Below are 57,671 nucleotides of genomic sequence, written 5' to 3' on the forward strand. Positions count from 1 at the left end.
CCTGACCCTGGCAATTAGTCAGGGATCTTTGAGACGGGGTTCAGCAGCTGTTTATTTGCCTATCTGGCATCCTGAAATTGAGGAATTTATTGAATTACGCAGACCAACGGGTGGAGATCCCAATCGTAAAGCCTTGAATCTACATCATGGTGTTCTAATTTCTGACGCTTTTATGCGTGCAGTTGAAAATAATGAGGAATGGGCGCTTGTCTCCCCAAAAGATCAGTCAGTCATTAGGAAAATTTCTGCCCGTTCTTTGTGGATCAGACTGCTGACGACACGAATTGAACAGGGTGAGCCTTATATTGTCTTTTCCGATACGGTGAATAATGCCCGTCCTGAACATCATAAACTGGCTGGACTGGAAGTAAAAACCTCTAATCTTTGTGCTGAAATTACGTTACCTACAGGAATAGATCATAAAGGAAAGGAACGGACGGCTGTTTGTTGTCTTTCCTCTTTAAATCTTGAATATTGGGATCAATGGTCAAGAAACCCACAATTTATCCAGGATGTCATGTTGTTTCTTGATAATGTTTTGCAGGATTTCATTGATCATGCTCCTGACGAAATGGAACGTGCAAGATATGCCGCTGCACGTGAACGTTCCGTTGGTATGGGTGTAATGGGTTTTCATTCTTTTCTTCAAGCTCATAAAATTCCGTTTGAAAGCGTTATGGCAAAAGTATGGAACAAGAAAATGTTTCAGCATATACGTCAGGAAGCGGACAAGGCATCCGTTACCCTGGCGAATTTGCGTGGACCTTGTCCGGATGCCGCCGATTATGGCATTAATGAGCGCTTTTCAAACAAGATTGCGATTGCGCCAACGGCTTCCATTTCGATTATTGCGGGAAATGCAAGTCCCGGTATTGAACCAATTACGGCCAATGTATTTTTGCAGAAAACCTTATCAGGCTCCTTTACCGTAAGAAATAGGCATTTACGTAAGGTATTGCAGGAAAAAGGCCAGGATACTGATGCGGTCTGGTCTTCTATCACTTTAAACAAAGGGAGTGTTCAACATCTTGATTTTCTGACTCAGGATGAAAAGGATATTTACAAAACAGCATTTGAATTGGATCAACGTTGGATCATTGAACATGCTGCTGACCGTTCACCTTTTATCTGTCAGTCTCAATCAGTTAATTTATTTGTTCCAGCCAATGTTCACAAGCGTGATTTACATATGATGCATTATCAGGCATGGAAAAAAGGAATGAAATCCCTGTATTATTGCCGTTCTCTTTCTATCCAGCGTGCAGATACTGTTAGCAATTTGGCAGTTAAAGAAGATATTCTAAATAAAGGTGATCAGATACAGGCTGATACCTCGACAAGTTATGAAGAATGTCTATCTTGTCAATAATATTGGTTTGAAGGATTTTTTAGAGGAAAAGGTCTTTTTTGTTAACTGGGCAAAAGTCTGATCTAAACGGATTTTATTCTTTCTATATCCTTAATATTTTAAGATTTAGGAAGATTTTTGGCCGATATAGGTGATATTCATTTATAAACAAGATGATATTGCTTTTTAAACAGACATCTATTTATGATATCAATCGAAATATTGATTTTGTCTTTAATATTTTTGTAAAAAGGACACATATTGAATGTCATCTATTCCTCAAATTAAATTAAATGATGGGACGAATATTCCTGCTGTTGGATTTGGCACTTACAAACTTAACGGTAGGGAAGGGGTAAAATCTATCATCAGTGCCATTCATAATGGTTACCGTTTGTTGGATTCAGCTTTTAATTATGAAAATGAAGGTGCTGTTGGTGAAGCGGTCCGACAATGTGGAATTTCCCGTGATCAGTTGCGAATCACTTCCAAATTACCAGGACGTCGTCATCAATATGATCAGGCATTGTTAACGATTGAGGAATCTTTATATCGTGCACAGCTTGATTATTATGATATATATTTGATTCATTGGCCCAACCCGATAACAGGAAAATATCTTGAAGCCTGGGAAGCTCTGGTCGAGGCGAAAAAAAGAGGGATGATTAAATCCATAGGTGTTTCAAATTTCCTGCCTGAGCATCTTGATCGTATTATTAAGGAAACAGGGGTGACACCAAGTATTAACCAAGTGGAATTGCATCCATATTTCTCCCAGGCAAAACAGCGTGCCTATGATAAAAAATTGGGAATTGTTACAGAGGCCTGGAGTCCACTGGGCCGTGCCAATGATCTGTTGACACACCCGATCCTGAAAGAAATTGCCAAAAATTATCATAAGTCGGTAGGACAACTAATTTTGCGCTGGCATGTCCAGCTTGGTGTTGTTCCCATTCCAAAAGCAACATCAGATCAAAGGCAAAAGGAAAATCTTGACATATTTGATTTTGATATTACGACAGAAGATATGCAAAAAATTGATGCATTATCAAAATCAGATGGTCGTTTAAAAGGACAGGATCCCTCAAAATATGAAGAATTTTAATTCTTAATATTATTCCCTCAGGATTAATATCTATTTGACCCTGAGGAATAACAGGGAATTCCTAAACTGTCATGCTTTCAAAAGCTTCTTCCCAGGTTCCTTCTGTGGCTGCTCGGCTATATTCGGTGGCACGATTTTCAAAGAAATTGGTATGTTCAACAGCATTGAGCATTTCATCCATCCAGGGTAACGGATTTTTATCAATATCGTAAATTGTATCCAGGCCTAACTGTGTTAAGCGACGATTGGCAATGAAACAAATATAATTTTTGACATCCTGTGCGGTTAATCCTTCGACAGAACCCATTTCGAAAGCTAGGTCAATAAAGGCAAATTCATGTTCAACGATAGTTTTACATATATAAATCAGCTCTTGTTGAAATTTTTCCGTCCACAAATGGGGATTTTCTTGAATGAACGTACGGAAAAGCTTGATAATGGATAGGCAATGTAATGTTTCATCTCTTACCGACCACGAAATAATCTGCCCCATTCCTTTTAGTTTATTAAAACGTGGAAAGTTCATAAGGATGGCAAAGGATGAGAATAATTGTAATCCTTCAGTGAATGCTCCGAAAACCGCCATTGTTTTGGCAATTTCGAGTGGATTATCAATTGAAAAATTCTGCATGTAGTCGTATTTATCTTTCATTTCCTTATATTTGAGGAAAGCAGAATATTCGACTTCCGGCATACCAATAGTATCAAGAAGATAACTATATGCCGCGATATGAATCGTCTCAATATTTGAGAATGCTGACAGCATCATAAGAACCTCAATAGGTTTGAATACCTGGCTGTAATATTTCATATAGGCATTATTTACCTCGACATCTGATTGCGTAAAGAATCGAAAGATTTGGGTGATCAAATTCCGTTCGGGTTCGGTCAATTTTTTATGCCAGTCCTTGACATCTTCCGCCAATGGAACCTCTTCAGGTAACCAATGTAGTCTCTGTTGGGTCAGCCATACATCATAGGCCCAAGGATAATGAAAGGGTTTGTAAACTGGGTTATACGTCATCAGATTATGTGTTTGTGCTGGTTTTGAATCTTGCTTTTCCACAGTTTTAACTCCTTGGGTGATTTATGATTTAATTATGCTCTTTTATCAATATATAGTCATATAAATAAATTTAATATCGATATATAGTGTTTTATAAAAATAAACTTCTTGACTTAGATTCATCCCATATAAACGCTTATATCAAGATAACAAGGTTAGTTTTTTTCCCTGACGCAAGATTCGATTTGTTTCATTGGTAAATTCTCCATTGTCATTATGTAGTATCAGGCCTGGTGCAATCTGACTCCCTCCGGTCGATCCCATTCGTCCTTGTAAAAGTATAATTCGGGGTGGTCGGTTTAGTTTTGGCCATAAAGGAAATAGAATAACCGATCCCAGTTTATATTGATACATAAGGGCACTTGCTTCACTATACAGGCTGGCTGAAAGGGCCAGAGTTAATGTTCCTCCTTGTCGTAATGGACGGCTTAAAGCATAAATCCATTCAGCAAGCAAGCCTCGGGGAAGTTTTTTTGCCAGATTTTTTTCTGGGTCTGGTGAAGGACAGCTATTATGTTGATGCCAGGGAGGGTTGGCGAAGACATGATCAACATGTTCCTGACCATTAGGTAAAAATGTAAAAGGACGTTTTGGAAGTTTCGGCAATGTAACCTGCATTGCCTTTAGATTGGACATCGCATTAAGTTGAAAATTTTCATTTGCCAGTTCAACCATCTCTGGATGTTGTTCAAAACCTATTCCAGTAATCAAAGGAATACGATAGGCAAGACACATCAATCCTGCACCGGCTCCACATCCACCCTCAATAATTATCTGTTTTTTTTTGGCTGGAATACTGGCTGCCATCAATATGGGCTCGAGGGCTGTCCTGTATCCTTTTTGGAATTGTTTATAAAATATCTTTCCTTCTAATAACGTTCCATTGGATGTATTTTTTGATTTATGGTGTATATAAGGTGACGTAAAAGAAAGCGACTGCATAAATCATTAACCAAATAAATATGTTAGACAAATAAAATGTATTCTAGCGTAACCGATAATGAAATGTTAATGATAATGATCAATTCTGTTTTTATTTTTACAACTTGAATAAATTTTTATAAGTTTTATATAGGGTCGGTTGGATCAACATATGCCAATGAGACAGAAGGTAGAAAGTAAAATGCCTGTTCTGATGGGGAAAGAAGAACCTTTACAAGCATTAGTGGATTATTTAGCTGTTGACATGCAAGCTTGTAATCATGTCATTATGGATCGGATGCAAAGCTCCGTACCGTTAGTTTCACAATTGGCAGCACATCTAATTGTGGCAGGAGGAAAGCGTTTAAGACCTTTACTAACCTTGGCCTCAGCACGATTATGTGGATACGAAAAAGATTCTGCAGATCACATTACACGTCATGTCCGGTTGGCTGCCTGTATTGAATTCCTTCATACCGCGACCCTGTTGCATGATGATGTGGTTGATGAAAGTATGTTGCGACGGGGGACGGAAAGTGCAAATGCTGTTTTTGGCAATTCAGCGTCTGTATTGGTGGGAGATTTTCTTTTTTCCCGTGCATTTCAGATCATGACAGAAGATGGTTCCTTAGAAGTTATGCGAATCATTTCAAAGGCTTCGGCAACCATTGCTGAAGGTGAAATTTTGCAAATGACCGTACAGAATGATTTGTCAACTTCAATATCACGCTATTTTGAAGTTATTCATGGAAAGACTGCGGCATTATTTGCAGCTTCTTGTCGAGTTGGGGCTATTGTAGCCAATCAATCAAGACAGCATGAATTGGCGCTGGAATCTTTTGGTACAAATTTGGGAATGGCTTTTCAGCTGGTTGATGATGCATTGGATTATTCAGCGAAACAGGAAGAATTGGGTAAAACGATTGGCGATGATTTTCGTGAGGGTAAAATAACCTATCCAATTTTGATTGCCTATGAAAAGTCCACTCCAGTGGAAAAGGAATTTTGGCAACGGGTAATACAGGATGGCAAGCAGGAAAAAGGCGATTTAAAACAGGCGCTAGTCCTTATTCGAAAGTACAATGTAATTGAAGAAACCCTTAAAGAAGCTATGGTTTTTGCAAATAAAGCCAGTTCAGCGCTCGATGTTTTTCCAGAGAGTGAATTACATACTATCTTGAAAAATATTGCTAATTACACCGTGCATAGACATTTTTAAAATTGGTTTATTGCAATATAAATGTTTTGATTTGTGTAAATTTCATCAGGGCAAGCCGACTTAAAAGAGGTTTGTCCTTAGTTAATGGTGCAGTAGAATAAAAACAGTTATTTACGTTATTATCAGTATGTGAAAATTTCTCTTGCCGTAAAATGTCAATAGTGTGCTTGGCTACAGCAGCTGCAGGATCCAGCCATTGAATGGATGGGGGTGTGTTCTGACGTAAAAGATCAAGAATAAAGCTGTAATGGGTACATCCTATACATATTGCATCCATTTGATCAGAATATGGATGATTAAACATATTATCAAGTTCTCGCCGGATTAGATGTATATCGCAAGACTTTGTCCGGAAATAATTCTCTGCCAGTTTTGCAAGTACAGGAGAACCATAAGCGATAAGTTTGCAATCCGAGGCAAATTGTTCTTTTAAATGACATAAATAGGGTCGTGCAACGGTCGCGCGTGTTGCCAATAATCCAATTATTTTGCTTTGACTCACACGGGCGGCCCATCGAACAGGAGGAACACAGCCAACAAATGGAATGAAAGGATATATTTCCCTTAGCCTGTCGAGTGCAATAGTACTGGCGGTATTACAGGCAATGATAACAAGGTTTGGTTTAATTGACTGAATCGCCTGTCCGATAAGATTGATAATTCGTTCAACCAGAAAATTATCTTCTTGCTCACCATAAGGGAAAACAAGGTTGTCGGCAAGATAGTCAATTGAAACCTGTAAATCAGTTGTTTTCAATTGTGTTTGGAGGTTTTGAACGATGCCTAAACCTCCAATACCAGAATCGAATGCTAAAACACGATAAGGCATAGGGTATAAAAGATTATAAACGGGATTGTTTATAAGCTAGAGCCTCCTGTTCATTGCTGACTCCGCCATGCTTGGCAGACCATGCGCAAGGATCTTCAAGGAAACGTCTGATTTCTGAGGTATCTCCATTTGAAAAGGCTGGGTATTCTGAACTGACTTCTAAAATATCCCACCAAGTGCAAAGGGAATGCAGACTGATACCAATATCATTTAGTGTCTGATAAGCGCTTGAAAAAACTCCATAAAAGAAAACAACAAAAGCATGATCAACAATTGCACCAGCCTTGCGTAAAGCTTTGGCAAACCCAACCTTGGAAATACCATCTGTAGTTAAGTCTTCCACCAAAAGAGTACGCATATTTTCAGGTACATCCCCTTCGATCTGTGCATTTTTACCAAATCCTTTAGGTTTTTTGCGGACATAGGCCATTGGAGTCATCATTCGGTCTGCGAACCATGCAGCAAATGGAATTCCAGCTGTTTCACCACCCACGACGGCATCAAAAGATTCATATCCAACGTGACGATAAATTTTTTCAACCCCTAATTCAATAATCTTTGCCCGGGCACGAGGATAAAAAATAATTTTACGACAATCAATATAAACAGGGGATTTCCAACCGGCGGTAAGTAGATACGGATCATCAGGACGAAAATTTACAGCCTGGATTTCCAAAAGAAGCCGAGCGGTAATAAGAGCGGCGTCACGATCCCATTCAGTTACACGAGGTGAACGTGGTTGTTTTTTATTAAAAAGTGAAGTATGAGTTTGTGACATAGAGTGATTGCCTTATTCGTAAAGTAGAGAAAGCAGGTAAATAAGGTTTTCTTATATACTTTTTAGAAAAAAAGTGCAGTAATTAAATTTTTTTATAAAAAAATTGATAAAAACCAAATTAATAATATATTTCTATCAATAGATACTGATTTTGGGATATACTACCAAAGTCAAAGTAAATCGTTGGTATTAAGTAGAAAAAGTATGGCTATTCAATTAGACCACATTCATCGTCGGTGTGAAAAATCGGTTATTACTGCCTATCAAGAGTTAAAAGCTGTTGGTGTAGGGGAAATGCAAATTTTTCAGAGCTGCGTTCTTTTATATCAAATTTATCATCCGGAATCTTCAGTAAATGAGGCTCGTCTTCTCGTGTCTGAATGGATTGACTATCATATTTATGATAAAAAACAGAATGGCAAAACCACTGGATGCGATTGCAACTAGAGGAAAAACCAGGTAAGGAAATTGTTATTTGAATTTCCTTACCTGAAAAGTTTTCTTATCTAAGTTAGTTTATTTATTTAAATCTCTACGCTGATGGCCTGTATATAGCTGACGAGGACGATAAATTCTTCGTAATGGGTCATTAAAGGCCTCTTTCCATTGACTTACCCATCCTACGGTGCGTGCAACAGCAAAAAACGCGGTAAACATTGATTTAGGTATTCCCATTGCCTTGAAAATGATTCCAGAGTAGAAATCTACATTTGGATAAAGTTTACGTTGAACGAAATAATCGTCATTCAGTGCATATTTTTCTAGTTCAATAGCGAGTTCTAGTAATGGATCGTGTTTAATACCCAATTCCTCAAGGACTTCATAACAGGTCTGTTGCATGATTTTTGCCCGTGGATCGAAATTTTTGTAAACGCGATGTCCAAATCCCATTAACCTGACATTACTGTTTTTATCTTTCACCTTTGCAATAAAATCAGGGATATTTTCTTTTGAGCCTATTTTTCCGAGCATTTGTAAAACCGCTTCATTTGCACCACCATGTGCGGGCCCCCAAAGAGCGGCAATACCTGCGGCAACACAGGCAAACGGATGTGATCCTGTTGATCCTGTCAATCGTACTGTGGATGTTGAGGCATTTTGTTCATGATCAGCATGTAAAATTAAAATACGGTCCAATGCATTGCTGAGGATTGGATTAACCTTATAGGGTCTATCCGCACGGGCAAACAGCATGTTAATAAAATTTTCTGAATATGAATAATCCGCTCTTGGATAGACAAAAGGTTCCCCTCGGGAATATTTGTAGGCCCATGCCGCAAGAGTGGGCATTTTTGCAATCAGACGAACAGCGGAAAGATCACGACTTTCTTCGTTAGATATGTCAATGCCTTCGGGATAGAAAGCTGATAATCCACCAACTGTTCCACATAACATGGCCATTGGATGTGCATCGCGACGATAGCCGTTAAAGAAATTTCGAATTTGCTCATGAAGAAGAGAATGATTAAGTAACCGTTCTTTAAAATCCTCGTGCTCTTTTTTGGATGGAAGTTCTCCGTACAAAAGAAGATATGCCACCTCTGCGAAACTTGATTTTGCAGCAAGCTGTTCGATTGGATACCCGCGATATAAAAGGATACCTTTTTCACCATCAATGAATGTGATCTTGCTTTCACAAGCGGCAGTACTGCCCAATCCAGGATCAAAGGTAAATAAGCCCAATTCTTTGGTCAAACTGCGAATATCAACGACACTATTTCCACTTGCCCCTGATAGAACTGGTAATGTAGCTGTTTTCCCCTGAAAAGTAATGGTAACGGTTCCGTCATCTTGAGGAGGTGAGAAAGACATAGCTTCCGTGTCTGACTGTTTCATACTATATTCAACCTTATTGTGATTTAACAATGTCTTTAAATTTAATGCATAAAAATGCTCAATCTTCACCATACCAGAATACACAGAGAAGTTTTTTCACGTCTCTGAGAGCTTGGCATTTAAATAAATTATATTTAAAATTGTTTTGCTGAGTCTTAATATAAAGAATTGCATGCACAACCAAAAATAAAAAATAAGAGATGATTTAATTTTTCTTATCAATTTTTTGTTTGGCAATTGCTTTATGATGTTGAATAACTTCCGTAATGATGAAATGAAGAAATTTTTCGGCGAAATTGGGATCCAGATGGGCGGACTTGGCCATTTCTCTTAATCGTGCAATTTGTTCAGATTCTCTTTGAGGATCAGAGGGGGGTAATTGATAGGTTGCTTTCAATTCACCCACTTTTTGGGTCAAACAAAATCGTTCAGCCAGAATATGGATTAACGCATTATCGATATTATCAATACTTTGGCGCAACTTTAATAATTCTTGTTTGGCTTTTTCTGGGGAGAGTGATGGTTGTTTAATCATACAATCTACCTTCTTACATAAATTTTGGATAATGATTTTGTTGTTTGAATTAAATTGGAATATCGATCCACGATAAATGACCGCCTTTACCCGCTCCAGTATCCATAAAAACGGCTGTCCCTCCGGCATACCCCTTGCGGATCCAGGGACGTCCGTCCGTGGATCTGCAATCATGTCCGCAATATAGGGTATAACCTGATGGAATATGATTAACCCAGTTTAGTCTGCGGACCGGATAACCATTTGCAAGGGTTTTATTGGTTGTTTCCCCATACAATGTGCGGGATAACAAGGCATTTATCGGTGTCAATGGATTGGCTGGCGGGGGTTCAACCAGCATCCTGGTATGAAATCCGCCATGAACAAAAATAAAATTCTTAAAAATTAACCAGGCAGGAGCTTTTTCCAAAGCTTGCAAGATTTTATCGGTTAGTTTTTTATCAGGATGTTGGTTGATTTGATCAAGGGTTCTGGTCAGGATATTATCTTTTCTTACCCTGAATCCCTTGAGAAACAATCCCAGTTTTCGGTCATGATTGCCAATCAAGAAAATCCCTCTTTTTTCATCCTGAACCTGTAACATTAACGCCATTACAGCACCACTATCCGGTCCGTAATCGACCAAGTCCCCCAGTTGAATGATGAAGTGATCTGTTTCAACAGCATGTCGAAAACCGTTAATATCACCATGGACATCCCCGATAATTCTGAAATTTTTGAAACGAGTGGATAATGTGGCAAACATTGCTATAGTATAAACCATAAAGTTTTTTATTTTGCATCTATATATTGCAAAAATGTTTTTTTTATTGAATATCTCACTTTTTTTTGTTGGGAGAATTGAACTTTATGATCTTAATTAAAAGAAAAAAAAATATATAGTTTTATTTAAGTTAAGATTTTTAAAGGATTAGTCATGTCTCAAAATAATCGTATTCAACATCAGGGATTAAAACGAAAAGTCTGCTCGGCTGAAGAGGCCGCGCAATTTATTCATGCGGGTGATTTGATAGGTACAAGTGGATTTACGGGGTCAGGATATCCGAAGGCAGTTCCTCAGGCTTTGGCTAATAGAATTAAGGAAGCTCATGCGTTAGGTAAGGAATTTAAAGTCAAATTGATAACTGGAGCGTCAACAGGGCCAGAACTTGATGGTGCATTGGCGGAGGTTAACGGAGTTTCTTACCGTTCCGCGTTTAATACTGATCCAATTATGCGTAAACGGATCAATAGTGGGGATACTGATTATCTTGATATGCATTTGGGACAGGTTGCCCCCTTATATCGTACAGGTGTTTTGGGTGAAATGGATGTCGCCATTATCGAGGTTGTACGTATTTGCGAAGATGGTCGGTTGGTTGCCTCTTCGGCTCTGGCCAACAATCAGCTTTGGTTGAATAGTGCAAAAAAAATTATCCTTGAAGTCAATCAATGGCAAAGTGCAGGTCTGGAGGGTATGCATGATGCATGGGAAGTTTCAACCTCCTTTCCTCATCAAATTATTCCATTGTCCTCTCCTTGTGATCGTATAGGTCAACCATATATGACTGTTGATCTGAATAAAGTGGTTGCTGTTGTGGAAACGAACGCTCCAGATCGAAATGCCCCTTTTAGTCCCAGTGATGAAAATGCAAAATTGATTGCTGGACATTTAATGGAATTTTTCAGGTATGAAGTGAAAAGAGGTAAAGTGCCGCCTCAACTTTTTCCGTTACAATCCGGGGTTGGCAATGTTGCCAATGCGGTTATGGAGGCTTTGGGCGAAGGGGATTTTGACAATCTGACCGCATTTACGGAGGTGATTCAGGACGGTATGTTGAATATGCTTGAAACTGGGAAAATGAAGGTTGCTTCGGCGACATCCTTTTCTCTAAGTCCTGAAAAAGCGGAGTATTTTAACGATAACACTGATTTTTTCCGTGACAAAATCATTTTAAGGCCTTCTGAAATCAGTAATCATGTTGGTGTTATTCGCCGGTTAGGATGCATTTCCATGAACGGCGCCATCGAAGCGGATATTTTCGGCAATGTCAATTCCACCCATATTATGGGTTCAAGAATGATGAATGGAATTGGTGGTTCTGGGGATTATGCAAGAAACGCCTATGTATCGATTTTCATGACTCCATCCTTGGCCAAAGGAGGAAAGATTTCCTCAATTGTTCCGATGGTGTCTCATGTGGATCATATTTATCAGGATGTTCAGGTTATTGTAACCGAGCAGGGATTGGCAGATTTACGGGGACTGTCACCGCGTCAAAGAGCAAAACTTGTTATTGAAAATTGTACGCATCCCACTTTTAGACCTCTATTGAGGGAATATTATCAAATGGCCCTAAAAAATAATATGGCTCATACTCCTATTTTGCTTAAGGAAGCCCTGTCATGGCATGAACGGTACATCGATACAGGTACAATGATCCCCTGATTTTTCATGCAATTGTTAATTTGCTTAAATTAGATTTTTTAAGCAAATTATAATGGATAGTTTAATAGGAATTATATTGAACAGATCCAAAATGGTGACGATTATATTCAAGCTGGTTTGGAGATAGTTGAAAGCCAACAGTAAGTTCATATCCATCAGGGGTACGGGCAGTTGTGGCGGGAACTTTGAACATCAATTTTTTGGATTCAAGCTTCACTTGATCAATATTATTGGGGAAACTAATTTCCGCAATCATTTCCTGTTTATCAGCGACTTTTCCATTATGAATGGTTGCAATGAAATATGGGATTTTGAAAGAGTGAGTCTGGGCTGCTGGTCCTCGCTGAATCTGAAGGGTCACACTCAGTTGTGTATCAATGTAGTCTTGATAGCTTAAATTTCTCTTTCTTCGTTCTTTATTTTTTTCGTTCTTTGGATCATCAGTACAATTGCCTGATATTTCTATGATGCTGGCTTTAGTTATAAGATGAGGGAGACTATCCTGATTATTTTCAAAAACAAAATAATCTGATGCTGCAGGAAGAATACTAACTTTGGGACAGGCAGGAGGAAAATCATATGTTACTTTTTCTGCACATCCCCACAGAAAAAATGTGAAGGGTAAAAAGGCGAGGGGTGTTTTTATCGTCTTTTTTGTCAAAACACTTGAAAGGTTCATCGCTTTCCTGCCATTTATAGAGAAGAGGTTGTTAATAAATAATAAAATATATACCATAAAACAAATTGTTTTAATGTGAAATATATTCTTTATAATTAATTTTAAGTTCTGATGTTTAATAACAGCTTGTTTACCTGATAAAATCCAAATATAAAGTTTATAGATTTTTAATAACTTGGAAAAATTATGTCTGACCAACATTTAAAGAATTCAGAAAATCAAACTCGTGCGTTAAAAGTATTATTGGCTGGCCCTCGTGGGTTTTGTGCCGGGGTTGATCGAGCTATTCGTGTTGTAGAAGAAGCTTTGCGACGGTACGGGGCACCGGTATACGTTCGTCACGAAATCGTTCATAATCGGACAGTTGTTGAAAATTTAGAAAAAAAGGGGGCTATTTTTGTGGAGGAACTGGATGAGGTTCCAGCAGATGCACATGTGGTTTTTTCAGCGCATGGTGTTCCCAAAACTGTGCCCCTAGAAGCCCAAAGACGTAACCTGTTATATCTTGATGCTACATGTCCCTTGGTTTCCAAGGTTCACAGAGAGGCGGAACGGCATTTTGCCAATGGCGGTGAAGAAAGCCGTCATATCTTGATGATTGGTCATGCAGGTCATCCCGAAGTTGTTGGAACGATGGGGCAATTGCCACCAGGTGCGGTAACCCTTATTAAGGATGCAGAGGAAGCCCGTACTGTACAACCTGAAAATCCAGACCGTTTGGCATTTATAACACAAACTACGCTTTCTGTGGATGATACCGCAGAAATTGTTGCCATTTTAAGGCAACGATTTCCCAAGATCGAGGGGCCAAAGCGTGAGGATATATGTTATGCAACTACAAATAGACAGGAAGCCGTAAAAAGAATTGCGGCAGAGTGTGATTTGATGTTCGTGATCGGTTCCCCAAACTCTTCCAATTCACAACGGTTGCGTGAGGTTGCTGAACGTTCGGGAGCGCCACGGGCAATTTTGATACCGAAACTGGAAAACATGGATTGGAAAGATCTGGAAGGCGTGAATGTATTGGGGATCACGGCAGGAGCCTCTGCACCTGAATCCCTTGTGCAAGAAATACTTGAAGCCTTGTCCAAACATTTTACGCTCGATATCGAAGAACGGATTGTCAAAGAGGAACATGTTACATTCAGTCTGCCAGCTCCCCTAGGATAAAATAGAGAAACATAGAGTTAATACATGGCTGTTTATACAAATGTTACTGAACAACAAGTATCATCTTGTCTTCAAAATTATCCTGTCGGTCAACTTGTTCGGTTAAAGGGTATTGCCCAGGGGGTCGAGAATAGCAATTTTCTTCTTGATACCACCCAAGGGAAATATATTCTTACCCTTTATGAAAAACGTATAAAAAGAGAAGAACTTCCATGGTATATGGATTTGATGCAGTTTTTTGCGCAACATCATATCCGTTGCCCCTTACCTGTCAGAACAAAAGAGGGTGAATGCCTGATTGAGCTGAATGAACGTCCGGCAGCAATTTTTACTTTTTTGGATGGAAAAGAAGTTTCGGAAATTTTTCCGGAACACTGTTTTTCCTTGGGCGTCTCGATGGCTCGGATGCATCAGGTTGGTCTGGAATTCAAGCAGAATAAAAAAAATCATGTGGGGCCGGATAGCTGGAATGCGTTACTTGAAAAATCGGTTAATCACGGGCATGATGATTTAATAAGGGAAATCGATCCTGTCCTAAGAAAAATCATTCAATCCTGGCCTACCCAACAAGAGGGTTTGCCAGTGGGTCAGATACATGCAGATTTATTTCCTGATAATGTTTTTTTTCAAGATAATCGTCTAAGTGGATTTATAGATTTTTATTTTGCCTGTACTGATTTTCTGGCTTATGATCTGGCAATTGCTTTAAATGCATGGTGTTTTAAAGAAACGGGTGAGTATCTTGTCAAACGGGCAAGGGCTTTGGTTGCAGGTTATCAGTCTGTTCGTATTCTGACTGAGAAAGAAAGATTGTTGTTACCCATTTTTAAAATGGGGGCGGCATTGCGCTTTTTACTGACGCGCCTACATGATCTGGTTTATACCCCTTCAACAGCTTTGGTTACTCCTAAAGATCCGCAACCTTATTTATACAGGCTAAGATATCATCAACTTAACAAAGTTGAAACATATGAATTTTGATCGAAGCAATTTTCAAAAAGGTTTTGTTGAAATCTGGACAGATGGAGGGTGCAGTCCCAATCCGGGTCCTGGCGGATGGGGAGTGTTATTACGTTTCAAGGGAATTGAACGTGAGTTAAGTGGTGGGGAAATGGAAACGACGAATAATCGTATGGAACTGACTGCCGCTGCTGTGGCTTTGGAGACATTGACCCGTTCTTGTCATGTGGATTTGTATACGGATAGTCAATATGTTCGTCGTGGAATTACTGAATGGTTTGAAGGCTGGAAAAAAAATGGCTGGAAAACAGCGGGGAAAAAACCGGTTGCGAATATTGATTTATGGCAGCGATTGGAAAGTGCCGCTGCCAGGCATCAAATTCAATGGCATTGGGTAAAAGGACATAATGGATGTCCTGAAAATGAACGGGTTGATCAGTTGGCCACGTCAGCCAGAAAAAAAATAACAGAAACAGATTAACTAGCTAGCGCACTTTGTTTTGTTGTAAAATTGCACTGCGATTGCCTCCTGGTTGCCCTGCAAATGTATCATAGGATGCACTTGCATTATAGGGTGGTTGTACAGGTGCATTAAAATACGCCCGAATTCCTGTCCCGGGAATATTGACTGAAGGACCATTATAGGGTCTGACAGGCGATTGGCTTGGTGTGGACCCTGGCAATCCCTCACCTTTTTGAGAAGTTATGGAATCTGACTGTGTGGTTGTCATTGAATTATCATAGCTGACAGGTTTATATTCTGACATGCCAGGTCTTGAAGGGGGCGGAGGTAATGGATTTGGAGCCTGGTTTTTCGTATTATTTGAAACTGCGCCAGAAATTTGAGCCTGAACAACCATAGGAATGATGCCTGTCAATAAACTAATGGTTAGAATCAGACTGGTTCGAAAATGAGAAACAGATTTCATTTTGTTATATGCCATTATTTTTTAAATTCTTACTTAATATATAAAAATAATCTATTTTTAAAAGTAATCAATTGGCAACTTTTTCTTTTCTAAAAAAGATGACTTTTTTGTCATATTATTTCCCTTAAAAGGGATTATGGTTAATGATATCAAATTATAACCAATTTATCATCATTGGAATAGGTATTGACAAATGAATACAGAAAATAATCAGACGATTGTTCCTTATTCTTTAAATGACCAAGAGGTTCAGGATCTTACAGTTGCGCTGGAACAGCTGGAAGCAGGACGCGGCGTGTTATTGCGATTGGCCGATATTATGGGAGGAGCTGTAGGACAAGCCATAAAATTAGGTGAAAGAGGACTGAGTCTTTCACCAAGGATACAGAAAAAAATAGAGAAATTTACCAATGTTTCCATTCAGCGCGCTTTTGAAATTGCCATTTTAGGATTGAAAAGAAAAACAGAGAAAACAGATTCAAATTTATCAAAAGCTGTCTGGCGTGATCGAATGATGAATGCCATGGTTGTTACGTCAGGTGCAGTTGGAGGGTTCACTGGATTGGGTGGTATGTTGCCTGATATCAGTCTGACCACCCTTGCCCTTATGCGTGAAATTGCTCATGTTGCGCAAGAGGAAGGGGAAAACCTTCAAAATGAAGATACTAAACGCGCCTGTCTAGAGGTATTTGCATTACGGTCTTTTGCTAATTTGGGTATAGATAAAGATAATCAGCTGGGTTTTTTTTCAGCCAGATTAATGTTGCGTGGCCGTCCGATGATTTTGCTCATGGCTGACGTTTCTTACCAATATGGATTGAGCCTTTCCCAAAAACTGAGTATGCAGATGATGCCTGTTGTTAGCGCATTATGTGGTGCCTCATTAAATATGGCCTTTTTAAATCATTATCGTTCTTTGGCAAGACTACATTTTGTTATACGTCGATTGGAACGTGAACATGGAATGTTAGCTCGGGAAACAATTGAGTATATTTGTAAAAATCATATAAATTCCGATAATTTTTTTTAATGACATGATCAGATCATGTTCATGTTATCATGATTTAATCATTACAATAGAATTGGACGTGCAAAGTTTATTCAAGATTAAGGCATTATAGATTTTTAGTTAACGAGATATCAATTAAGTTTAGTTTTAGGGGGATTGAAACGGAATTGATTCCGTCTATAATTCGGTATTTGTAAAGTCAATATATTAAGGATAAAGTGATGTTGTATAATTTTAGGGCGCTATGCTCTTCTTTTTATAAAAAAAAGGGTTATACGGGATCAATTCTTATTGGTACCACTTTTTTTGCCGCCCTATCGGCTTATGCCCAAGAAAAGCATCCTTTATTTATGCCGAAACGAGATGTAACGGTTGTTTATGCCGTGCAGCCGGAAAATTCATCATTGGCCCAAAAACGCAAGATATATTTTTCTGGAAATGGAACTCTATTTCGAATTGATGGTCCCAACAATATTGGGTTCACCCTTATTGATTCAGCTAAGCAAACGGCAACGGTTGTTTCCAATAAGTCGCGAGTTTATACGGTGATTCCAAGTAAATCGGGCAAGGGTGGTCTTTTTTTGGATGAAAGTCTACATTTCAGAAAAAAGGGAACAGATCGTATATTGGGTATTTTGTGTCATCATTGGTCAGTTCAAGGAACAAAAGGACATTCTGATGTTTGTGTAACTGATGAAGGCATATTATTACGGCAGGAAGGAATGGATATTGATGGTATTGATGGTAAAACAGAAGCCCTTTCAGTGCAATTTGATGCTTTGTCTCCCTCCATATTTCAAGTTCCGGTAGGATATCAGCAGGTTAGACTTCCCCAGCAAAAGGGGGAAAGTCCCACTTTGGTTTCACCCAATGCCAACGCTCAGCCTCTTTCACCTATCCAGGCTAAAAAATCGGAAAATGGGAATAAGGTGGATGCCAGCCAAAATCCTTTTATTACTCCTCAAAGGGATGTTGATGTGGTTTATGCAATCGCTGGTCCCATGCCTGGTTTACCTCCATTTCATCAGAGAATGCGCTGGTCCGTGGAACAATGGAAACAAAGAATTGATTCCCAGGGGATTGATACATACATGATAACTGATTATCACACGCAGCGATTAACCGTTTTAAACCCCCAGTTAAAGAAAAAAACCGAACTTGTCGCGCCGGGTGCATCTATTCAGGGCGCGGGAAAAAGGGCAGAGGGAGATTATGTCAAGGTTGGTGAGGCCACGGTTGCTGGACAATTTTGTAATGAATGGGAGGTGGCAGATACAGAGGGCAATATTAATGATGTATGTTATACAAATGATGGAGTTATGTTACGCGTTGTACGTAATAACATTCCATTAGTTGTGGCCTTAAAAGTTGTTTACGCACATCAAGATGCCGGTTTGTATAAAATACCTTCGGATCTGAAGATGTTGGCACCGGCACATCCGTAAGGTTCATAGAAGATTATCGATCAGATGCATTGAGAGTTTTCAAAATTTCGTTTACATGGTTGGTAACTTTGACTTTATGCCAGATTTTAAGGATTCTACCCTTTTCATCTATTAAAAAGGTCGATCGTTCAATACCCATGTATTTTCGACCATACATTGATTTTTCTACCCAAACGCCATAGGCTTCCGTCATTTCACCTTTTTCGTCGGATGCCAATGGAAAGGTGAGGTTGTGTTTTTGGGCAAAATCCTTCAGTTTTTTAACTGGATCACGGGATACACCAATAACAGGGATATCGAGCTTTTTGAATGCGGTCAGGTTTTCTTCAAAAGCACAGGCCTCTTTCGTGCATCCAGATGTATTGGCTTTTGGATAAAAATAAAGAACAAATTTTTTTCCTTTTAATGCCGTCAGGGAAATTGAACTTTCAAGTTGGGTGGGGAGATCAAAATTGGGTGCCAGGGAGCCTTCGTTTAGTTGGGTCATATAACTTACTTTTCTAGATGGATATAATGAAAATTGAATATTTTTTCCAAGTTAATAATATAGTGATTAGGTGACAGGGCCAAGAAGTTTTATAAAGAGGCCACGAACCTGTTCACTGGTTTGATGTATTTTCTCCATAATCAGAGAAAAGGAATCTTTTGTGTGAAAAATCTTTCCCAGAAGTTTTTCGGTCATGATTTCAATAATGATTGGAGTTGCATCCATTTCCAAATGTTCGGGAGGATATTTACCGAAGAATAATCTTAAAAGACTTTGCAAATTTCGCCAGAAATAATCAGCTTGAATCAAATATCTTGCCTCTTCAATAGAAAGATAGCCATTTTGAGCCAATTTTCTGAATGCTATTCTTGTGCAAGGATGTCTTACTTTATTATTATGCGAGATTAATTGCAGAGTTTGAGCAATAAATTCCACTTCTATAAGTCCACCTTTAAGATATTTGACATCCCATTGTGTGGTGGGAGGCATATCATTTTCCAGCCTTTTGCGCATATGAACGGCGTCTTGTAAAATGATTTTATTGGTCACGCCAGAAGGGGAAGAATCCAAAGCCTTGCTAATGGCATTATTGATCCGGTCCTGCAAGATTTTAGGTCCACCTATAACCCTGGCCCGCGTTAAAGCCATCCGTTCCCATGTCCAGGCTTCTTTTTCATGATATCGCTGGAATGAGTTCAGGGATACGGCAACGGGCCCTTTGCTGCCAGATGGACGTAAACGCATGTCAATTTCATATAATGGACCTGTATAGCTTGTATTGGTCAGTGCAGTGATAAAACTTTGCGTTAATCGTATATAATAAGGATTGATGGCTAACGAACGGAATGCTTTATTGGCCAATCCTGTTTCTGCGACACTAGCAGCAATTTCAGGTGGATGGTCATAGACCAGCATCATATCAAGATCGGAACCCACCGTCATTTCCCATGATCCGGCTTTCCCCAAGATAATGATGCATATGCCTCCATCCGGAATAATCCCATATTTTTGTTCATGATCTTTGATTACTCTTGCCAGAAGTTCGTTTAAAATGATATCTGTCATTCGTGTACGCTGGATTTGACTTTTATTTAGAGAAAGGCGGTTTTCCATATAGGAAACGGAAAGCCTAAATTCCTCGCTTTGAATAATGTTATGAAGAATGGGCAGAATTTCTTCCAGAGACTGGGTGCTGTTTAGATGCTCATGGATCGTTTTTTGCAGCAGATTTGTTTTTGTTTTTAATATATCGACATGAATTAACGCATCAAGTGCTGCAGGATTATTGGTAATATAATCAGCCATGAATTGTGAGGAACCCAATATTGACGCCAATTTTTCGATTAAAATGGGATTACGTTCGAAAAGGGACAAAAGCTGTATCCCCGCATGATGTCGTGCCAGCAAACTGTCAAAACGCTGTAGGATCAAAAGAGGGTTTTTCTGTTCTGCAAAAGCCTGTAAAATATTAGGTAAAATATTTTTTAGAATCATTCTGGCCCGTGCGGTTCTTAAAGTACGGGGGCCGCTATTGCTCCATGATTGTAAAATAGATGCGGCTTCATCGGGGAAACCTTTTTCATTCAGATAATTGATTAATTCATTTTTAGGTAAATCAAGAATAAAATTTTCTTCATTATCCGGAGACGTAAAAAATCCCTCGAATATATGTCGGACCTTTTGCATAAGCGGGAATAAATCTTCAACAAATTTGTCTGTTGATTCATATCCCATGAAAATGCAAAATGCATCAAATGCCTGTTGTGTATTGGGAAGGGAATGGGTCTGATGATCGGATTGCATTTGCAGGCGGTGTTCTATTTTACGAAGGAAATAGTAGGTTTTAATTAGGATCGTTGCGGATTCATCGGAAATTAATTCTTTTCTGGTCAATTGCTGTATGGCTTTGATTGTTTGTGGTGTACGCAGTTTTGGAAAACGTCCTCCCCAGATCAATTGCAAGGTTTGGGGTAAAAATTCGATTTCACGAATACCACCATAACCTAACTTCACATTTTGACCGATTAACCAGTGCAGGGCATCTTGTCCAAATTTTTTTTCAGAGAGTATTGGCGGGTTGGGTTTGCCTGAATTTTTATGACAATCAATCCTGTTTTTCATGGCATAAATGTCCTCGACAACAGCAAAATCCAGATGCCTGCGCCATATAAAGGGTTGAACAGCCTCCAGGAAAGAATATCCTCCTGCAAGATCTCCCGCGACAGGTCGTGCCTTACTCATGGCACTTCGTTCCCAGGTTTGTCCCAAGCTTTCATAATATGAAATGGCGGCGGGTAACGAAACGGCGAGTGGGGAAGAAGAGGGATCAGGTCGTAATCTCAGATCAACACGAAAAACATATCCATTTTCATCTCGATCCTCCATGAGGGATACGAGTTGTCGTGTGATCCGGATAAAAAGTGTGGCAAGATCGGGATGATTCGGATATTTGTCTGGATCATAAAGAATAATAAGGTCAATATCAGAAGAGTAATTAAGTTCCCTACCACCAAGTTTGCCCATTCCCAAAACAATAAATCCTGAGTTTTCCTGAGGATTTTCTGGGTGGGAAAGTGTAATTTTTTTATTTTGATGTGCTTGTAATAAAAGATAATTGATTGCAAAATGAAGGGTGATTTCTGCAAGATAACTGAGCGTGTGGGTTATTTTTTTTAAAGTCCATACATTTCCAATATCTGCAATTGCACAGGCAATGGCAATTTTTTGTTTGGTAATCCGTAATATTTTGGCGATACTGGATCTGGATTCTTGTATTGATGAATTTTGTAGGCAAGTAAAGGCTTTATTGCAGGCCTTATCAGGTCCATTTAATATAAGGTATTCAAAGAAATGAATGTTTTTTATAATCAAATCAGCAAGAAAGGGGCTGTTCCCACCAATGGCATGGATAAGGCGGACAATACCGGGTTGCTGAATTAATACTGGATCCTTGTTATTTTTAACCCATGCTTCTTTAACTGCATTTGAAAAAAGGTCTGCTGAACGTTGATCCGCCGCTTTTGGCCAATTCTGATCAAACCAAGGGATAGAAGACAGGTTTTTGTGAGACATGATACATGATTTCTGTTATTTGGTTTTTTTCAGTTTACAAATATTAAGATGAAAATGCCCATAAAGAAAGAGCAAGAATTTCATAAAGATTCAAAAATAAAACACAGACGAAACTGGTTGCGTAAATTTTTACTGGCAGGCTGTTCGGTAATTGTATTGCTGGTCGTGATGGTGTCAGCTTTTATATTATTCATATTAAGCGCACCTGCCAACCTTACCTTTATCGCCCGATATTGGCTTCCTTTAACGGTTATAGAAGGTATGGAGAAGGATAAACCTGCTGGAAGACTGACGTTTGACAAGTTGGTCATGAAATGGCCTGTTCTAAAGAAAGGCTTTAATACACCAGTCACTTTCGAACTGGAAGGATTAAAGTTACTGGATGTCTATAACCAGGTAAGGGATCATTTGGACTTTGCAAAATTAACGCTGGATACATTATCATTACGACATAAAAAAATTGTTCCTTTGTATATCAAGTTGTCAGGTGCACAATTACATTTAAGAAGATATAAAGACAATCATGTTAATCTGGATTTGTCAGGATTGGGTTTGTCGAGACAATCCAGGCTGGATATCGACTTTCATCGTTTGTATCATGTCAAAATTGAGAAAACCGTTTTATCTTTTAAAGATGACATTGATCATAATTTGATTCAATCAAGACAGATTGATGTTGATGTACATCCTTTTTATGCTGACAAAACATTGACCATTATTGGAAAAGTCTATTTCAATTTTGATATTAATGGTCATAAGGTTCAAATTAAAGGTCAAAGCTCTGTTCAGTCCATAACTTCATCAGATATTGTTAATTTGCAAAAAACGGGAAAGCTCCAATGGCATATGGAGATCGATCAGGTCAATCCCGCCAATATTGCAGAAATGATACCGGAATTGCGTTATTTGCAATCTGTTAATATGCCTATTTCAGCTGAGGCGAATATAGGTTTTTCTATCCAGAATAAAGCTTTCATGCAACCTTATATGGCAGATATTAAAATAAATTCTGCTCAGGGGAATGTAAGGGTTGGAAATATGGAATATTTCCCATCTTTTTTCAATGCTCGTATAAGCGCTTTTTTTGGTGAAGATGCCAAATATCCTGCAAAGATTGATTTTTCCGACATTTGTCTGCAATTGAGATCGCCGTCGGATTTGGAAAATGCAAAAAGCGGGCCTTTTTTTCATTTCAAGGGTTGGTTGAAATTATCCTCACTGGTAAATCCAAAAGTGGTTGATGCAGATTTTTCCGCAGGTAGTCCGTTGCTAGACTTTTCAACATTAAAAGAATATTGGCCTCGTCATATAGCCAAAGGGGCCAATGAATGGGTTACAGGCAATATTACAAGAGGGCAAGCGCGAGATTTTTCAATTCATGCAAGACTTACGGGGCATGAGGGCTGGCATCATTTGAGACTGGTTAACTTGGAGGGTGGAATTGGTCAGGCAACGGGTTTGGAGGTTCACTGGTTAAGGCCCATCCCACCTTTACAGAAAATGAATGCACAAATGATATTTGTAGATCCTGATCGGATATTGATTAAATATCGAGGAGGTTATCAAATTGTCAGGTCAGGAAATGGAACCACCTCGAAATTACGCAAGTTGAATATACCTTCTGGTAATATGTGGATTACAGGATTAAGCAATCATCGGGATTTGGGTATTATAACGCTTTTGATAAAAGGTAAGTTGCAAGATTTATTAACTTTATTATCTGAACAACGATTACATTTGCTATCTCGTCATCCTGTCCCTTTTAAAAATCCTTCCGGGGATTTGTCTACGCATTTACATTTGGAAATCCCCCTCAAGAAAAAGGTGAAAATCGAACAGATTGATATTCAGGGACATAATGAGATTAAAAATGTCTATCTAAAAGATATAGCGTTAGGACAGGATTTGAGACAGGGGAATTTAGTGGTGGACGTGAATGCCCGTCAACTTGATTTACATGGGTATGGTCTTTTATCTTATTTTCCTGCACGTATTGAGTATAGACAAAATTTTACGCATCAACATCTTGGGTCGCTTGTTGAAAAAGCAAAAGTTGGCTTGACCATTACGTCAGAGACCTTGAAACAAACAGGTTTTGATATGGCTAAGGATATAGGGGGCCAAGCCTATCTAGATTTAAACTATTCAAAATTTTACGACAAAAAAGCGATAATCAATTTAAATTTGGATCTATCAAGAACTGAATTGAAACTCCCGATTTGGCACAAGCTAATTGCAAAACCCGCGAAAGCTTCGGGAACGATAATATTGAATGACAACAAACTGGTCGGTATTCAAGACTTGCATGCTCAGGGAAGTGACTTGTTGGTGCATGCCAATATGAATATCGAAAATAGAATTCCAACCCAATTAAATATTCAATATTTTAAAACTGGACGGTCAGAAGGAAAAGCGACCCTTAATTTTCCAATGACGGATGAAGCGTTTCATAACCCTTTAAAAGGTGATGTACGTATTTCTGTCAAGGCAGATACATTGGATCTTTCCCCATTTATTCAGGATTATCTTGGATCATCCAGGAAAAAACATGCCGTTTCCAAGAAAATACAGAATTATAATATTCCTGTTGCAGCTACAGGAAAGTACAAAGGACGTAAGGGAAGACGTTGGATCTTTAACCTTCAGGCCAAGAAAATCTTTTATGATAAGAATAAGAATCTGGGCGAAGTAACAGCCTATATTGAATATAATGGATTACGGTTGATGCGTCTTTCTTATGGAATGCGCCAACCAACTTTGGTAACTGCGTCATTATTTCCCAAGGATTCAAATCGACAATTTTATCTGGATGCTCAGAATCTTGGCAATTTATTGGATATTGTTGGAATATCAAATAGAATTTCAGGAGGGCATTGTGTTCTGAGTGGTAATTTTGATGACAATGATCCTGAGGCCCCGTTTACCGGCAAGATACAAATCGAGCCTTTTGTTGTTGATCATGTTCCCACCGCCTTAAAACGGATCAGTAATCTTTCTGTTTATGGTTGGTTCAAAAGGCAAAAGGTGGATGCGTTGAATATTGATGCTCTCAAAGGAAATATCTTTTTGAATAAGGGGATTCTGAAAATAAAAAATGGTCGTGTTTTCAATGATGAACTTGGAGCGACTTTGAAGGGCGATATCAATCTTGATAAAGCGGTTTTGGATTTGCAGGGAACAATAGTGCCGATTTATGCGGTGAATAAACTATTCAGTCATGTCCCGGGGGTGGGAAAATTATTTGTTCCAGAAAAAGGGGGGGGGTTTATTGCCGTTCCCTTTGTCATTAACGGAAAATTCAAAGACCCTCATATGGAGGCATATCCTTCAATGTTGCTAACTCCAGGCTTTTTACGAAATCTATTTTAATAATTGTATAGATAATTGAAGTTGAGACGATAGATCAATGATAAGTAATTATACGGAATATTTTTTTATTTTCATTATTGTATTGATTGGCTTTGGTTTGGCTGCTGTTTTTATATTGAAACAATCAATAAAAAAAAATGATCGGCAGGAGGATATTTTAAAAAGAATAACATTTTTAATCGAGAAGGAATCTTCCGCACGAATACAGGATCAAGACCGTCAGCAGCAGCATCTTGATAAAATTGAGAAGGAATTGTTCGACCGTTTACAGAATGGTCAAAACCAACTGGCTGAGCGATTGCATGTCATGAACGAAAGTTTGATGAAGGAACAATCCACGTTACGGTTGGATCAGGCAAGGGCGATGCAGCTTTTAACAGAGCAAAGTTCACAGAATTTAACAGAGTTGCGCCAATCTGTAACGGAAAGACTGAACAAGGCTGTTGAAACTCAAATGCAGTCATCTTTTCAGCGTGTGGTTGAACAGTTTTCCGAGATTCAAAAATTGATGGGGGAGGTTAACTCTGTAACAGCGCAGATGAGCGATTTAAAGCGATTGTTTACAAATGTTAAGACGCGTGGCGGCTGGGGTGAGGCGCAGCTACAATCAATATTAGATGATATTTTACCAACTGGAACTTATGAACGGAATGTGCGTTTAAAGGATAACAGCATGGAAATTGTCGAATTTGCCGTTCATATGCCTGCACAAGGTTCCCATAAACCTTTAATGGCCATTGATTCCAAATTCCCAACGGAAGCTTATGAACGATTAATACAAGCTATTGAAGAAGGAAATAGTGGCGCGGAACAGGCTGCCCGTAAAGCTCTGGAAAGTTGTGTCAAGCAGGAGGCGAAAAAGATCGCTTCAAAATATATTGTACCGCCAAAAACGGTTGAATTCGCTGTTTTATATGTTCCAACTGATGGACTTTATACGGAAATCGCTCGAATTCCCGGTCTTATCGACGAAATTGGCAGAGTTTATCATATTTTAATTATGTCCCCCGCCTTAATGCCGCCTTTATTACGGACTATTCATCTCGGTTATGTTTCATTGGCATTGAGTGAGAAAACGGAATTTGTTTCAAGTTTATTGGGCAAGACCAGACAAGAAATGATAAAAATTGACATGATTTTTGAAAAATTGACCCGTTATATAGAAAATACGGCCACTTCCGTCACTGATGCCCGTCGTAAAACCCAAAAACTTATTCAATCGCTGGAAAAAATTGGGGAAAAGGAAACTGAATAACCAGAATGGATAAGATTATTTTAACGAGAGATGGGTATGTTTTAAAATAGTTTAACAGCATTTTATCAAGGAACGAGCAAATCATATGGTTAATTAAAGAAAGACGGATGGGATCTTAATAAGGTGAATGCAATTGTAATTACGGCATTAAAGCGTCCATATACATTTGTTGTTCTGGCTATTTTAATTCTTGTTTTTGGGGTGTTGGCTATATTCCGGACACCAACGGATATATTTCCTGATATTAAAATTCCAGTGGTAGCTGTTGTCTGGAATTATACAGGTTTGATGCCAGAGGATATGTCGGGGCGGATTGTTTACTATTATGAACGAGCCTTGACATCCACGGTTGATAATATTGAGCATATTGAAAGCAATTCTTACTATGGGCGTGGAATTGTGAAGATTTTTTTTCAACCCGGTACTGATATTGCAGAGGCCCAGACACAAATTACCTCGGTTTCCCAAACCGTTTTAAAACAGATGCCCAAAGGTACGACGCCCCCTCTGGTCATTAAATACAGTGCTTCATCCATCCCTGTCATGATGTTAGAGGTCTCATCCAAAACTATTACCGGGTCCCAGCTTTATGATATGGCATCTAATCTAATACGACCGGCCTTGATTTCTGTTGCGGGGGCGGCATTACCCTCACCTTATGGAGGTGTTTCCAATTATGTTCAAGTTGATTTGAATCAGGCTCGCTTACTGGCTTACGGGTTAACGGCAACGGATGTAGGTAATGCCCTTGGCAAGCAAAATATTGTCTTGCCAGCTGGAGACCAGAAAGTCGGTTCCATTGATTTTATGGTTCAAACCAATGCCAGTCCCAGAGCTGTTGACGAATTTAACAATATTCCAATTAAAAAAGTCGGCAATGCAACGGTTTTTTTAAGGGACGTTGCCTGGGTACATCGAGGTGGCCCGCCGCAAACCAATCTTGTCTTGGTGAAGGGGCACAGGGCAATTTTGATGGTCGTTATGAAAACAGGGGATATTTCCACCCTTCAGGTAGTGGCTGGTATCAAAAGGTTACTGCCACAAGTGCAAAAGACACTGCCACCAGGGGTTGATGTTAGCATTCTATCAGATGCCTCAGTTTTTGTTAAGGATTCCGTTCATGATGTTGTAAGGGAAATGGTCACGGCTGCATTTCTGACCAGTATTGTGGTAATTCTGTTTCTGGGTTCATGGCGATCAACCCTGATTATAGCAACCTCCATCCCCTTGGCGATTTTATCCGCCCTGATTGGTCTAGAGGCAATGCATCAGACAATCAATGTCATGACATTGGGAGGTCTGGCCCTCGCTGTCGGGATTTTGGTGGATGACGCCACCGTCATGATTGAGAATATTGACACGCATCTTGAAATGGGTAAATCCTTGTATGATGCAATTGTGGATGCGGCCAATCAAATTGTGATTCCAACTTTTGTTTCAACGCTCTGTATTTGTGTCGTCTGGTTTCCGTTGTTCCAACTGACCGGGGTGGGAGGATGGTTATTCATGCCTATGGCTGAAGCGATCATTTTTGCAATGATAGCATCCTTTATTTTATCCAGAACTTTTGTTCCCACCATGGCTTATTATCTGTTGCGTGGACAAGTGGAAAATCATGGCGTCAATAAAAAAAAAGAAACTTTTTTCGCACGATTCCAGCATGATTTTGATCAGGGATTTGAGAATTTCAGAAGATACTATCGGATTTTTTTGCATAAAATTCTTTTTGTTAAGAAAAAATTTATCCTAATTTTTTTAAGTTTTTCTTTTTTGTCTGTAGGTTTATTATTTTTTGTCGGACAGGATTTCTTTCCAGAAATTAAATCTGGTGAACTAGATTTACACATGCGTGCTCCTCTGGGTTCAAGAATTGAGGAAACAGGTAAAATTTCTTATCTAGTCAATTCAGAAATCAGTGATTTGTTACCTGGGCAAGTTTATGAAATTGTCAATAATTGTGGTTTGCCCTTTAGCAGTATCAACCAGGCTTATGTTGCAACTCCGACAATAGGGTCACAGGATTGTGACATGACAATCTCATTAAGGAATTCTGAATCTCCTGTTGCAGCATATCGCCAGATTCTCAGACATGGATTAAGAAAAAAATTTCCAGGAACAGACTTTGCCTTCACGCCGGGTGATATCACCGCCAAAATTTTAAATTTTGGTTTACCTGCCCCGATCAATGTGCAGATCATAGGTCGAAACTTGGCAGGTAACTATGAGTATGCAAAACATATTGCCGCAAAATTAAAGCGTATTCCTGGTATTGCGGATGTAAGGGTTCAACAAACGGTTTCTACACCAACCCTGATGATTAATACCCGTCGTGATTTTGCTCTTAGTACAGGATTAACTGAGGCGGATATTGCAAATAATGCTCTTGCAACCTTATCGGGAAGCGGACAGGTCGCACCCACTTATTGGCTGGATATCAAGACAGGGGTGTCTCATTTGGTGAATATTCAAACCCCACAATCTGATTTACAGAATATGAATGATCTGGAAACCATTCCTGTCAATGGTTCCGAAAGAGGGGAAAAGAAAATCAAGTCGCAGATTTTGGGATCCTTGAGCCGTATTGATCATACAGGATCAGGTGGTGAAATATCCCATTACAATATCATGCCCGTATTTGAGATTTATGCCAGTAATGAAGGGCGAGATCTGGGGGCTGTCAGCAGGGATATCAAAAAAGTTATCAAAAGGGAAAAGGCGACAATACCCCGTGGCTCTACAATAGCCATTCGGGGGCAGGCTACAACAATGTATAATGCTTATATGCAATTACTGGGGGGATTGGCATTATCTATATTGTTTGTCTATCTGATTATCGTTGTCAATTTTCAATCCTGGCTAGATCCATTTATTATCATCACTGCATTGCCGGGTGCCCTGGCAGGGATTTCTTGGAGTTTGTTTATCAGTCATAATGCATTGTCTGTTCCCGCGTTGACAGGGGCAATTATGTGCATGGGAACGGCCACTGCTAATTCCATTCTTGTTGTTTCTTTCGCTCGGGAACGGCTTGCTGAGCATGGAGATGCGGTAAAAGCCGCAGTTGAGGCCGGATATGGGCGTATCAGGCCTGTTTTAATGACGGCTTCGGCAATGATAATTGGCATGATACCGATGTCATTCAGTAACACACAAAATGCCCCTTTAGGTAAAGCCGTTATGGGGGGGCTAACTCTGGCTACATTTGCAACCTTGTTGTTTGTTCCATGTGTGTTTGCATTGGTTTATAACCGTCATGGCCGGATAAAGGAATAGTGGATGTCCAACTTTTCAAAAAAAACCAAGGCTATTTTTTTAATGATTGGAATTTGCGCTTGTATTTACGCAATTTTTGGAATTGTTGAGCGACAGCACGATGTTGTTAAACTGACAGAACAGGCCAGGAAAGATTCATTTCCCATTGTTCAATGTATCCAGCCACAAAAAGGTCCAGCGATAAGAAGTCTTACTTTGCCTGGAGATGTATCGGCATGGTATCAGGCGCCAATCTATGCACAGGTATCAGGATATGTCCAACATTGGTATAGGGATTATGGTGCGACTGTAAAAGCGGGTGAATTACTGGCAACAATTGACACTCCTGGTCTGGACGCGCAGTATGAGGCTGCAAAAGCAAATTTGAAAGTTGCCCAGACACGCTACCAATTGGCGGCAGTTACGGCAAAACGTTGGCAGGCCTTGTCAGGAACCAGAGCGGTATCCCAGCAGGAAGTTGATGTTCAGGTCGCCAATGCTAAAGTTCAAAAGGCTGAAGTGGATGCAGCAGGCCATGAAGTGGCCCGGTATGAGGCTTTACAGGCATTCAAAAAAATCAAGTCTCCCTTTAGTGGCGTTGTTACATCGCGATTAACGGATGTAGGGGATTTTGTGAATAATAATGGAGATTTAAGCCGTCAAGGTAAGGCAACCGAGTTGTTTACGGTTTCTGATATTCATAAACTCCGTATTTTTGTAGATGTGCCGCAGGATTATGCATCAATCCTGAAAAAAGGGTTAAAGGCTGAATTGACAACAATTCAATATCCGGGAAAAACCTTTCAGGCGGATTTTTTGACATCTGCAAGGGCGTTTAATATGGCCAGCCGTACAGTGACAACTGAATTGACCGTTGAAAACGCCTCTCATATATTATGGCCCGGAACTTTTGTACAGGTTCATTTTATAACCCCAGCAGATCCAGATATTTTGATCATACCAGAACAGGCTTTGATTTTTCGTAGTGAGGGTATGCAAGTTGCCGTTGTCGGGAATGATCATCGGGTTCGGATGCAGAAGGTAAAATTAGGAAATAATCTTGGTAAATCAATTCAGGTATTGGCAGGGATAAAAAAAACGGATTGGATTGTGAATAATCCATCAGCTGGGTTATTAAATGGGCAACAGGTTAAAATTGTAGATAGCACACCAGGATATAACGATAATTTTCAAAATAGCGAATCTGTAACAAAAAAATATGATAATGATTCGTTCAAGAAAAATGCGGCTGAATCCAATGTGGAATAAGAAGGCAGATAAAGCCAATATACCATATGGTTATTTGTTAATGGCATGTCTTGTTTTTCTGAATGGATGTGATTTAGCCCCGCATTACAAACCTGTTCATTATGTTCTGCCTGAAAATTGGCATGGAACAGCCCCTTTTCATATTGCTCAACCTGAGGATCAGATTCCTAAAGGTGCATGGTGGGAGATATTCCATGATCCTGTGTTAAATCAACTGGAAAGCGATCTGGAAAAAAATAATCCTGATTTGCAAGCGGCAGCAGAAACCTATATGCAAAGTCGCGCTGTTCTTGGAGAGGTTAGATCGAATTTGTACCCACAATTAAATCTTGAAGCTGGTGGTGGAAGATATAAACAATCCCATCACCGGTTATTCCGAAGTAAAACCAGTCATGCTCCAATTGAAGAAACAAATATGCAATATCAGGCTTCTGTTTTATGGGAAGCAGACTTATGGGGTAAAATTAGAAATGAAATAAGGATGCAAAGAAACCTGGTTCAAGCGAAAGCTGCTGATTATGAATCTGCAAAACTATCTCTGGAAGGGGATCTGGCAGGTAGTTATATGCTTTTACGTGGGTATGATGCTCAGAATGAGGTTTTAAGCCAATCCATACAATATTATGAAGCTGCGGTTGATATCACGCGTATGCGTCAGGCAGGTGCTATTTCGGCTGGGATAGACGTTTCACGTGCCGAAAATCAATTGGCAATTACAAAGGCACAACAAACAGAGATACAGGCCAGACGGGATTTGACCGAACATGCGATCGCTGTTTTGGTTAATCAATTTCCTGAAGATTTTCATATAAAATCAGTAAAAACAAATCTAAATGATTATATACCGAATATACCGGTGGAATTTCCCTCATCTCTATTACAACGTCGACCTGATATAGCCAGTGCTGAGCGACAGATGGCCGCTGCCAATCGCCATATAGGCATATCAAAAGCTGCATTTTATCCTGATATCACGATTAACGCGGCAAGTGGTTTTCAGGACAAGGGATTAGGCTTGGCAAATATGGCCAACAGCATGTGGTCTGCGGCAATTCAGGGGGCTTTACCCTTGTTTCAGGGGGGATTACGTCGGGCAAGTTTACAAAAGGGCTGGTCAGTCTACCGACAAACACGGGATCAATATCGCTCCACTGTTTTGGATGCGTTTCGCGAGGTTGAGGATAATCTTACCTTAACGCAAAAGATGCGGCTGGAATTAGAACAAAATAAGGAGGCCTCTGAAGCGGCCTTACGGACACAGGGAATGGCAATGTCATTATATACAGGAGGATTAACCACTTATCTAGACGTTGTTACAGCCCAGAATGCCGCATTAGCCGCCCAATTGGCTGAAGTCCGAAGTCAAATTAGCTTAATGCAGGCTTCAGTTAATTTGGTGGTGGCATTAGGTGGGGGATGGGGTAGACAGAATTTGCCTATTAAAAATTTAGAATCTTTTAAAGTTTTGCAGTATAATCATCTAGGATTTGATAAAAACCTACCTACAAAAAATAAAAAGATTCAATATTAATTTCATCAGATAAGAAATTAATGTCTTTCTTCTAAATAATGTAATTGATGTTCATTGCCATTGAATTTTCCTATTAATTTTATCTTATTATCAGGAGTTATTTCTTTATGATCAAATATAGTGGATATTTTCTGGTCTTTGGAAATTAAATTTAAATTTCCATTAATGATTTTCCAATAATATTCGTTTTCATGATAATAATTATGAACACGGCCTTTCATGTCAAATTGCATATTATTACACCAACAAACATTGTCTGTTTGACTGCCATAAGCCCACTCACGAACAATAATATTACTTTCATCAGGTGAAAAATTTCTAATAGATAAAAGCTTTTGAACCGTGGAAAAAGATAGAAATTGTGAGAATAAAGTATTACGATGATTTGATTGATGGAGAAGCTCATTATGAATGGGATTCGCTACGTTTTCGAAGATTTCTTCGAATATATAGTAATTGAAGTTAATATGTTTTTTTAATTGAGAAGCAATTAAAAACTCAGGATCATTTTGATTGGTTAATCCAAAAAGTATAGTAGGTAAGGAGTGGTTGAATTTTCCCCCATATAGGTCGCGTGCTTTAGAATCATCCGCCAAAAAATCAATGTGCAATTTTTCTGCTGTTTGATATAAACTTCCTGTTCCAAGGGCTCTGGTATGTATTATAGGCCATTGATCGTAGATAAAAGCAATCTCTTGCATTTCCCATAATAGATGCTGCCAATATCTTTCAATACCCCATAGTGGGAATTCTTTTAGTTGAGCTAAAGTGTTTTTCAAAAATTTTCTGCTCATTATGGGAGCCATGCATTCAATAAAATCTGTTCCTCGTAAGAGTAATGTTTGTTGTTGCAGTGTAATAGGGTGAGTAAAAAAACTTTCTAACGTTAAAGATGGGGCAGATAAGACAGGTTGATATTTATTAATAAAATTAACGATTTTTCTTGCTGATTGATAGGAAATATATAAATCGTCTTCAAATAGCCAAAAGAAATCATATTGATTAATAATATCTGGGTTATTAATGATGAAGTCATGAACCCCACTTAATTTTGTTCCTTCAACTTTATATGTGTAAGTAGGGTTGTCTTGTGAAAAATCAGCATTATCATAATATACAAAAGCGATGTCCATTATTTTTTGTATAAGGTGTATCCATGATTTGTGAATGGATTTTGTACCGCAACGTAAAATCATGAGATGTTTCATTAATTGATTACCTTTAGATTATATTAATTATTGATTAATTGTAATTTTTAAAAGAATAATTTTTTTTTTCAATCTTTAAGAATAATATTTTATTGGATTTTAAATAAAATCTTGACAAACTTTGTAAACTATAAGAAAAATATCAACTCTTATCGGAACGCGGGAGATTACTTTAGCAACAAGGAAAAAAAAATTTTTCTTTGGGTTTTCGTGTGAACCGCGGTCTGGGTAGATTAATGTTAAGGAGACCCGGATATGGCCAAAAAGATTGTTGGCTACATTAAATTACAAATTCCAGCTGGAAAGGCGAATCCATCCCCACCTGTTGGGCCTGCCCTAGGTCAGCGCGGCTTAAATATTATGCAATTTTGTAAAGAGTTTAATGCTGCAACACAAAGCCTGGAACCAGGAATGCCTATTCCTGTCGTGATCACAGCTTATGCAGATCGTACATTTAGCTTCATCACTAAAACACCCCCTAATACTTATTTTTTGTTGAAAGCTGCAAAAATTTCCAAAGGTGCCTCCGTTATTGGTAAGGGTGCAACTGTTGGTACAGTAAAAATCAGCCAATTGCGTGAAATCGCTGAGCAAAAGATGAAAGATATGAATGCGAATGACGTTGATGGTGCCGTTCGTATGTTGATAGGATCTGCACGTTCCATGGGCTTGAAGGTTGAGGAGGCTTAAGAGATGGCAAAGAATAAACGTATTGCTGCAGCTTATGCTTCAATTGAAAGAAATAAGCTTTACGCATTGAAAGATGCTGTTGCATTGATTCGTGATAATGCGAAGGCTAAATTTGACGAAACAGTTGAAATTGCCATTAATCTAGGTGTTGATCCTCGTTATGCGGATCAGATGGTTCGAGGCTTAATGTCACTGCCACATGGAACAGGAAAAACTTTGCGTGTTGCTGTTTTTGCACGGGGTGAAAGAGCCGAAGAGGCTAAAGCGGCTGGCGCAGATATTGTTGGTGATGAAGATCTTGCGGAAAAAGTGCAGGCGGGTCAGGTTGATTTTGACCGTTGTATCGCAACCCCTGACATGATGGCGCTGGTTGGGCGTCTTGGCAAAATTCTTGGTCCACGTGGTTTGATGCCTAATCCCAAATTGGGAACGGTTACAATGGATGTTAAGTCTGCTGTAACAGCTGCAAAATCAGGTCAGGTTGAATACCGTGCCGAAAAGGGCGGTGTCATTCATGCTGGTGTGGGTAAGGCATCATTTAGTGCTGAAAATCTTCTTGAAAATATCCGAGCTTTTGTTGATACTGTGCAAAAAGCACGCCCAACAGGGGTTAAAGGTACCTATATGAAAAAGATTTATCTTTCTTCAACAATGGGTCCTGGCATTGAAGTGGATATTGCTAGCGTTAACGCTGGTTAATAAAAAAGTTTTATTATCCCTTTTTGATAAGGGGATAGTATTGTCGAGACATTTTAAAATGTCTCAAACCTGTCCAAGACCGTACGTAATTTAAAATTTTAAAGGTTTAGAACCGCGCATGGAAGACGGGGCTGGTATTATAGATTGAAAAATTATTTATATGCTAGTGATTCCGTTAAGGACAGGCGAACCGGATCAATAAAATTCATTTTATTGATCTAAATGGTAACCTGAACAGTTATAAATTTAACTGATCAAAATGGAGACGGGATTTGGACCGCACGGAAAAACAAGCTTTTGTTGCTTCCATGGCATCTGTTTTCGCAAACACTTCAATGGTCGTTGTTACGCGCAATGCGGGATTAACGGTTGCTGATGTTACGGATTTGCGTCGTCGTATGCGTGCTGCTGGGGCAACTTATAAAGTTGGGAAAAACCGCTTGGTCACCCTCGCCGCAAAAGGTACCCCATTCGAAGGCATTACGCCAATGCTAACTGGGCCTACAGCTCTTGCTTGGGCAGAGGATCCAGTTGCTGTTGCGAAAGTAGCCGTCGAGTTCGCCAAAACCAATGAAAAACTTGTTGTGCTTGGTGGAGCGTTAAGTGGCCAATTACTTGATTTGAATCAGGTCAAGGCCCTTGCAGAGCTTCCATCCTTGGATGCGCTTCGTGCACAACTGGTTGGGCTTATTTCTACACCTGCCACACGTATTGCTGGTGTATTACAAGCTCCTGCTGGTCAATTGGCACGGGTTTTTGGTGCTTATGCGGACAAAGGTGATGTGCAAGCAGCTTAATAAAATTTAAGTCTTTAAAAAGTTACTGAATAATTAGTGGACTTATCTCAAATCACTTATTAGTATATGAATAGGAAGAATGTAAATGGCTGATCTAGCTAAACTTGTTGATGAATTATCTGCTTTAACCGTATTAGAAGCTGCTGAGCTTTCTAAAATGTTGGAAGAAAAATGGGGTGTTTCTGCTGCTGCTCCTGTTGCTGTTGCTGCTGCTCCAGCTGCTGGTGGTGCTGCTCCAGCTGAAGAAAAAACTGAATTCGATGTAATTCTTGCTAAATCCGGTGATAAGAAGATCAATGTTATTAAAGAAGTGCGCACCATCACAGGTCTGGGTTTGAAAGAAGCTAAGGATTTGGTTGAGGGGGCTCCTAAAACGCTTAAAGAAGGCGTAAGTAAGGATGAAGCTGAAAAAATTAAAAAGACCCTTGAAGAACAAGGCGCTTCAGTCGAAATTAAATAAGGCTATGAAGCAAACGGTAGAAAATTTTCTTTCTGCTGTTAGACTTTAAAATAAGGTAAGGCGGAGCTCGTGAGTAGGGGTTTCCGCCTGCTTGGTCGTTAAAAGGAAATATATTTAACGATTGTAAAATAGTATTCCCTTTATATATTAGGGATTAATGAGAGTGTGATTCCTTATTGGGATCATGAGTTTATAATTATCCAGATGGTTTGTGTGACAAATTTATCCGGAAGCAGGCGATAGGGCACAATACACGATGAACGCGGTAAGCAAATCGTTCACTGGGCGCAAGCGCATTCGTAAAAATTTTGGACGGATTCCTGAAATTGCTCCGATGCCAAATTTAATTGATGTGCAACGGGCAAGTTATGAGGCTTTTCTACAACGAGATGTAAAGCCGGAAAATCGTTCATTAACTGGTTTGGAAGAGGTTTTTCGATCTATTTTTCCAATCAGCGATTTTGCAGGTAATGGTCGTCTTGAATTTGTAAATTATGAATTTGAAGAACCTAAATATGATGTTGAGGAATGTCTTCAGCGGGGATTGACTTACGCGGCACCATTAAAAGTCGTTCTTCGTTTGATCGTTTGGGATATTGACGAAGATACGGGGTCTCGTTCTATTCGTGATATTAAGGAACAACCTGTCTATATGGGCGATATGCCTTTGATGACAGAAAATGGTACCTTTATTATTAACGGTACTGAACGTGTAATCGTATCTCAAATGCATCGCAGTCCAGGGGTGTTTTTTGACCATGATGGTGGGAAAACCCATTCATCAGGCAAATTTTTGTTTACGGCAAGAATAATTCCCTATCGTGGTTCCTGGCTAGATTTTGAATTTGATAGTAAAGATTTAATTTACGTCCGAATAGATCGAAAGAGAAAAATTCCTGTCACAACCTTTTTGTATGCTCTTGAGGGTGAAAATTCGATTGCTTTGCGAGAGGCGAAAATTAAAGAGGGTGGGGATGTGGATTCCATTCTTGTTCATGGAATGGATGATGATGAAATCCTTTCATATTTTTATAATACAGTAGTTTTCAAAAAAGTTGCTGATGGTTGGTCTCGCACCTTTGAGCAGGATGCTTTTCGCAATTTAAAATTACTGTCCCCTTTGGTTGATGCGGATACTGGTGAGATTGTAGCTGAAGAAAATGTCAAGTTGACTGCAAGGCTTATTCGCAAGATTGCTGAAAAAACGAAAAACGTGCTTGTTAAACGGGAAGATTTGCTTGGACGTTATTTTGCTCATGATCTGGTCAATGAAGAAACCGGTGAAATTTATGCCGAGGCTGGTGTAGAGATTACCGAAGCTATACTGGATACGCTGGAAGAGCTTGGTTTAAAAGAAATACCGACGCTGGCGATTGACAATAATGTCGGTCCCTGGATCAGAAATACATTGATTGTTGATAAAAATACGTCCAGAGATGATGCGCTGGTTGATATTTATCGTGTCATGCGCCCTGGTGAACCTCCAACGGCTGAAACGGCAGAGGCGTTGTTCCACGGATTATTCTTTGATGCTGATCGTTATGATCTTTCTGCTGTTGGACGTGTAAAAATGAATATGCGTCTTGGTGTGGAAGGGGATGACACTATTCGTACACTTCGTAAAATTGATATTTTGCGGACGATCAAAATCATGTGCGAATTAAAAGATGGACAAGGAAGTGTCGATGATATCGATAATCTTGGAAATCGTCGTGTACGTTCTGTGGGTGAATTGATGGAAAACCAATATCGTCTTGGTTTGTTAAGAATGGAACGTGCTATTCGTGAAAGAATGAGCTCTGTTGATATTGATACAGTCATGCCGCATGACCTTATTAATGCAAAACCGGCTGTTGCCGCCGTTCGTGAATTTTTTGGTTCATCACAGTTATCGCAATTTATGGATCAAACGAACCCATTGTCAGAAGTTACACATAAACGTCGTTTATCCGCTTTGGGACCGGGCGGGCTGACCCGTGAACGTGCCGGATTTGAAGTTCGTGACGTTCATCCGACACATTATGGACGTATTTGTCCGATTGAAACGCCTGAAGGTCCAAATATTGGTTTGATCAATTCTTTGGCAACGTATGCAAAAGTAAACAAATACGGGTTTATTGAGACACCTTATCGTTTGGTCAAGGATGGTCAGTTGCAAGATGGGTGGAAATATCTTTCCGCCATGGAAGAGGAAAAGCTTATCGTCGCACAGGCAGATGCCAAACAGGACAGTCATGGACATTTGACGGGAGATCTTGTTTCTGTAAGACAAAATGGCGATTTTCAACTGGTAAAACCAGAAGAGGTTACTGCTTGTGATGTTTCGCCAAAGCAATTGGTTTCTGTTGCCGCCGCCCTGATTCCGTTCCTTGAAAACGATGATGCAAACCGTGCCTTGATGGGATCAAACATGCAGCGTCAAGCCGTTCCATTAATTCGGTCAGATGCGCCATTAGTTGGAACAGGAATGGAAGTCGCAGTTGCAAGAGATTCTGGAGCAACGATTGTGGCTCGTCGTGGTGGTATTGTTGATCAGATTGATGGAGCTCGTATTGTTGTCCGTGCAACGGATGAAAATGGTGCAACGCAAGGTGTTGATATTTACCGTTTACGGAAATACACGCGTTCTAATCAGTCAACTTGTATCAATCAGCGTCCATTGGTTTATGTTGGTGATCATATTAAGGCTGGCGATATTATCGCTGATGGTCCTTCAACAGAGCTTGGTGAATTGGCGCTGGGCCGGAACGTTCTTGTTGCCTTCATGCCATGGAACGGTTACAATTTCGAAGATTCAATACTGATTTCAGAACGTATTGCGCGGGATGATGTGTTTACTTCTATTCATATTGAAGAATTTGAGGTGATGGCACGTGACACAAAATTGGGCCAAGAGGAAATAACTCGGGATATCCCCAATGTCGGGGAGGAAGCGCTGCGCAATCTGGATGAAGCTGGTATCGTATATATTGGTGCTGAAGTAAATCCCGGTGATATCTTGGTGGGTAAAATCACCCCCAAGGGCGAAAGTCCGATGACACCTGAAGAAAAGCTTTTACGTTCTATTTTTGGTGAAAAGGCTTCTGATGTTCGTGATACATCCCTGAAATTACCGCCTGGAACAAGTGGGACCGTTGTCGATGTTCGTGTTTTCTCTCGTCGCGGTATTGATAAAGATGAACGTGCAATGGCAATTGAACGTGCTGAAATTGAACGGTTAAGCAAGGATCGTGATGATGAGTTGGCCATTCAAGAACGTGCGTTCTATAACAGGTTGAAAGAGAATCTTCTCAATCAGAAAGCCGGGGCAGGATTCAAGGGAATTAGATTAGGAACGGATTTAACGGAAGAAGTGTTGGCCGAACATCCCCGTGGAACATGGCGTCATATCATTGTTGCCGATGATGGTGTAATGGCTAATATTGAACAGATTAAACGTGACTTTGATCGTGAGGTTTCCAATATTCAGGCGCGTTTCAACAACAAGGTTGATAAGATCCAGCGTGGTGACGAGCTTCCTCCTGGCGTTATGAAAATGGTTAAGGTTTTCATTGCTGTTAAAAGAAAATTACAGCCTGGGGATAAAATGGCCGGTCGTCATGGAAATAAGGGTGTTGTTTCCCGTGTTGTGCCAGTTGAGGACATGCCATTTCTTGAGGATGGAACCTCTGTTGATATCGTGTTGAATCCGTTGGGTGTGCCTTCCCGTATGAATGTCGGTCAGATCCTTGAAACCCACTTGGGATGGGCCTGTGCAAATTTGGGTAGACAAGTCAGCCAAGTTGTTGATCAGTATATGAAGACTGGTGAAAAGAAACAGGAACTTATGGATCGCCTTAGATTGATTTATGGCGAAAAAACGTTTAATGAAAAAATAGTTGATCTTTCAGAGGCTGAACTGCTTAATTTCTGTAACGATCTTCGTAAGGGTGTCTCGATTATGACTCCGGTGTTTGATGGAGCAAGCATTCCTGATATCGAAAACATGTTGAAAGAGGCGGGACTTAATCCTTCGGCGCAAAGTACATTGATTGATGGACGTACGGGAGATCCCTTTGAGCGCCAAGTGACGGTTGGTTATATTTACATGCTTAAGTTGCATCACCTGGTTGATGACAAAATCCATGCGCGTTCTATTGGTCCTTACTCATTGGTGACGCAACAACCATTGGGTGGTAAAGCCCAATTTGGTGGCCAGCGTTTCGGAGAAATGGAGGTATGGGCCTTGGAGGCTTATGGGGCTGCCTATACCTTGCAGGAAATGCTTACGGTAAAATCAGATGACGTTTCAGGCCGTACTAAGGTTTATGAAGCGATCGTTAAAGATCAGGACGATTTTGAGGCTGGTATACCTGAAAGCTTTAATGTGTTGGTGAAGGAATTAAAATCCCTTGGCTTAAATGTTGAACTTGAACAAAGTGCTGAATAAAGTAGATTGTTAGGTTTTTTAAATATTATCAATGAGGTATTCAGTTTATGAATACCTCAACCCCCCAAAAGGTTTTTGGCGAATGAATGAACTTATGAAAATTCTTGGTCAGACTGGCCAAGCAATGACGTTTGATCAGATTAAAATTCAATTGGCCTCGTCTGAACAGATACGGTCTTGGTCTTATGGTGAAGTGAAAAAGCCAGAGACAATCAATTATCGTACTTTTAAACCAGAACGGGATGGATTGTTTTGTGCGCGCATTTTCGGTCCGATCAAAGATTATGAATGTCTTTGTGGTAAATATAAACGGATGAAATTCCGTGGCATAGTATGTGAAAAATGCGGTGTTGAAGTTACGCTTGCCAAAGTGCGTCGTGAACGTATGGGGCATATTGAGCTTGCAAGCCCGGTTGCACATATTTGGTTTTTGAAATCTCTCCCAAGTCGTATCGGATTAATGATCGATATGACTTTGAAAGATCTCGAGAGGGTTTTGTATTTTGAAAATTATGTTGTTTTAGAACCCGGGACATCGCCATTAAAACAATTTAGCCTGCTGACTGAGGATCAATATCTTGATGCCATGGAAGAATATGGGCATGAAGGTATTGAAATAGGGATTGGTGCGGAAGCGATTAAGAAAATTCTGGTTAATATCGATTGTGATGTTGAAAAAGTCGAATTACGCGCCGAATTAAAAGAAACGACTTCTGAAGTCAAACGTAAGAAACTTGTAAAACGTTTAAAACTTGTGGAAGCTTTTGCAGAAAGTGGTTGTCGTCCTGAATGGATGATCATGAGTGTTGTACCAGTCATTCCACCTGAATTAAGACCGCTTGTCCCATTGGACGGAGGCCGTTTTGCCACATCAGATCTCAATGATTTGTACCGTCGTGTCATCAACCGTAATAATCGGTTGAAACGGTTAATGGAATTGCGTGCACCGGATATTATCATTCGTAATGAAAAACGTATGTTGCAGGAATCTGTTGATGCGTTGTTTGATAATGGACGTAGAGGACGGGCAATTACAGGGGCGAATAAACGACCATTAAAATCCTTGGCAGATATGCTTAAAGGAAAACAGGGACGTTTCCGTCAAAACCTGCTTGGTAAACGTGTGGATTATTCTGGACGTTCAGTGATTGTGGTTGGTCCTGAATTGAAATTGCATCAATGCGGTTTGCCTAAAAAAATGGCATTGGAATTGTTCAAGCCATTTATATATTCCAAGCTTGAAAAATATGGGCATGCGACGACCATTAAGGCAGCTAAGCGTATGGTTGAGAAAGAACGTCCGGAAGTTTGGGATATTATTGAAGAGGTTATTCGTGAACATCCTGTCATGCTTAACCGTGCACCAACTTTACACCGCTTGGGTATTCAAGCTTTCGAGCCTGTTTTGATTGAGGGTAAAGCGATTCAGTTGCATCCATTGGTATGTACTGCCTTCAATGCAGATTTTGACGGTGATCAGATGGCGGTTCATGTGCCATTGAGTTTGGAAGCGCAGCTCGAAGCGCGTGTTTTGATGATGTCCACAAATAATATTCTTAGTCCTGCTAGTGGTAAGCCTATTATTGTTCCATCTCAGGATATTGTATTGGGGCTGTATTATCTAAGTCTGGAAATTCCTGAATTTAAATTAACTCCAGATCAATCCGAATATGATTCTGAAGGTCATCTTATTAAAAAGGGTGCACCTCTTTTTGCGAATATCGGTGAGATTGAACATGCATTGTCATCCAGAACCTTGAAGCTTCACGATAAAATTCGTTGTCGTTTTCAAACAAAGAATGCGGATGGTGAGCTAGTTTATCAAAAGGTAGTGACAACCGCAGGTAGAATGCTGATTTCACAGATTCTTCCAAAACACCCAGCAATCAATTTTTCATTGATCAATCAACAATTAACGAAAAAGACAATTTCAGATATTATCGATATTGTCTATCGTCATTGTGGTCAGAAGGAATGTGTGATTTTTGCGGATCGTATGATGGGACTAGGATTCTCTTACGCTGCTAAAGCTGGTATTTCCTTTGGTAAGGATGATATGATCATTCCTGATGCGAAAAAGGAACTGGTCGCCAAGACAACCGAAGAAGTTAAGGAGTTTGAGCAGCAATATCAGGACGGTTTGATTACAGCAGGAGAGCGTTATAACAAGGTTGTTGATGCCTGGTCACGTTGTACGGATGAGGTTCAGGCAGCGATGATGAAAAAGATTTCACATGTAGAGCCTGGCCAACCCATCAATTCTGTCTGGATGATGAGCCATTCTGGAGCTCGTGGGTCCCCAGCCCAGATGAAGCAGTTGGCCGGTATGCGTGGTCTGATGGCGAAACCGTCAGGTGAAATTATTGAACAACCTATTATTGCCAATTTCAAGGAAGGTCTTTCTGTTCTTGATTATTTTACATCGACTCATGGTGCACGTAAAGGATTGGCTGATACGGCCCTGAAAACCGCAAACTCTGGATATCTTACTCGTCGTCTGGTTGACGTTGCTCAGGATTGCATTATTGTTGAGCCAGATTGTGGAACAGAACGCGGATTGGTTGTTCGTGCGGTAATGGATGGTGGTGAGGTTATTTCTTCACTAGCAGAACGTATTCTTGGACGTACATTGGCAGCAGATGTAACGGATCCAGCAACTGGTAAAATTCTTTATCCTCGTAACACGCTTCTGGAAGAGGCCGAGGTTGAGGCGATCGAAAAGGCCAATGTTGAAAGTGTGATGATTCGTTCTGTTTTAACCTGTGACAGTCAGGTTGGCGTATGCGCTCATTGTTATGGTCGTGATCTTGCTCGCGGAACTCCTGTTAATATAGGAGAGGCTGTCGGTGTTATTGCTGCTCAGTCAATTGGTGAGCCCGGGACTCAGTTGACAATGCGTACATTTCATATTGGCGGTGCAGCACAAAAAGGTGCAGAACAATCTATGGTTGAATCCTCCCGCGATGGTAGGGTCAAGATTATAAATCTGAATGTTGTTCAAAACAGTCAGGGATTTGACATTGTCATGTCCAGAAACTGTGAAATTATCCTGTTGGATGATAATGGAATTGAACGCGCTCATTATCGTATTCCTTATGGTGCACGTTTGCTTGTTAAAAATGGATCGAATGTCAAGCGTCATCAGAAAATGGCAGAATGGGATCCATATACCCTACCTATTATTACTGAAAAATCAGGTACAATTGAGTATCAGGATCTGATTGAAGGTATTACACTGGTTGAACGGATGGATGAAGTCACGGGGCTTTCTTCAAAAGTTGTTGTTGACTATAAGCAAACAAGTAAATCTCGTGATTTGAGACCACGCTTGCAGTTAAAGGATTCAAATGGGGAAGTCATGAAGTTGGGGAACGGTAACGACGCACGTTACTTCTTGTCTCCAGATTCCCTGCTTTCTGTGGAAAATGGGGCGCAGGTTAATGCCGGTGATGTCTTGGCTCGTATTCCAAGAGAAGGTTCCAAGACGCGTGATATTACCGGGGGTCTTCCACGGGTGGCTGAACTTTTCGAGGCACGTCGTCCGAAAGATCATGCGATTATTGCTGAAAATGATGGTGTGGTTGAATTCGGAAAAGACTATAAGGCAAAACGTCGGATCGTTGTACGTAATGAGGATACTGGTGAAGAAACAGAATATTTGATTCCAAAGGGAAAACATATTTCTGTACAGGAAGGTGACTTTGTCCGTAAGGGCGATCCTCTTGTTGATGGGCCTCGTGTTCCTCATGATATTTTAAAGGTTCTTGGAATTGAAGCCTTGTCGGATTATCTGATTGATGAAATTCAAAGTGTTTATCGTCTTCAGGGCGTGAAGATCAATGATAAACATATTGAAGTGATCGTTCGTCAAATGCTGCAGAAAATTGAAGTGACGGATCCAGGTGATACGACTTATTTAATTGGTGAAACTGTAGATCGCTTGGAATTTGAACAAGAAAATATCAAACGGATGAACGCCAACGAGCGTCCAGCAACTGGTTCACCAGTTTTACAGGGTATCACCAAAGCTGCGTTACAAACCAAATCCTTTATTTCAGCGGCTTCCTTCCAGGAAACAACTCGTGTATTGACAGAGGCCGCATCTGCGGGGAAGGTTGATACCTTGATGGGATTAAAGGAGAATGTAATCGTGGGACGTCTTGTTCCTGCAGGAACGGGTAGTGTCATGAACAGATTCCGTGCCATGGCCTATTCAAGAGATAGACAACGAATTCTGGATGCAAATAAGATGAATGATGAAGCGGAAATTGAACTTTCTTCTGTTACATCAGAAAATAATGAAATAAAGGACGTGACTCAGGTCACTGAATAAGGTATAGGTATATAACTTTATTCGTTTTCAGTTTTATTAAATGGGTATTACTACCCATTTAATAAGTTAAAATACGGGTCGTTTTTGTCTTTTGGCAAAAATAAAATGTTTTTTTACAAGGATACCTAGTTCAATTTTAAGCTGTTTTAAAAATAGCTTGCAATTTAACAAGGGTCTTGTTAAAAAGCATCGTTATTTGTTGAATAAATTTATGGCACATTAGATAAAACATTGTTTATAAGGTATATGGTTTTATTTTTATGCCAACTTTAGTGGCATTTATTTAATTAAATGTTAATTGTTGTAATGACCGTCGAGTAACGATATTGCGTTGCTTGACCTAGAAATAGTAAGGATCGGGAAAGGCGAATGCCGACCATTAACCAATTAATCGCTAAAGGCCGCGAACCTGCTGCCAAGCGCAATAAGGTTCCTGCTTTGCAGGGATGCCCGCAAAAACGAGGGGTATGTACTCGTGTTTATACAACAACACCTAAAAAGCCAAACTCAGCATTGCGTAAAGTTGCAAAGGTACGTCTGACGAACGGTTATGAAGTGGTGAGTTATATTCCTGGTGAAGGTCATAACTTGCAAGAACATAGTGTGGTCTTAATACGTGGTGGACGTGTTAAGGATTTGCCAGGCGTGCGTTATCATATTTTACGTGGTGTTCTGGATACACAAGGAATTGCAAAGCGACGTCAACGTCGTTCTTTGTATGGTGCTAAACGTCCAAAATAAGAGGAATTAAAAGGCATGAGTCGCCGACACCGCGCAGTAAAGCGTGAGATACTTCCCGATCCTAAGTTTGGTGATGTGGTCATCACGCGTTTCATGAATGCGTTGATGTATGATGGTAAAAAATCTATTGCTGAAAAAATCGTTTATGGTGCATTGGAATCTCTACGTGCCCGTGGCGGTGAATCAGCGGACCCTGTAAACCTGTTTCACGAAGCTTTGGATAATGTTAAGCCAGCCGTTGAAGTTCGTTCACGCCGTGTAGGTGGTGCAACGTACCAGGTGCCTGTAGAAGTTCGTGCTGACCGTCGTCAGGCATTGGCAATTCGCTGGTTAATTGACGCTTCCCGCAAACGTGGCGAAAATACTATGCAAGAAAGATTGTCAAACGAATTGCATGACGCTATCAATAATCGTGGAGCGGCTGTTAAAAAGCGCGAGGATACTCACCGTATGGCTGAAGCAAATAAGGCATTCAGTCATTATCGCTGGTAAGTATAAGTTTGAACTTAATTTTTTTAACCGAATTTCTTGGTAAAAACCGAGTTAACGGAGAGAGACAATGGCAAAGGCTAAATTTGAGCGGAATAAACCGCATTGTAACATTGGAACTATTGGTCACGTTGATCATGGTAAAACAACATTAACAGCTGCTATAACGAAAGTTTTGGCGGAAAAAGGCGGTGCGGATTTTACTGCCTATGACATGATCGATAAGGCGCCTGAAGAACGTGCCCGTGGTATTACCATTTCAACAGCACACGTTGAGTATGAAACAGACAAACGTCACTATGCTCATGTTGACTGTCCTGGTCACGCTGACTATGTTAAAAACATGATCACAGGTGCGGCACAGATGGATGGTGCTATCCTGGTTGTTTCAGCTGCTGATGGTCCTATGCCGCAGACTCGTGAACACATTCTTTTGGCTCGTCAGGTTGGCGTTCCAGCACTGGTCGTATTCATGAATAAATGTGACCAAGTTGATGATCCTGAACTTCTTGAGCTTGTTGAAATGGAAATTCGTGAATTACTTTCTTCGTATGAATTTCCTGGAGATGATATTCCCATTATCAAAGGATCAGCTTTGGTTGCCCTTGAAGATGGTGATCCAGAATTGGGTAAAAACCGTATTCTTGACCTGATGAATGCTGTTGATGAATATATTCCGCAGCCAGAACGTCCAATTGATCGTCCATTCTTGATGCCAATTGAGGATGTTTTCTCTATTTCTGGACGTGGTACGGTTGTCACCGGACGTGTGGAACGTGGTGAAATCACTGTTGGTGAAGAAGTTGAAATTGTTGGTATTCATCCAACAACAAAAACAACAGTTACCGGTGTTGAAATGTTCCGCAAGTTGCTTGACCGTGGTGAAGCGGGTGACAATATCGGTGCGCTTCTTCGTGGAACAAAACGTGAAGATGTTGAACGTGGTCAAGTTCTGGCTAAACCAGGAACCATTAAGCCACATAACAAATTCAAGGCGGAAGCTTATATTCTTACAAAAGAAGAAGGTGGGCGTCATACTCCATTCTTTACCAATTACCGTCCACAATTCTATTTCCGTACAACTGACGTAACTGGTGTTGTACATCTTCCAGAAGGTGTGGAAATGGTGATGCCTGGTGATAATGCGGCAATGGATGTTGAATTGATTGCTCCTATTGCCATGGATGAAGGTCTGCGATTTGCTATTCGCGAAGGTGGACGTACTGTTGGGGCTGGTGTAGTTTCCAAAATTACCGAATAGTCTCGGCTAATTAGTTTGGATTCCCAGCTGTTTTTGCGGCTGGGAATCTTGTTGTTCTTGGATCCGAAAAGGATTCGTTTTTGTAGGCAGAAATAAATGGAAAGCCAAAACATCCGTATTCGCCTTAAAGCTTACGATTATCGTGTGTTGGATAATAGCACTCGTGAAATCGTAAATACAGCGAAGCGTACGGGGGCACAGGTAAGGGGACCAATCCCGTTGCCAACGCATATTGAGCGGTTTACAGTTAACCGCTCACCCCATATTGATAAGAAGAGTCGTGAGCAGTTCGAAATCAGAACGCACCGGCGTTTGTTAGATATTGTTGAGCCCAACCCGCAGACCGTGGACGCTCTCATGAAACTTGACCTCGCCGCTGGCGTTGATGTCGAGATTAAGCTATAAGGTCCAGACGATGCGTACAGGATTGATCGCAAAAAAGTTGGGAATGACCCGACTATTTAAAGAGGACGGCACTCATGTGCCAGTTACTGTATTGTACTTGGATGAAGTGCAAGTAGTTGATGCTCGAACAAATGAACGTGATGGATACACAGCCCTTCAATTGGGGTATGGTAAAGCTAAAGTAAAAAATGTTAGCAAGCCTAATCGTGGTCATTTTGCACGGGTAAAAGTTGAACCAAAACAGAAACTTGTAGAATTTCGTGTTACGGAAGACGCTGTTGTTGAGGCGGGAGCAAGATTGACTGCCGCTCATTTTGTTGTAGGACAAAAGGTGGACGTAACTGGGACCAGTAAAGGTAAGGGATTTGCAGGTGGAATGAAACGTTGGAACTTCAAGGGGTTGGAAGCAACTCATGGTGTTTCAATTAGTCATCGTTCGCATGGTTCCACAGGGAATAGACAAGACCCTGGCAAAACATTTAAAAATAAGAAGATGGCAGGCCATTTAGGTAGTGAGCGTGTAACGACGCAGAATCTTGAGGTTGCTGCTGTAGATGTAGAGAAAAATTTGATCATGATTAAAGGTGCAGTGCCTGGTGCGAAAAACGGGTTTGTTCTCTTGCGTGATGCGATCAAAAAGCCTCGTCATGCTGATGCACCATTTCCGGCAGCATTAGCAACGGTTGCTGAGGAAGGTTGAACACTATGGATGTAGAAATCAAAACCTTCGATAATGGAAGTGCTGGCAATATTACGCTTCCAGATGAAATTTTCGGTATTGAACCCCGTCAAGATATTATGGCAAGAGTTGTGCATTGGCAGCTTGCCAAACGTCGTTCTGGCAATCATAAGATTAAGGGGCGTGGTGAAGTTTCTGGAACAACAAAAAAACCTTATCGGCAAAAAGGTACAGGTAATGCGCGTCAAGGTTCGTTACGTGGACCGCAGTTTCGTACCGGTGGCATTGTTCATGGTCCAGTAGTGCGTGATCATGGGTATGATTTGCCAAAGAAAGTAAGGCGTCTTGGTCTTATTTCTGCTTTATCACAGAAATTGGCAGAAGGTAAGTTAGTCGTTATTGACGAAGCCAATAATACTGCAAAAACATCTGAATTAGCTGCAAAATTAAAAGTGTTGGGCTGGAATTCAACTTTAATTATTGATGCAAATATTGATGAGAATTTTGGACGTGCAGTAAGAAATATTGCTTCAGTAGATATTCTTCCAACAATTGGTGCAAATGTTTATGACATTTTAAATCATGACATTTTGGCTATTACGCGCGCAGCAGTTGATGGGTTAAAGGAGCGCCTGGTATGACGAATATTCTTTCAATTCGCCAAAAAGCGGAAAAAATGTCTCGTGAAGCGATGTTTAACATTATTCGCGCACCCTTGATTACTGAAAAGGCAACCTTTTTGTCTGAAAAAAATCAAATTGCGTTTAAAGTTGCATCAAACGCTACTAAGCCTCAAATCAAAGTTGCGATTGAAACTTTGTTCGGTGTGAAAGTGTTGGGTGTTAATACGCTGATATTAAAAGGCAAGACAAAAAGATTTCGAGGTCGGTTAGGGCGTCGTTCTGATGTTAAAAAAGCTTTTGTTCAACTTGCTGAAGGTCAGTCAATTGATTTGACAACCAAGTTGTCATAAGTGTGAGGTAGGAATTAATGGCACTTAAGCACTTTAAACCAGTTACTCCAAGTCTTCGTGGCACGGTTCTAATTGACCGTAAGGAGCTTTGGAAAGGTAAACCTGTCAAGACGCTTACCGAAGGTAAGAACAAGACGGGTGGACGTAATAATAATGGTCGAATTACCTCTCGTTTTATTGGGGGTGGGCATAAACAGTCATACCGTTATGTCGATTTTAAAAGACGTAAATATGATATGCCTGCAACTGTTGAACGGTTAGAATATGATCCCAATCGAACTGCTTTTATCGCGTTGATCAAATATGAAGACGGTGAGTTATCTTATATTCTGGCACCTCAAAGATTAAAAGTTGGAGATGTTGTAATCGCAGGTCAGCGTGTAGATGTTAAGCCTGGAAATGCAATGCCTTTAGCAGCTATCCCTGTAGGAACCATTATTCACAATATTGAATTAAAAGAAGGAGCCGGCGGAAAACTGGTTCGTTCAGCTGGAACTTACGCTCAGTTGGTTGGTAAGGATGCTGGATATGCACAAATCAAACTGCAGTCGAATGAATTGCGTTTGGTACGTGGTGAATGTATGGCAACAGTTGGTGCCGTATCCAATCCAGATAACATGAACCAGCATTTTGGTAAGGCGGGACGTAGCCGTTGGTTAGGCCGTCGTCCACACAACCGTGGTGTTGTCATGAACCCGGTTGACCATCCTCATGGTGGTGGTGAAGGTCGTACTTCTGGTGGACGTCATCCTGTGACACCATGGGGTAAACCAACTAAAGGTTATAAAACAAGAGTCAATAAGCGTACGGACAGCTTGATTATCCGTCGCCGTAAGACAGGCAAATAAAAGGGGCAAATAGAGATGGCAAGATCCGTCTGGAAAGGCCCGTTTGTAGACGGGTATTTACTTAAGAAAGCTGAAACCGCACGCGCTTCAGGTCGTAACGATGTGATTAAAATTTGGTCACGCCGTTCCACCATTTTGCCGCAGTTTGTTGGTTTGGTTTTTGGTGTTTACAACGGCCATAAATTTTTACCAGTGCAGGTCAGTGAAAATATGGTAGGTCATAAATTCGGTGAATTTTCTCCAACCCGTACATTCAATGGTCATGCAGCAGACAAAAAAGTAAAGCGGGGCTAGGATATGAGTAAACCAAAACATGATCGTGCACTCGCTGAAACCGAAGCTCAGGCAATTGGACGTAATATTCGTGTAAGTCCACGAAAACTAAATCTTGTTGCTGGATTGATTCGTAATCAACCTGCATCCACTGCTTTGGCAAAATTAACCTTTTCTAAAAGAAGAATTGCTAAAGAAGTTAAAACAGTTCTGGAAAGCGCGATTGCAAATGCGGAAAACAATCATCAACTTGATGTAGACCGTTTGGTTGTATCCAAGGCAGAGGTAGGTAAAGCGATGGTTATGCGTCGTTTTCATGCCAGGGGTCGTGGACGTTCAGCGCAAATTCAGAAATTCTTTAGTCATTTGAAGATTGTCGTTGCTGAGCGTGACGAAAACGATTCTTCTGAAGGAAAGGCAGCATAATATGGGTCAAAAAGTTAATCCAATTGGGTTGCGTTTGGGTATCAATCGTACTTGGGATAGTCGTTGGTATGCAGATAATGATTATACTAAATTATTATTTGAAGATTTCAAACTTCGTGACCATTTACGCAAGAAACTTGCAGGTGCGGGTGTTTCCAGGGTTGTTATTGAACGACCAGCTAAAAAGCCTCGTGTAACGATTTATGCGGCGCGCCCCGGAATCGTTATTGGTAAAAAAGGTCAGGATATTGATAGCTTGCGTAAAGAATTAACATCAATGGCCGGTGCAGAGGTTGCATTGAATATTGTTGAAATACGTAAACCAGAAATTGATGCGACACTTGTTGCTGAAAATATTGCCCAGCAGCTGGAAAGACGTGTGGCGTTTCGTCGTGCGATGAAAAGAGCAGTGCAGTCAGCAATGCGTTTAGGTGCACAGGGAATTCGTATCAATTGCAGTGGTCGTCTTGGCGGTGCTGAAATTGCACGCGTCGAATGGTATCGTGAAGGACGTGTTCCCTTGCATACTTTAAGAGCAGATATTGATTATGGTGTTGCCGCAGCTCATACAACCTATGGGAAATGTGGTGTAAAGGTTTGGATCTTTAAGGGCGAAATCATGGCCCATGATCCATTGGCCCAGGATCGCCGTGCTGCTGATCAGGCACCACAAAGGTAATTGATTAATTGGAGCATAATAGTTATTAATAAAGCTATTACAACGCATGAGGATTTTAAATAATGCTATCTCCGCGGCGGACTAAATTCCGCAAAGCTCATAAAGGCCGTATTCACGGAATGGCTAAAGGTGGGACAGAGCTTAATTTTGGAACCTATGGTTTGAAAGCACTGCAGCCAGAACGTATTACAGCCCGTCAAATTGAAGCGTCTCGTCGTGCGATTACACGTGCGATGAAACGTATGGGACGTGTGTGGATTAGAGTTTTTCCAGACCTTCCTGTCTCTAGTAAACCAGCAGAAGTTCGTATGGGATCTGGAAAAGGGTCTCCTGAATATTGGGTTGCTCGTATCAAACCAGGTCGTATCCTATTTGAGATTGAAGGTGTAAGTCCCGAAATTGCAAAAGAGGCATTAACGCTCGGTGCTGCGAAGCTGCCAATTAAAACGAAATTTGTAACCCGTATAGGAGAGGCCTAGAATGGCAAAGGCAAATAAGCCAGCTGATCTGCGCGCTAAAACGGTGGACGAATTAAAGACGTTGTTAATTGATTTGCGACGTGAACAGTTTAATTTACGTTTCCAACGTGCGACTGGTCAAAATGAGGGTGTGGGTCGAATTGGGGTAATCCGTCGAGATATTGCACGGATTAAGACCATTATGACTGAAGTTAACAAAAACGCCGCAGGTGCTGCTGCATCTGCCGGCAAGTCCTGAGGAGTTAATGGGCGATGCCAAGGCGCGTTCTAACCGGTCGGGTGACAAGCGATAAAATGGACAAAACAGTTTCTGTTTTGGTTGTTCGTCGCGTTATGCACCCGCTTTATAAAAAATTCATTCGTCGTTCGAAAAAATATGCGGCGCATGATGAATTAAATGAGTGTCAAATTGGAGATATGGTTCGTATCATTGAATCTCCTCCGATTTCAAAAAGGAAAACATGGACTGTGATTTCTCGCAACGGTGCACCTCTTGGTGTGGCTGAGCAAGTATCCAGCATAGAAGCTTAAGGGAGGCTTAACTATGATCCATCCCGAGACCAACCTAACTGTGGCTGATAATTCAGGTGCAAGAGAGGTGCAGTGCATTAAGGTACTGGGCGGTTCAAAGCGGAAAACCGCTTCGGTCGGCGACGTGATCGTCGTTTCTGTCAAAGAGGCTATTCCTCGTGGCAAAGTAAAAAAAGGTGATGTCCATCAAGCTGTGATTGTCAGAACAAGCTATCCTGTTCGTCGTCCTGATGGAACCTCAATACGTTTTGATAAAAATGCTGCTGTATTGATAAATAAACAAAACGAACCAATTGGCACACGTATTTTCGGCCCGGTAGTAAGGGAATTGCGTGCACGTCAATTCATGAAAATTATCTCCTTAGCTCCGGAGGTTTTATAATGGCCGCACGTATTAAAAAAGGCGATCAAGTAATCGTTATTACAGGGCCTCAGAAAGGTGTGCAAGGTGAAGTTTTGTTAATTTCCCCTGTTGAAAATAAGGCAGTGGTTCGTGGTGTGGCGGTTGCCAAACATCATAAGAAACCAACCCGTATGGGTGATGCTGGTGGTATTATTGAGCGTGAAAAGGCTATTCACTTGTCAAATCTTAAATTGGTAGATCCAAAATCAGGGAAACCTACTCGTGTTGGATTTAGAGTTTTGGAAGACGGTCGTAAGGTTCGTGTTGCCAAAACCACCGGTGAAGTGATCGAAGGTTAAGAGAGGTGGATATGTCAGAAAATAGTCAAGTTCGCTCTGAAGCACGCCTTTACACGCTTTACAAAAATGAATTGCGTCAAAAGTTATGTGAACAATTCAATTACAAAAACGAGATGCAGATCCCGCGTCTTGAAAAAATTGTTTTAAACATGGGTGTTGGAGAAGCAGCGGGCGATCAAAAGAAACTGGATGCTGCCACGGAAGAAATGACCTTGATTGCCGGTCAAAAAGCCGTTAAAACACTTACTAAGAAAGCGATTGCTGGATTTAAAATTCGTGCTGGTTTACCCATTGGATGTAAAGTTACATTACGTAAAAACCGTATGTATGAATTTCTGGATCGTTTGGTTACAATCGCTTTACCGCGTGTTCGAGATTTTAGAGGATTGCCAGCAAACAAAGGATTTGATGGTTGTGGAAATTTTGCAATGGGTTTGAAAGAACAGATTGTATTTCCTGAAATCGTTTACGATAAAGTAGACGAAGTACGTGGTATGGATATTGTGTTTGTAACCACAGCCAAGACCAATGATGAAGCCAAGGCTTTGTTAAAAGCATTTTCTCTTCCATTTATTGGATAGGAAATTGCTCTTTCGCTGCAAGGTGATGCACTACCTTGCAAATTTGTTTTTTTTGGAAAACGGTCGATATAGTCGACAGGTTCCGGAGGGTAAAATTAAACATGGCAAAAACTTCAGCCATTTATCGTAATGCAAAGCGTGCACGTATGTCCGCACGTGATAAAGCAAAACGCATTGCGTTAAAGAATATTGTAATGGATAGAAGTTTACCAGTTGAAGATCGTTTTGATGCATCTTTAAAACTGGCTAAACTTCCTCGTAATGGTTCACGAGTAAGAGTGCGTTTGCGTTGTAAACTAACTGGTCGCTCTCGTGGGAATTACCGTAAATTTGAACTTTGCCGTATCGCATTGCGTGAATTGGCATCTACCGGGCAAATCCCTGGTATGGTTAAATCAAGCTGGTAAGGGATATATAGATGTCATTATCTGATCCATTGGGTGATATGCTCACCCGTATACGTAATGCACAATCAGCTCGTCATTCATTTTGTGTGGTTCCCGCTTCTAATTTGAGAGTTAATGTTTTGGAAGCATTAAAGCGTGAGGGTTATATTCGCGGATATAAAAAAGAAGAGCTTCGCAAGGGAATAAGTCAGCTTCGCATTGAATTGAAGTATTCTGAAGGTGCTCCTGTGATTAAAGAAATTCAGAGAGTATCTAAACCAGGTCGTCGCGTTTATTCTAAAATTAAAGAATTGCCCCGTGTTTATGGCGGCCTTGGAGTATCCATTTTGTCAACACCTCAGGGTGTTTTATCTGATATTGAAGCACGTGCCGCCAATGTTGGTGGTGAAGTGCTCTGTCGTGTATTCTAAGAGGAGGGATCAATGTCACGTGTAGGCAAAAATCCCGTGCAGATTCCGCAAGGGGTACAAGTTTCTCTGAAAGACGGTAAAATTGTTGTCAAAGGTAAAAGAGGTGAATTGTCTCTGCCTGTATCTGAACATATAGAAACTGTTATTGAAGATAATCAGGTTACTGTTAAGCCAAAAGATGATGGTGTTGCCGCAAGAACAATGTGGGGCACTACCAGAGCATTAATTGCGAATATGGTCAAAGGTGTTTCCGAAGGTTATACCAAGGCCTTGGAAATCACGGGGACTGGGTTTCGTGCCGCTGTTCAAGGTTCAAATCTTGTTATGAATCTTGGTTATTCACACGATGTTGTTTATCCAATTCCATCTGATATTAAAATTACAACGCCACGTCCAACGGCAATTGTTGTTGAGGGTAATGATAAGCAACGTGTTGGTCAAATCGCACTGGATATACGTAATTTTAGAAAACCTGAACCTTATAAAGGTAAAGGTGTTCGTTATGAAGATGAGATTATACGTCGCAAAGAAGGCAAGAAAAAATAATGGGTATGCAACGTGAATTACAAACGCGCCGTCGCAGACGGTTGCGTTATCAGCTTCGTCAGAAAGGAAACGGGCGTCCACGTCTTTCGGTTTTCCGTTCAAGCAAAAATATTTATGCTCAAGTTATTGACGATATGGCTGGTAAGACTTTAGTTGCTGCTTCAACTTTGGATGCAGCGGCTAAAGGACAAATTAAAACTGGAGCTGATATTAATGCTGCTCGTGTCGTAGGCAAGTTGATTGCTGAGCGTGCAAAGGCAGCAGGATTGGAACAGGTCGTATTTGATCGTGGCTCCTATATTTATCATGGGCGTGTAAAAGCGCTTGCTGAGGCTGCCCGTGAGGGCGGGCTCTCGTTCTAAGAGGAGTCGCGAATGGCACGTGAAGTGAAAGAAGGCGGTCGCGGTGGACGTGAACGTGAAAATGAAGATTTGATCGACAAATTGGTATCGATTAATCGTGTTGCTAAAGTTGTAAAAGGTGGTCGACGCTTTGCCTTTGCTGCATTGGTCGTCGTTGGTGATCAGCGTGGACGTGTAGGATATGGTGCCGGTAAAGCCAGAGAGGTGCCTGAAGCAATCCGCAAGGCAACTGAGCAGGCTAAAAAATCAATGATACGTGTTCCCATGAAAGAAGGCAGAACATTGCATCATGATGTGCAAGGTTTTTATGGCGCCGGTAAGGTCGTGTTAAGATCTGCCGATTCGGGAACTGGTATTATTGCTGGCGGTCCAATGCGTGCGGTTTTTGAAAGCCTTGGAATTAATGATGTTGTTGCGAAATCAACAGGTTCACGTAATCCACATAATATGGTAAAGGCAACTTTTGATGCATTGCGTAGATGTGCAAGTCCAAGAGTTGTTGCAGCAAGACGTGGCAAGAAGGTGTCTGAAATTCTTGGTCGCCGTGAATCTGGTCATGCGTCTCAAAATGCGGAGGCTGTAAATGGCTAGTAATACGGTAAAAGTAACTCAGATAGCATCTGCAATTGGTCGTAAGAAAGATCAAAAGCAAACATTGACTGGTCTTGGCTTGAATCGTGTTGGTGCAACCCGTGAGTTGGAAAATACACCAGCTGTCCAGGGAATGATCAATAAGATTCGCCACCTCGTTAAGGTGGAGGGATAAATGAATCTAAATGAACTTCGTGATAATGCCGGAGCGAGATACCGTAAAAAACGTCTTGGACGAGGTATTGGTTCTGGTAAAGGCAAAACATCAGGTAAAGGCGTGAAAGGTCAGTTGGCACGTTCAGGTGTGGCAATCAATGGCTTTGAAGGTGGACAGCTTCCACTTTACCGTCGTATGCCAAAAAGAGGGTTCAAGAATATTTTTCGCAAAAATTATGTGGAAATTAATCTTCGGACCCTTTTATCCGCTATTGAGCAGGGCAAATTGAATGCATCATCTTTAATCGATGAAAAAGCATTGCGTGAAGCCGGTTTATTTAAGGGAAAAAAATACTCTGGCGTTTGTTTGCTTGCTAATGGAAATCTAAATCAGGCCATCAACTTGGAAGTGTCAAGAGCATCAGCGGCAGCTGTTGAAGCGGTTAAAAAAGCTGGTGGTTCTCTAAAGCTTTTATCGTCATCTGGGGATGTTTCTGCAGATGCCTAGGAAATGAAGAGGTAATATAATTTAAGTTTGATCAATTTTTAGATCAAAACATTATGTTACATTCTAATTTTAAGGTAAAATTACAGCGTCCCGTTTTGTTACGGTGACGCTGTTTTTTTTGAAAGGATAAAAATTATGGCCTCTATGGCCGAACAACTAGCGGCAAATATTAATGTCAGTGCGTTTTCTAAAGCAACTGAATTAAAAAAGCGTATTTGGTTTACATTGGGTGCGTTAATTATTTACCGTCTAGGTACCTATATCCCGGTTCCGGGAGTGGATGCTACGGTAATGGCACAATTGCTGGCTAAACACCAGGGTGGTATTCTTGGCATGTTTGACATGTTCAGTGGTGGCGCCTTGGGTCGTATGACCATTTTTGCCCTGAACATCATGCCCTATATTAGTGCATCTATTATCATTCAGTTGATGTCCTCTGCGATGCCATCTCTTGAAGCCTTGAAAAAGGAAGGGGAGCCAGGACGTAAAAAGCTTAATCAATATACACGTTACCTG

At 40.5% G+C, this 57,671-nt stretch carries 58 protein-coding genes (2 of these 58 only partly in view); 46 read left to right on the forward strand and 12 right to left on the reverse strand.

The features are described 5' to 3' along the window. Positions 1-1,369, forward strand: the 3' portion of a protein-coding gene (locus H3R28_RS00785) for a ribonucleoside-diphosphate reductase subunit alpha (protein WP_122123933.1). 551 nt of this gene lie to the left of the window's left edge; only the last 1,369 of its 1,920 coding nucleotides appear in the window; its start codon lies off the left edge, out of view; the stop codon is at positions 1,367-1,369. Positions 1,370-1,613: 244 nt separating this feature from the next. Continuing rightward, entirely contained in the window at positions 1,614-2,453 is an 840-nt protein-coding gene (locus H3R28_RS00790) for an aldo/keto reductase (RefSeq protein ID WP_198209336.1), read from the forward strand. A 61-nt stretch (positions 2,454-2,514) separates the two neighbouring features. Here the strand turns inward: H3R28_RS00790 and H3R28_RS00795 are convergent, their stop codons facing one another. After that, positions 2,515-3,477, reverse strand: coding sequence for a ribonucleotide-diphosphate reductase subunit beta (locus H3R28_RS00795; RefSeq protein WP_198209538.1), 963 nt, complete (start codon positions 3,475-3,477; stop codon positions 2,515-2,517). 183 nt (positions 3,478-3,660) lie between these two features. Beyond that, on the reverse strand, positions 3,661-4,461 hold the full coding sequence (locus H3R28_RS00800) for a tRNA1(Val) (adenine(37)-N6)-methyltransferase (RefSeq protein WP_122123931.1): 801 nt from the start codon (positions 4,459-4,461) through the stop codon (positions 3,661-3,663). Between the two features lie 157 nt (positions 4,462-4,618). Here H3R28_RS00800 and H3R28_RS00805 point away from each other — a divergent pair, with 157 nt between their 5' ends. Next, positions 4,619-5,659 (forward strand): polyprenyl synthetase family protein, encoded by a 1,041-nt coding sequence (locus tag H3R28_RS00805; RefSeq protein WP_230882773.1) that lies wholly within the window; start codon positions 4,619-4,621, stop codon positions 5,657-5,659. A 7-nt stretch (positions 5,660-5,666) separates the two neighbouring features. Here the strand turns inward: H3R28_RS00805 and murI are convergent, their stop codons facing one another. Further along, entirely contained in the window at positions 5,667-6,488 is an 822-nt protein-coding gene (murI, locus tag H3R28_RS00810; protein WP_198209334.1) for a glutamate racemase, read from the reverse strand. A gap of 13 nt (positions 6,489-6,501) precedes the next feature. Continuing rightward, entirely contained in the window at positions 6,502-7,266 is a 765-nt protein-coding gene (locus H3R28_RS00815; protein WP_110438435.1) for an orotate phosphoribosyltransferase, read from the reverse strand. A gap of 204 nt (positions 7,267-7,470) precedes the next feature. Here H3R28_RS00815 and H3R28_RS00820 point away from each other — a divergent pair, with 204 nt between their 5' ends. Beyond that, the gene (locus H3R28_RS00820; RefSeq protein ID WP_110438434.1) at positions 7,471-7,713 is read left to right on the forward strand and encodes a hypothetical protein; all 243 of its coding nucleotides are present in this window, start codon (positions 7,471-7,473) and stop codon (positions 7,711-7,713) included. 69 nt (positions 7,714-7,782) lie between these two features. Here the strand turns inward: H3R28_RS00820 and gltA are convergent, their stop codons facing one another. The 3 genes from gltA to H3R28_RS00835 all read right to left on the reverse strand — a co-directional run bounded on the left by gltA (position 7,783) and on the right by H3R28_RS00835 (position 10,400). Beyond that, a complete protein-coding gene (gene gltA, locus H3R28_RS00825) occupies positions 7,783-9,102 on the reverse strand; it encodes a citrate synthase (protein ID WP_230873087.1) in 1,320 nt (439 codons plus the stop codon). 205 nt (positions 9,103-9,307) lie between these two features. Beyond that, entirely contained in the window at positions 9,308-9,637 is a 330-nt protein-coding gene (locus tag H3R28_RS00830; protein WP_198192635.1) for a chorismate mutase, read from the reverse strand. Between the two features lie 49 nt (positions 9,638-9,686). Continuing rightward, the gene (locus H3R28_RS00835; protein WP_196424162.1) at positions 9,687-10,400 is read right to left on the reverse strand and encodes a metallophosphoesterase; all 714 of its coding nucleotides are present in this window, start codon (positions 10,398-10,400) and stop codon (positions 9,687-9,689) included. A gap of 153 nt (positions 10,401-10,553) precedes the next feature. Here H3R28_RS00835 and H3R28_RS00840 point away from each other — a divergent pair, with 153 nt between their 5' ends. After that, complete coding sequence (locus H3R28_RS00840) at positions 10,554-12,065, forward strand: acetyl-CoA hydrolase/transferase family protein (protein ID WP_110438431.1); 1,512 nt, start codon at positions 10,554-10,556, stop codon at positions 12,063-12,065. A gap of 61 nt (positions 12,066-12,126) precedes the next feature. Here H3R28_RS00840 and H3R28_RS00845 read toward each other — a convergent pair whose 3' ends face one another. Then, on the reverse strand, positions 12,127-12,744 hold the full coding sequence (locus H3R28_RS00845) for a hypothetical protein (protein ID WP_198209332.1): 618 nt from the start codon (positions 12,742-12,744) through the stop codon (positions 12,127-12,129). Positions 12,745-12,930: 186 nt separating this feature from the next. Here H3R28_RS00845 and ispH point away from each other — a divergent pair, with 186 nt between their 5' ends. From ispH to rnhA, 3 genes are read left to right on the forward strand one after another with little or no spacing between them, the layout of a single operon-like run. After that, positions 12,931-13,914: a 4-hydroxy-3-methylbut-2-enyl diphosphate reductase gene (gene ispH, locus H3R28_RS00850; protein WP_110438429.1), complete on the forward strand. Its 984-nt coding sequence runs from the start codon at positions 12,931-12,933 to the stop codon at positions 13,912-13,914. A 24-nt stretch (positions 13,915-13,938) separates the two neighbouring features. Further along, positions 13,939-14,895, forward strand: a complete 957-nt coding sequence (locus tag H3R28_RS00855; RefSeq protein WP_198209330.1) for a homoserine kinase — start codon at positions 13,939-13,941, stop codon at positions 14,893-14,895. After that, positions 14,885-15,355: a ribonuclease HI gene (rnhA, locus tag H3R28_RS00860; RefSeq protein ID WP_198209328.1), complete on the forward strand. Its 471-nt coding sequence runs from the start codon at positions 14,885-14,887 to the stop codon at positions 15,353-15,355. The genes H3R28_RS00855 and rnhA overlap by 11 nt, the downstream gene beginning before the upstream one ends. 4 nt (positions 15,356-15,359) lie before the next feature. Here rnhA and H3R28_RS00865 read toward each other — a convergent pair whose 3' ends face one another. Next, positions 15,360-15,803, reverse strand: a complete 444-nt coding sequence (locus tag H3R28_RS00865; RefSeq protein ID WP_198209322.1) for a hypothetical protein — start codon at positions 15,801-15,803, stop codon at positions 15,360-15,362. A gap of 193 nt (positions 15,804-15,996) precedes the next feature. Here H3R28_RS00865 and H3R28_RS00870 point away from each other — a divergent pair, with 193 nt between their 5' ends. Together H3R28_RS00870 and H3R28_RS00875 are read left to right on the forward strand one after the other, a co-directional pair. Continuing rightward, on the forward strand, positions 15,997-16,833 hold the full coding sequence (locus tag H3R28_RS00870; RefSeq protein WP_198209320.1) for an EcsC family protein: 837 nt from the start codon (positions 15,997-15,999) through the stop codon (positions 16,831-16,833). Positions 16,834-17,033: 200 nt separating this feature from the next. Next, complete coding sequence (locus tag H3R28_RS00875) at positions 17,034-18,257, forward strand: DUF4412 domain-containing protein (protein ID WP_198209319.1); 1,224 nt, start codon at positions 17,034-17,036, stop codon at positions 18,255-18,257. A gap of 13 nt (positions 18,258-18,270) precedes the next feature. Here H3R28_RS00875 and bcp read toward each other — a convergent pair whose 3' ends face one another. Both bcp and H3R28_RS00885 read right to left on the reverse strand, forming a co-directional pair. After that, a complete protein-coding gene (gene bcp / locus H3R28_RS00880; RefSeq protein ID WP_110438423.1) occupies positions 18,271-18,744 on the reverse strand; it encodes a thioredoxin-dependent thiol peroxidase in 474 nt (157 codons plus the stop codon). A 66-nt stretch (positions 18,745-18,810) separates the two neighbouring features. Further along, a complete protein-coding gene (locus tag H3R28_RS00885) occupies positions 18,811-21,816 on the reverse strand; it encodes a bifunctional [glutamine synthetase] adenylyltransferase/[glutamine synthetase]-adenylyl-L-tyrosine phosphorylase (RefSeq protein WP_198209318.1) in 3,006 nt (1,001 codons plus the stop codon). A gap of 54 nt (positions 21,817-21,870) precedes the next feature. Here H3R28_RS00885 and H3R28_RS00890 point away from each other — a divergent pair, with 54 nt between their 5' ends. From H3R28_RS00890 to H3R28_RS00910, 5 genes are all read left to right on the forward strand, one after another. Next, positions 21,871-25,185 carry an AsmA-like C-terminal region-containing protein gene (locus H3R28_RS00890; RefSeq protein WP_198209317.1) on the forward strand — a complete coding sequence of 1,105 codons (3,315 nt, stop codon included), beginning with the start codon at positions 21,871-21,873 and terminating at the stop codon, positions 25,183-25,185. 37 nt (positions 25,186-25,222) lie between these two features. After that, positions 25,223-26,440: a DNA recombination protein RmuC gene (locus H3R28_RS00895; protein ID WP_155568377.1), complete on the forward strand. Its 1,218-nt coding sequence runs from the start codon at positions 25,223-25,225 to the stop codon at positions 26,438-26,440. Between the two features lie 123 nt (positions 26,441-26,563). Then, on the forward strand, positions 26,564-29,713 hold the full coding sequence (locus tag H3R28_RS00900; RefSeq protein WP_198209316.1) for an efflux RND transporter permease subunit: 3,150 nt from the start codon (positions 26,564-26,566) through the stop codon (positions 29,711-29,713). Positions 29,714-29,716: 3 nt separating this feature from the next. Continuing rightward, positions 29,717-30,961 (forward strand): efflux RND transporter periplasmic adaptor subunit, encoded by a 1,245-nt coding sequence (locus H3R28_RS00905; protein WP_198209315.1) that lies wholly within the window; start codon positions 29,717-29,719, stop codon positions 30,959-30,961. After that, positions 30,936-32,492 (forward strand): efflux transporter outer membrane subunit, encoded by a 1,557-nt coding sequence (locus H3R28_RS00910; RefSeq protein WP_232351185.1) that lies wholly within the window; start codon positions 30,936-30,938, stop codon positions 32,490-32,492. The genes H3R28_RS00905 and H3R28_RS00910 overlap by 26 nt, the downstream gene beginning before the upstream one ends. A gap of 17 nt (positions 32,493-32,509) precedes the next feature. On the opposite strand, the gene H3R28_RS00915 is transcribed toward H3R28_RS00910, so the two are convergent. Further along, complete coding sequence (locus H3R28_RS00915) at positions 32,510-33,700, reverse strand: hypothetical protein (RefSeq protein ID WP_198209314.1); 1,191 nt, start codon at positions 33,698-33,700, stop codon at positions 32,510-32,512. A gap of 255 nt (positions 33,701-33,955) precedes the next feature. Here H3R28_RS00915 and rplK point away from each other — a divergent pair, with 255 nt between their 5' ends. The 31 genes from rplK to secY all read left to right on the forward strand — a co-directional run. Further along, positions 33,956-34,390: a 50S ribosomal protein L11 gene (gene rplK / locus H3R28_RS00920; RefSeq protein WP_110438415.1), complete on the forward strand. Its 435-nt coding sequence runs from the start codon at positions 33,956-33,958 to the stop codon at positions 34,388-34,390. Between the two features lie 3 nt (positions 34,391-34,393). Next, complete coding sequence (gene rplA / locus H3R28_RS00925; RefSeq protein ID WP_110438414.1) at positions 34,394-35,089, forward strand: 50S ribosomal protein L1; 696 nt, start codon at positions 34,394-34,396, stop codon at positions 35,087-35,089. Between the two features lie 272 nt (positions 35,090-35,361). Then, the gene (rplJ, locus tag H3R28_RS00930; RefSeq protein WP_110438413.1) at positions 35,362-35,886 is read left to right on the forward strand and encodes a 50S ribosomal protein L10; all 525 of its coding nucleotides are present in this window, start codon (positions 35,362-35,364) and stop codon (positions 35,884-35,886) included. A gap of 85 nt (positions 35,887-35,971) precedes the next feature. Further along, complete coding sequence (gene rplL / locus H3R28_RS00935; RefSeq protein ID WP_122123908.1) at positions 35,972-36,346, forward strand: 50S ribosomal protein L7/L12; 375 nt, start codon at positions 35,972-35,974, stop codon at positions 36,344-36,346. Between the two features lie 256 nt (positions 36,347-36,602). Next, positions 36,603-40,775 (forward strand): DNA-directed RNA polymerase subunit beta, encoded by a 4,173-nt coding sequence (rpoB, locus tag H3R28_RS00940; RefSeq protein WP_198209312.1) that lies wholly within the window; start codon positions 36,603-36,605, stop codon positions 40,773-40,775. A gap of 82 nt (positions 40,776-40,857) precedes the next feature. After that, positions 40,858-45,108, forward strand: a complete 4,251-nt coding sequence (rpoC, locus tag H3R28_RS00945) for a DNA-directed RNA polymerase subunit beta' (RefSeq protein WP_232351184.1) — start codon at positions 40,858-40,860, stop codon at positions 45,106-45,108. 369 nt (positions 45,109-45,477) lie between these two features. Then, entirely contained in the window at positions 45,478-45,849 is a 372-nt protein-coding gene (gene rpsL, locus H3R28_RS00950; protein ID WP_003621118.1) for a 30S ribosomal protein S12, read from the forward strand. A 15-nt stretch (positions 45,850-45,864) separates the two neighbouring features. Then, a complete protein-coding gene (gene rpsG / locus H3R28_RS00955; protein WP_122123905.1) occupies positions 45,865-46,341 on the forward strand; it encodes a 30S ribosomal protein S7 in 477 nt (158 codons plus the stop codon). A gap of 67 nt (positions 46,342-46,408) precedes the next feature. After that, positions 46,409-47,599, forward strand: coding sequence for an elongation factor Tu (gene tuf, locus H3R28_RS00960; RefSeq protein ID WP_110438408.1), 1,191 nt, complete (start codon positions 46,409-46,411; stop codon positions 47,597-47,599). 96 nt (positions 47,600-47,695) lie between these two features. After that, a complete protein-coding gene (gene rpsJ, locus H3R28_RS00965; protein ID WP_110438407.1) occupies positions 47,696-48,004 on the forward strand; it encodes a 30S ribosomal protein S10 in 309 nt (102 codons plus the stop codon). 10 nt (positions 48,005-48,014) lie between these two features. Next, complete coding sequence (rplC, locus tag H3R28_RS00970) at positions 48,015-48,704, forward strand: 50S ribosomal protein L3 (RefSeq protein WP_110438406.1); 690 nt, start codon at positions 48,015-48,017, stop codon at positions 48,702-48,704. A 5-nt stretch (positions 48,705-48,709) separates the two neighbouring features. Continuing rightward, positions 48,710-49,324, forward strand: coding sequence for a 50S ribosomal protein L4 (gene rplD, locus H3R28_RS00975; RefSeq protein WP_110438405.1), 615 nt, complete (start codon positions 48,710-48,712; stop codon positions 49,322-49,324). A 35-nt stretch (positions 49,325-49,359) separates the two neighbouring features. Next, positions 49,360-49,656: a 50S ribosomal protein L23 gene (locus H3R28_RS00980; RefSeq protein WP_196424276.1), complete on the forward strand. Its 297-nt coding sequence runs from the start codon at positions 49,360-49,362 to the stop codon at positions 49,654-49,656. 17 nt (positions 49,657-49,673) lie between these two features. Further along, a complete protein-coding gene (gene rplB / locus H3R28_RS00985; RefSeq protein ID WP_155568372.1) occupies positions 49,674-50,504 on the forward strand; it encodes a 50S ribosomal protein L2 in 831 nt (276 codons plus the stop codon). 15 nt (positions 50,505-50,519) lie between these two features. Continuing rightward, positions 50,520-50,798 carry a 30S ribosomal protein S19 gene (gene rpsS, locus H3R28_RS00990; RefSeq protein WP_110438402.1) on the forward strand — a complete coding sequence of 93 codons (279 nt, stop codon included), beginning with the start codon at positions 50,520-50,522 and terminating at the stop codon, positions 50,796-50,798. 3 nt (positions 50,799-50,801) lie between these two features. Further along, positions 50,802-51,203, forward strand: coding sequence for a 50S ribosomal protein L22 (rplV, locus tag H3R28_RS00995; protein WP_155565784.1), 402 nt, complete (start codon positions 50,802-50,804; stop codon positions 51,201-51,203). Position 51,204: 1 nt separating this feature from the next. Beyond that, the gene (gene rpsC, locus H3R28_RS01000) at positions 51,205-51,882 is read left to right on the forward strand and encodes a 30S ribosomal protein S3 (RefSeq protein ID WP_110438400.1); all 678 of its coding nucleotides are present in this window, start codon (positions 51,205-51,207) and stop codon (positions 51,880-51,882) included. A 62-nt stretch (positions 51,883-51,944) separates the two neighbouring features. Further along, entirely contained in the window at positions 51,945-52,361 is a 417-nt protein-coding gene (gene rplP / locus H3R28_RS01005; RefSeq protein WP_110438399.1) for a 50S ribosomal protein L16, read from the forward strand. A gap of 1 nt (position 52,362) precedes the next feature. Beyond that, positions 52,363-52,599, forward strand: coding sequence for a 50S ribosomal protein L29 (rpmC, locus tag H3R28_RS01010; protein ID WP_110438398.1), 237 nt, complete (start codon positions 52,363-52,365; stop codon positions 52,597-52,599). A 14-nt stretch (positions 52,600-52,613) separates the two neighbouring features. After that, positions 52,614-52,892, forward strand: coding sequence for a 30S ribosomal protein S17 (gene rpsQ, locus H3R28_RS01015; protein ID WP_198209310.1), 279 nt, complete (start codon positions 52,614-52,616; stop codon positions 52,890-52,892). Between the two features lie 13 nt (positions 52,893-52,905). Next, positions 52,906-53,274: a 50S ribosomal protein L14 gene (gene rplN, locus H3R28_RS01020; RefSeq protein WP_110438396.1), complete on the forward strand. Its 369-nt coding sequence runs from the start codon at positions 52,906-52,908 to the stop codon at positions 53,272-53,274. Further along, entirely contained in the window at positions 53,274-53,594 is a 321-nt protein-coding gene (gene rplX, locus H3R28_RS01025; RefSeq protein ID WP_198209308.1) for a 50S ribosomal protein L24, read from the forward strand. Before rplN ends, rplX begins: the two co-directional genes overlap by 1 nt. A gap of 11 nt (positions 53,595-53,605) precedes the next feature. After that, the gene (gene rplE / locus H3R28_RS01030; protein ID WP_198209306.1) at positions 53,606-54,175 is read left to right on the forward strand and encodes a 50S ribosomal protein L5; all 570 of its coding nucleotides are present in this window, start codon (positions 53,606-53,608) and stop codon (positions 54,173-54,175) included. A 101-nt stretch (positions 54,176-54,276) separates the two neighbouring features. Beyond that, on the forward strand, positions 54,277-54,582 hold the full coding sequence (rpsN, locus tag H3R28_RS01035) for a 30S ribosomal protein S14 (RefSeq protein ID WP_110438393.1): 306 nt from the start codon (positions 54,277-54,279) through the stop codon (positions 54,580-54,582). A gap of 11 nt (positions 54,583-54,593) precedes the next feature. Beyond that, entirely contained in the window at positions 54,594-54,992 is a 399-nt protein-coding gene (gene rpsH / locus H3R28_RS01040; RefSeq protein ID WP_110438392.1) for a 30S ribosomal protein S8, read from the forward strand. A 12-nt stretch (positions 54,993-55,004) separates the two neighbouring features. Continuing rightward, positions 55,005-55,538, forward strand: a complete 534-nt coding sequence (gene rplF, locus H3R28_RS01045) for a 50S ribosomal protein L6 (protein ID WP_110438391.1) — start codon at positions 55,005-55,007, stop codon at positions 55,536-55,538. Then, positions 55,538-55,900, forward strand: a complete 363-nt coding sequence (rplR, locus tag H3R28_RS01050) for a 50S ribosomal protein L18 (RefSeq protein ID WP_122123901.1) — start codon at positions 55,538-55,540, stop codon at positions 55,898-55,900. Before rplF ends, rplR begins: the two co-directional genes overlap by 1 nt. Positions 55,901-55,912: 12 nt before the next feature. Continuing rightward, positions 55,913-56,491, forward strand: a complete 579-nt coding sequence (gene rpsE, locus H3R28_RS01055) for a 30S ribosomal protein S5 (protein ID WP_198209304.1) — start codon at positions 55,913-55,915, stop codon at positions 56,489-56,491. Beyond that, positions 56,484-56,666, forward strand: coding sequence for a 50S ribosomal protein L30 (gene rpmD / locus H3R28_RS01060; protein WP_122123900.1), 183 nt, complete (start codon positions 56,484-56,486; stop codon positions 56,664-56,666). Before rpsE ends, rpmD begins: the two co-directional genes overlap by 8 nt. Next, positions 56,667-57,155: a 50S ribosomal protein L15 gene (rplO, locus tag H3R28_RS01065; RefSeq protein ID WP_198209302.1), complete on the forward strand. Its 489-nt coding sequence runs from the start codon at positions 56,667-56,669 to the stop codon at positions 57,153-57,155. Between the two features lie 135 nt (positions 57,156-57,290). Continuing rightward, on the forward strand, positions 57,291-57,671 hold the start of the coding sequence (secY, locus tag H3R28_RS01070; protein WP_198209300.1) for a preprotein translocase subunit SecY. The gene runs 969 nt beyond the window's last position; 381 of the gene's 1,350 nt are visible here — the first part of the coding sequence; its start codon is at positions 57,291-57,293; its stop codon lies off the right edge, out of view.

It is taken from the genome of Commensalibacter sp. M0268 (assembly GCF_016101925.1).
GTDB lineage: Bacteria > Pseudomonadota > Alphaproteobacteria > Acetobacterales > Acetobacteraceae > Commensalibacter > Commensalibacter melissae.

Excerpts from the sequence above, each read along its gene's own strand:
- H3R28_RS00790 (WP_198209336.1), top strand. The coding sequence starts at position 1,614 with ATGTCATCTATTCCTCAAATTAAATTAAATGATGGGACGAATATTCCT.
- H3R28_RS00795 (WP_198209538.1), bottom strand. The coding sequence starts at position 3,477 with ATGACGTATAACCCAGTTTACAAACCCTTTCATTATCCTTGGGCCTAT.
- H3R28_RS00800 (WP_122123931.1), bottom strand. The coding sequence starts at position 4,461 with ATGCAGTCGCTTTCTTTTACGTCACCTTATATACACCATAAATCAAAA.
- H3R28_RS00805 (WP_230882773.1), top strand. The coding sequence starts at position 4,619 with ATGAGACAGAAGGTAGAAAGTAAAATGCCTGTTCTGATGGGGAAAGAA.
- murI (WP_198209334.1), bottom strand. The coding sequence starts at position 6,488 with ATGCCTTATCGTGTTTTAGCATTCGATTCTGGTATTGGAGGTTTAGGC.
- H3R28_RS00815 (WP_110438435.1), bottom strand. The coding sequence starts at position 7,266 with ATGTCACAAACTCATACTTCACTTTTTAATAAAAAACAACCACGTTCA.
- H3R28_RS00820 (WP_110438434.1), top strand. The coding sequence starts at position 7,471 with ATGGCTATTCAATTAGACCACATTCATCGTCGGTGTGAAAAATCGGTT.
- gltA (WP_230873087.1), bottom strand. The coding sequence starts at position 9,102 with ATGAAACAGTCAGACACGGAAGCTATGTCTTTCTCACCTCCTCAAGAT.
- H3R28_RS00830 (WP_198192635.1), bottom strand. The coding sequence starts at position 9,637 with ATGATTAAACAACCATCACTCTCCCCAGAAAAAGCCAAACAAGAATTA.
- H3R28_RS00835 (WP_196424162.1), bottom strand. The coding sequence starts at position 10,400 with ATGGTTTATACTATAGCAATGTTTGCCACATTATCCACTCGTTTCAAA.
- H3R28_RS00840 (WP_110438431.1), top strand. The coding sequence starts at position 10,554 with ATGTCTCAAAATAATCGTATTCAACATCAGGGATTAAAACGAAAAGTC.
- H3R28_RS00845 (WP_198209332.1), bottom strand. The coding sequence starts at position 12,744 with ATGAACCTTTCAAGTGTTTTGACAAAAAAGACGATAAAAACACCCCTC.
- ispH (WP_110438429.1), top strand. The coding sequence starts at position 12,931 with ATGTCTGACCAACATTTAAAGAATTCAGAAAATCAAACTCGTGCGTTA.
- H3R28_RS00855 (WP_198209330.1), top strand. The coding sequence starts at position 13,939 with ATGGCTGTTTATACAAATGTTACTGAACAACAAGTATCATCTTGTCTT.
- rnhA (WP_198209328.1), top strand. The coding sequence starts at position 14,885 with ATGAATTTTGATCGAAGCAATTTTCAAAAAGGTTTTGTTGAAATCTGG.
- H3R28_RS00865 (WP_198209322.1), bottom strand. The coding sequence starts at position 15,803 with ATGAAATCTGTTTCTCATTTTCGAACCAGTCTGATTCTAACCATTAGT.
- H3R28_RS00870 (WP_198209320.1), top strand. The coding sequence starts at position 15,997 with ATGAATACAGAAAATAATCAGACGATTGTTCCTTATTCTTTAAATGAC.
- H3R28_RS00875 (WP_198209319.1), top strand. The coding sequence starts at position 17,034 with ATGTTGTATAATTTTAGGGCGCTATGCTCTTCTTTTTATAAAAAAAAG.
- bcp (WP_110438423.1), bottom strand. The coding sequence starts at position 18,744 with ATGACCCAACTAAACGAAGGCTCCCTGGCACCCAATTTTGATCTCCCC.
- H3R28_RS00885 (WP_198209318.1), bottom strand. The coding sequence starts at position 21,816 with ATGTCTCACAAAAACCTGTCTTCTATCCCTTGGTTTGATCAGAATTGG.
- H3R28_RS00890 (WP_198209317.1), top strand. The coding sequence starts at position 21,871 with ATGCCCATAAAGAAAGAGCAAGAATTTCATAAAGATTCAAAAATAAAA.
- H3R28_RS00895 (WP_155568377.1), top strand. The coding sequence starts at position 25,223 with ATGATAAGTAATTATACGGAATATTTTTTTATTTTCATTATTGTATTG.
- H3R28_RS00905 (WP_198209315.1), top strand. The coding sequence starts at position 29,717 with ATGTCCAACTTTTCAAAAAAAACCAAGGCTATTTTTTTAATGATTGGA.
- H3R28_RS00910 (WP_232351185.1), top strand. The coding sequence starts at position 30,936 with ATGCGGCTGAATCCAATGTGGAATAAGAAGGCAGATAAAGCCAATATA.
- H3R28_RS00915 (WP_198209314.1), bottom strand. The coding sequence starts at position 33,700 with ATGAAACATCTCATGATTTTACGTTGCGGTACAAAATCCATTCACAAA.
- rplK (WP_110438415.1), top strand. The coding sequence starts at position 33,956 with ATGGCCAAAAAGATTGTTGGCTACATTAAATTACAAATTCCAGCTGGA.
- rplA (WP_110438414.1), top strand. The coding sequence starts at position 34,394 with ATGGCAAAGAATAAACGTATTGCTGCAGCTTATGCTTCAATTGAAAGA.
- rplL (WP_122123908.1), top strand. The coding sequence starts at position 35,972 with ATGGCTGATCTAGCTAAACTTGTTGATGAATTATCTGCTTTAACCGTA.
- rpoB (WP_198209312.1), top strand. The coding sequence starts at position 36,603 with ATGAACGCGGTAAGCAAATCGTTCACTGGGCGCAAGCGCATTCGTAAA.
- rpoC (WP_232351184.1), top strand. The coding sequence starts at position 40,858 with ATGAATGAACTTATGAAAATTCTTGGTCAGACTGGCCAAGCAATGACG.
- rpsL (WP_003621118.1), top strand. The coding sequence starts at position 45,478 with ATGCCGACCATTAACCAATTAATCGCTAAAGGCCGCGAACCTGCTGCC.
- rpsG (WP_122123905.1), top strand. The coding sequence starts at position 45,865 with ATGAGTCGCCGACACCGCGCAGTAAAGCGTGAGATACTTCCCGATCCT.
- tuf (WP_110438408.1), top strand. The coding sequence starts at position 46,409 with ATGGCAAAGGCTAAATTTGAGCGGAATAAACCGCATTGTAACATTGGA.
- rpsJ (WP_110438407.1), top strand. The coding sequence starts at position 47,696 with ATGGAAAGCCAAAACATCCGTATTCGCCTTAAAGCTTACGATTATCGT.
- rplC (WP_110438406.1), top strand. The coding sequence starts at position 48,015 with ATGCGTACAGGATTGATCGCAAAAAAGTTGGGAATGACCCGACTATTT.
- rplD (WP_110438405.1), top strand. The coding sequence starts at position 48,710 with ATGGATGTAGAAATCAAAACCTTCGATAATGGAAGTGCTGGCAATATT.
- H3R28_RS00980 (WP_196424276.1), top strand. The coding sequence starts at position 49,360 with ATGTCTCGTGAAGCGATGTTTAACATTATTCGCGCACCCTTGATTACT.
- rplB (WP_155568372.1), top strand. The coding sequence starts at position 49,674 with ATGGCACTTAAGCACTTTAAACCAGTTACTCCAAGTCTTCGTGGCACG.
- rpsS (WP_110438402.1), top strand. The coding sequence starts at position 50,520 with ATGGCAAGATCCGTCTGGAAAGGCCCGTTTGTAGACGGGTATTTACTT.
- rplV (WP_155565784.1), top strand. The coding sequence starts at position 50,802 with ATGAGTAAACCAAAACATGATCGTGCACTCGCTGAAACCGAAGCTCAG.
- rpsC (WP_110438400.1), top strand. The coding sequence starts at position 51,205 with ATGGGTCAAAAAGTTAATCCAATTGGGTTGCGTTTGGGTATCAATCGT.
- rplP (WP_110438399.1), top strand. The coding sequence starts at position 51,945 with ATGCTATCTCCGCGGCGGACTAAATTCCGCAAAGCTCATAAAGGCCGT.
- rpmC (WP_110438398.1), top strand. The coding sequence starts at position 52,363 with ATGGCAAAGGCAAATAAGCCAGCTGATCTGCGCGCTAAAACGGTGGAC.
- rpsQ (WP_198209310.1), top strand. The coding sequence starts at position 52,614 with ATGCCAAGGCGCGTTCTAACCGGTCGGGTGACAAGCGATAAAATGGAC.
- rplN (WP_110438396.1), top strand. The coding sequence starts at position 52,906 with ATGATCCATCCCGAGACCAACCTAACTGTGGCTGATAATTCAGGTGCA.
- rplX (WP_198209308.1), top strand. The coding sequence starts at position 53,274 with ATGGCCGCACGTATTAAAAAAGGCGATCAAGTAATCGTTATTACAGGG.
- rplE (WP_198209306.1), top strand. The coding sequence starts at position 53,606 with ATGTCAGAAAATAGTCAAGTTCGCTCTGAAGCACGCCTTTACACGCTT.
- rpsN (WP_110438393.1), top strand. The coding sequence starts at position 54,277 with ATGGCAAAAACTTCAGCCATTTATCGTAATGCAAAGCGTGCACGTATG.
- rpsH (WP_110438392.1), top strand. The coding sequence starts at position 54,594 with ATGTCATTATCTGATCCATTGGGTGATATGCTCACCCGTATACGTAAT.
- rplF (WP_110438391.1), top strand. The coding sequence starts at position 55,005 with ATGTCACGTGTAGGCAAAAATCCCGTGCAGATTCCGCAAGGGGTACAA.
- rplR (WP_122123901.1), top strand. The coding sequence starts at position 55,538 with ATGGGTATGCAACGTGAATTACAAACGCGCCGTCGCAGACGGTTGCGT.
- rpsE (WP_198209304.1), top strand. The coding sequence starts at position 55,913 with ATGGCACGTGAAGTGAAAGAAGGCGGTCGCGGTGGACGTGAACGTGAA.
- rpmD (WP_122123900.1), top strand. The coding sequence starts at position 56,484 with ATGGCTAGTAATACGGTAAAAGTAACTCAGATAGCATCTGCAATTGGT.
- rplO (WP_198209302.1), top strand. The coding sequence starts at position 56,667 with ATGAATCTAAATGAACTTCGTGATAATGCCGGAGCGAGATACCGTAAA.